Source organism: Parasphingorhabdus sp. W113 (assembly GCF_055693205.1).
In genome coordinates this window covers 687054-742881 of sequence record NZ_CM146328.1, presented here as the reverse complement: position 1 = coordinate 742881, position 55828 = coordinate 687054, and the positions used below count along the sequence as shown (strand labels likewise).

Here is a 55828-nt window from a genome sequence, read left to right as displayed (position 1 = left end):
CCACCCCTTGCGGCGTGCCGTCTAGAGCGAACAGCTCCAGCCGGCTTTTGGCATCGTCAATATAGTCTACTGCCAGCGTTTCGCCGATCAGAACCGCGCTGTCGATCGTAGCGCTGTGCTCCGGGACAATCTCTTCCCACGCCGGGGTTTCATCGCCAAGATCGATCTTCACCACCCGCAGACGCGGAGCGTCCTTGTTGGTGACGAAATACAGAACCGTGCCGACGCCGTCGATCAGATTCCAGCTATGGTCAAATCCCTCGACCAGCGTCTGTGTTTTGATTTCCGGTGAATCGACCTTGACCAATGTCAGTTCGTAGCGATCATCGGTCCCGGAGGACGAGGTGATCACCACCCATTCCTTGTCCGAAGTTACTTCCGCCGAATGATTGAGCTCCGGCCGGTCTGGCGTCGCATAGACTTTGATATCCTTCGCCTGCGCCTGCCCCAGCACGTGCATGTAGATCGTGTGATCCTTGTTCAGCGACTGAAAGGCTTCGCCTTCTTCCGGCGCCGGGAAACGCGAATAGAGGAAACCGCTATTGGCCGGCATCCAGGCCAGGTTGGTGAATTTGGCCCATTCGACTTTATCCTCTTTGACCACCCCGGTGGCGACGTCGAGCACCTTGATCGTGCGCCAGTCAGACCCTCCATCCTGTATCGCATAGGCCAGCAGGCTGCCGTCCGGAGACGGTTTCCACTCTGCCAGGGCGGTCGCGCCATCGTCGGACCACTCAGCCGGATCAATCAGCACCCGCTCTTCGCCATTCTCGCCATCGCGGACGTAGAGAATAGCCTGGTTCTGACCGCCGCTTTTGCGCTCGTAGAAAAATTTGCCCCCCGCTTCCACCGGAACGTCCAGCTGATCGAAATCGAACAATTTGGTCATTGTCGCCGCCAGCGCCTCGCGGCCGTCCAGCGTTTCGAGATAGGCGTCTGTCACGGCGTTCTGGGCACTGACCCAGGATGCCACTTCGGCATCTTCGCGGACATCATTTTCCAGCCAGCGATACGGGTCCGCAATCGACTCTCCGAACTGCTCTTCAACGACATCAACGGTCTTGGTTTCGGGATAGGTCAAACGGACGGCTTCCTCTTCGCTATTCTGGCTTTCGGCCAGCGCTGGCGCGGCGATGAGTGTCAACGCTGTGCCCATTGCTACTGTAATTATTCCGGTGCTGCGCATGGTGTGTTCCCGACTGATTGAAACCCAAAAGAAAAGAGGCCGCGAGCTTATCGCCCACGGCCTCTGATATCAATGCAATCTGTCTGGTTGCTGAAGCGCTTATGCGTCTTCGAAATCTTCCTCGACATTCTGATCCGGACCACTGTCCTGACCTTTGGCGTCTTCGTCGCGGTCAACCAGTTCGATAACGGCCATGGGCGCGGCATCGGAATCCCGGAAACCGGCCTTGATGATCCGCGTATAGCCACCGCTGCGATCGCTGTACCGTTCGGCCAGAACGTCAAAAAGCTTCTTTTCCTGAACCTCGTCCATCAAACGCGCATGGGCTTGACGACGGTTGGACAGGCCACCTTTTTTGCCGAGCGTAATCAGCTTCTCGACATAGGGGCGCAATTCTTTGGCTTTGGGAACAGTGGTCATAATCTGTTCGTGCTTGATCAGCGCAGCCGACAGGTTTTTCAGCAAAGCCTGGCGGTGAGCACCGGTCCGCTGCATACGGCGGCCCTTCATTCTATGACGCATATTCTATACTCCGTTCGTTATGGGGCCGTATGAGGTACCCCGTAGCAGGTTGGCTTGAGGAGCAACCCTTTTCCTTTCTTTTCCTCCCTGAAGCAAAGCTTTGGGGAGGATATTCTTTAACCGAGCAGCTCTTGTTCGAGCTTCTTGGCCATTTCTTCGATATTCTCAGGCGGCCAGCCAGGGATGTCCATGCCGAGACGCAGACCCATGCTGGACAGTACTTCCTTGATTTCGTTCAAGGATTTGCGGCCAAAATTCGGTGTCCGGAGCATTTCGGCTTCGGTCTTCTGGACGAGATCGCCAATATAGATGATATTGTCGTTCTTGAGACAGTTGGCGGAACGCACCGACAGTTCCAACTCGTCGACCTTCTTGAGAAGATAGCGGTTGAGCTGATTGGCATCGCTTTCCTGCTGGCTTTGCGCTGCTGCCATGCCGATGGGCGAGGAAACGCTTTCCAGCGCTTCTTCGAAATGCACAAACAGTTGCAACTGGTCCTGAAGAATGCGCGCTGCATAAGCAATGGCATCTTCCGGGGTAACCGTACCATCGGTGTCGATGGTGAGGTTCAGCTTGTCAAAGTCCAGTTCCTGGCCAACGCGGGCATTGTCCACCTTGTAGGATACCTGACGGATTGGCGAGTAAAGCGAGTCCACCGGGATCAGGCCGATCGGCGCATCTGCCGGGCGGTTGGCCACAGCGGGCACATAGCCTTTGCCGACATTGACGGTCAGCTCCATGTTGAACGAAGCGCCTTCATCAAGATGACAAATCACCAGATCCGGGTTCATCACTTCGATGTCACCCGACACGGCGATATCACCTGCCTTGACTTCAGCAGGGCCGGTTGCAGAAAGCTGCAGACGTTTGGCATCTTCGCCTTCCATTTTCAGGGCGATCTGCTTGACGTTCAAAACAATGTCGGTCACGTCTTCACGAACACCCGGAAGCGACGAAAATTCATGCAGGGCATTCTCGATTTTGATCGAGGTTACCGCAGCGCCCTGCAGAGAAGAGAGCAAAACGCGACGCAGAGCGTTACCAATGGTCAGGCCAAAGCCCCGCTCCAGAGGTTCGGCAACAAAGGTCGCCTTGCGCTTGGGATCACCACCGGATTTTATATCGAGAACATTGGGCTTCTTCAGTTCTTGCCAGTTCTTCATATTGACAGTCATGGACTTCCCCTAGTGAGTGCGAGAGTGGCTTGGACGTCGTTGCCACTCTGAATTTCTAAAAATCAGAAACCGCCGGCCGGACGATTTCCTTAAGCATGAATGGCTTAGACCCGGCGACGTTTCGACGGACGGACACCATTATGCGGAATCGGAGTAACATCGCGGATTGAGGTGATGGTGAAACCAACAGCCTGCAAAGCCCGAAGAGCGGATTCACGACCGGAGCCAGGACCCTTCACTTCGACTTCCAATGTACGAACACCATGATCCGCGGCTTTCTTGCCGGCATCTTCCGCGGCTACCTGCGCGGCATATGGTGTCGATTTGCGAGAGCCCTTAAAGCCCATCATTCCCGCAGAGGACCAGCTAATTGCATTGCCCTGTGCATCGGTGATGGTGACCATCGTGTTGTTAAACGTGGCGTTGACGTGTGCTACGCCTGCCGAAATATTTTTGCGCGCGCTTTTCTTTATGCGCTGCGGTTCGCGTGCCATGTGATCAATTCCTACCTAATATCCTGAACAGACAAGTCGCCAAAAAATGGGGACTATCTTATTTTTTCTTACCAGCAATCGCCTTGGGCTTGCCTTTACGGGTGCGCGCATTGGTATGCGTACGTTGTCCGCGGACTGGCAGTCCCTTACGATGGCGAAGGCCGCGATAGCAGGCCAGATCCATCAACCGCTTGATGTTCATGGCGGTTTCACGGCGAAGATCGCCTTCTACCGTCAGATCTGCATCAATGGTTTCGCGAATCTGCAAGACTTCCTGATCGCTCAGGTCCTGCACCCGGCGCGCCGGATCGATTTTCAGTTTTTCGACAATTTCAGCCGCTTTCGTGCGTCCGATACCGTGAATATAGGTAAGCGCAATGATTACGCGCTTGTTTGTTGGGATATTAACCCCGGCAATGCGTGCCAATATTTTTCTCCATGCTCCACAGAGACCGATTCTCCGGACTCTATCTCATCGCTAAGTCGTTAAAAACAAACCCAAAACGCACAAAACCAGCGCGCACCACGACGGGCACTGCCGGCTTATTTCGGTTTTGAATGAGGATCATTTAGGCAGAGTCGCCGAAACTGTCAACACCTGTGTGGAGCGGAATTGCAGGATTTCCGGCCCGTTTTGAACCGATCGAATTTTACCGCCTGAAACATGGTCGTCAAAATATCCTTAACTTCCCCCGAATATACAGGAATCATGTGGGAACTAGGACCAGCCGCAGCGCGTATGGCGCTGATGGTGCCGTTGGCATTGCTGTGCGGCCTGTGGCTGGCTGTCTGTACACCAGCCCATGCCGGGCGATTGGAAGCTGGCAGCTTCACAGCCCATGATACTTTCAATAATCCCAATGTCGTGCGGGTCAATTTTCAGCAAGCGTTTGACACCGTGCCGGTGGTGGTCGCGCTGGCCGACACCAATGGCAATAACTCGGCATCTATCCGCATTACCAATATCAGCACGACCGGCTTTGACGAGCTCATCCTCGAGCCGGACAACTGGGATGGTCGCCACATCGTGCAGAACGTTCATTATATTGCCGTCGAACCCGACCGGCACGTTCTGCCAGACGGGCGGATAATCGAAGCCGGGCGCCTGACTACCGCCGCCACGCAATTTGGCTCTGGCGTCGCGGGAACAGCCAGTTGGGCGACAGTAAATTTTTCCGCTGCCCTGCCCACCACGCCAAGCGTCCTAACCCAGATTCAATCGGCTAATAGCGAGACGCAAACGGTTGCCAGCGCCCCTTCCCGGCCGCATATTACAGCGATCGCGCGGAGCTTGACCAGCGGCGGTTTCCAAGTCGCACTGGACCGCAGCCAAGCCAATAGCGGCCCGACACCATCATCCGAAACGATTGGCTGGATTGCGTTCCCGGCTGGGTTGAGCGGTACCTTTCCGGATGTGACGAGCAATGTGATTTCCTGGAGCAGCCTCAACACAGCGGCCAATATCCGCGGCTGGGACAATGGCTGTTTCACCAACGGGTTCGGTCAGACCAGCGCATCCCGGATCGTTGTAGCCAAAAAGAACAGCCGCAACAATAATGACGGCGGCTGGCTGCGGCGCTGCAGTCTGAACAGCACAACCATCGGCCTTCGTGTCGACGAAGATCGGGATCAGGATAATGAGCGCGCTGTGGCAACTGGCGATGCGGAATCTGCATCGATTATCGCTTTTTCGCAAAGCTTTCACGCCCGGCTTGAACCCGAGATCACGATTTCGAAAACGAGCGTCTCCTTCAACAATGGCGTAGACGGCGGCTTTGCCCTGCCAACCCATCCCGTCGACTATCTGATCACCGTCGAGAATAACGGCAATGCCCCGCCCAATCACGACAGCGTGATTGTGACCGAAGCCCTCCCTGCCGAACTGGCATTCATCATCAGCGACTATTCCGGCCCCGGTAGCGGTCCGATTGCCTATCAGGACGGGCTACTGGCGACCGGGCTATCCTGCCCTTTCGCGGGCTTTGCCGACATGGCCGACTGTTTTTCCTTTTCTACCGACGGAGTTGATTTCACCCATGTTCCGACCGACGCCGGTGACGGCACCGATCCTGCAGTGACTCATATCCGCATTGCCCCGAATGGATTTATGGCGCCCAATACGGGCAGCGGCGCGCCCTCTTTCGCGCTTCGCTTCCGCGCCAGAATAGACTAGACCCAGCCTTTAACGGGCCGGGGTTCAGCATGACCATCAGAAACAAATATGACCTTTTTGAGATCGGGGGCAAAACAGTTGCGCCGGGCAAGACCGGAGATATTGCCATCCCGATCAGTGATTTGTCGGCCGGCATGCAGGCCAATCTCGAAGTTCGGGTGTTTCACGGCAAGAAATCGGGTCCGACAATATTTGTCAGCGCAGCGATCCATGGTGATGAAATTATCGGCACCGAGATCATTCGCCGGACGATGAAGAAGCTGTCGGCATCCCGGATGGCAGGCACGGTTATTTTCGTGCCCGTGGTCAACATGTTCGGATTTGTCACCCACAGCCGTTATCTGCCCGACCGCCGCGACTTGAACCGGTCTTTTCCGGGCACGGAGAAAGGATCGCTGGCGGCCCAGCTGGCGCATATTTTCTCAACCGAAATTATCGGCCATTGCGAATTGGGAATCGATATTCACTCGGCGGCGCTGCACCGCTATAATCTGCCACAATTGCGGATTGCGTCGGGCAATGCCGGTCTGAAAACGCTGGCCATGGAATTTGGCCCGCCGGTTATCATCGAAGCGGCATTGCGCCCAGGCTCACTGCGGGCGCTGGCCAAGGAAGCCGGCGTCGACATGCTGCTGATGGAAGCCGGTGAAGCGTTGCGCTTCGATGAATTTTCCGTTCTCACCGGCGTCAACGGGATACTCCGCGTTCTCAAAGCGCTCGGCATGATCGAAACCAAACGGCTGGGCAAACGCGGCGCACCACCGGCACAAACGACGAAGACCAGCTGGCTGCGCTCGGGGCGCGGAGGCGTGTGTCGCCTGCTCTCGCCTTCGGGCACGAAGGTTCACAAGGGCGATACGTTGGCCATTGTCAGTGATATTTTCGGAGACGGAGAAGAAAACGTCATCGCGCCATTTGACGGCATTGTGATCGGCCACTCCAACTTGCCGGTGGTCAATCAGGGCGATGCCTTGCTGCACGTCGCCCAGGTCCGGACATTCGACACGGCCGGTGAGCGTATCGAGCAGATCGAGGACGCCCTCTATAACGAACCGCTGCTGGACGAGGACGAAGTTATTTAGCGGGAGCAGCTTCGATGTTCAGAATCATCAATCCCTGAACTTTGCACGCGCGGTTTCCATATCCAAACGGGTGACTGTTATCACCGATGTCTTCGTCTCAGGCTTCTCTCCGGGCCGCGTGACCGTAACTTCACCGTGCTCGGTTTTCCGGATCACCTGGCCAGAAGCATCCACGTCAAATTCGATAGTGATGACGCCTTGATATCCGATCTTCGCAGAATTGTCTTCGGCTTGCGCAGGCGAAAGATCATCGCCCATCATTTGTGCAAGAATGAGCGCATTTTTGGCTTCGTCCGCCTGTGCCTTATTCTGATCGACCGACAGGGTGACCGAATAACCCGAGCGGGGCGCAGGCAAGGCTGTCAATATTCCTGGCCCGTCACCTGAAGCATGTGCATATTCGGTTCCGGCCCCGAGATTGGGAAGGCGCAAATCAAAAGGCTCTATTTGGCTCAGAATTGACTGCGGATCGCAATCCACTTTGAAGGGGAAACCCCCGCCGTGGCTCCACAATCCGCATGCCTCCCGGGAGATATCATATTTTTTCAGCCACTGGTCGATCCGCACCTCTGCCGCCTCCACGTTCAGAAGCTCCAAAGAACCATCCGGCCGTTCTCTGACCCGGGCCGGAAAGTACCAAAAGCCGGATTTTCTCTCACCCGCTTCATCACGCGGTAGATCATATTCGAGAATCACGCCCTCCGACGTTTCCTCAATCACCGTTTCAATCAGCGCCTGTCGGCCGTTTGCAGAACTGCTTGAATGGCCATCGGAATCTTTCGATGATCGCGCATATTCGAGCTGCAGCCAGCTCGACTCATTCTGCGCAGCCTGGCCTTGTGAAACGGACGGATTGGCTGCAACCAGCAGCGCCACCGCCAAGATCAAGGCTAATCTCACCCCTTGCCCTTGGTCTTGGTATTACCGGTCTTGGCCTTGGCTTCGATAAACTCGATAATCTGACCGGCGACATCCTTGCCGGTCGCGTTTTCAATGCCTTCCAGGCCCGGCGAACTGTTCACTTCCATGATCACGGGCCCATGATTGGCGCGGAGGATATCAACCCCGGCCACATTCAAGCCCATCACTTTTGCCGCGCGCACGGCGGTGGAGCGTTCTTCCGGGGTGATCTTGACCATCTTGGCGGTGCCGCCCCGATGCAGGTTGGAACGGAAATCGCCCTCCGCACCGGTGCGTTTCATCGCCGCGACAACCTTGCCGCCGACCACAAAAATACGGATGTCACTGGAGCCCGCTTCCTTGATAAATTCCTGCACCAGGATATTGACGTTGAGACCGCGAAAAGCCTCGACGACCGATTTAGCCGAATTGGCAGTTTCGCCAAGCACCACGCCGATGCCCTGGGTTCCTTCCAGCAATTTGATCACCGCTGGCGCGCCGCCGACAATTTTCAGAACCTCTTCGGTTTGCTTGGGATCATGGGCGAAGGCCGTCACCGGCAGCCCGAGGCCGTGCTTGGCAAATATCTGCATCGACCGCAGTTTGTCCCGAGACCGGCCCACCGCCACGCTTTCGTTGAGCGGCCAGACATTCATCATCTCAAATTGCCGCAACACCGCCAGTCCGTAGTGGGTGATCGATGCACCAATGCGCGGAATCACCGCATCGAAACCGGTTAGCGTCTCTCCGTTATAGAGAATGGACGGCCGATGCGATGTGATGTTCATCGTGCAGCGCAATGTATTGAGGATGTGCATGCTATGGCCGCGCTCCTCTGCGGCCTCGACCAAACGGCGGTGGGAATAGAGTTTCGGGTTTCGAGCCAGCATCGCGATTTTCATGGGTTTTCCTTTAAATTTGTCGTTTTCGGCTCTGCCTCGCTTGGTCCGGGACGCCCGAGCAACCAGCGCTTCGCGCTGTTCACCAGAAAACCCCGTTTGAGGGCGCGCCGACCGATCAGGACCGGAAACGCCATCGACTGCCGATTGGCCAAAGTCATGTGCCCGGTCCACGTCAGGGGGCCAAGTTGCATAACCGTTTCAATAACATATCTTTGCTGGGAACGCCCGTTCGAACTTTTGATCAGCCTGCGTTCCACGAGCTTCGCTTCGCAGCCAATGGCGGCGTGCTCGGGTGATTTCGGGATTGTGAAAGCAACCCACTGCTCGCCGTCGCGCTCAAACGGCTTAATGCGCACTGCGTGCAAGGATGAGGTCGCAGCACCACTGTCAATCTTGGCATGAATATTTTCCACGCCCAGATCCGGCAAGCTGACCAGTTCGCACCAGCCAATCTCGCAGGGCTCCTTCAACCGTTTCCGCAACCGTACGGGTTTTGCTTTCGTCATGGTTCCGCTGATGCCCGACAATCGCCATTGGGCACAAGAGAAATTGCCAGATTGATTCCAAAGAAAAAAGCCGGAGCGCTGGCCCCGGCTTTTTCATGGTCAAGACGAACAGCGGTCAGACGACGCCGTAAGCCAGCATCGCATCCGCGACTTTCTTGAAGCCCGCGATATTCGCGCCTTTGACATAGTCCACATAGCCATCGCCCTGATCGCCATATTCGACACATTTGCCATGAATGCCTTCCATCAATTCGGTCAGCATCGTGCCAAGCCGCTGATGGTTCCAGCTGATCCGCTCGGCATTCTGGCTCATTTCAAGGCCGGAAACCGCAACGCCGCCAGCATTGGCCGCCTTGCCCGGGCCATACATGATTTTGGCATCATGGAAGACATGCACGCCTTCCAGTGTCGTCGGCATGTTCGCGCCTTCGGAGACCGCTTTCACGCCGTTGGAAACCAACGTCTTGGCTTCATCTTCATTCAATTCATTCTGGGTGGCGCAAGGCAGGGCCAGGTCACAGGCAACACTCCACGGACGATCCCCCTCATGGAAGCTCGCGCCCTTGAATTCATCGACATATTCCGAGATCCGGCCACGGCGATTATTCTTGAGATCCTTGACCCAGTCGATCTTGTTCTGATCGATGCCATCAGGATCGTGAATGAACCCGCCGCTATCGGACAGCGTCAGCACTTTGCCGCCCTGCTTGGTAATCTGCTCGGCGGCATGCGTGGCGACATTGCCGGAACCGGAGATCACCGCAGTCTTGCCGTCAATCGCATCGCCTTTATGCTTCAGCATATTTTCCATGAAATAAACCGCGCCGTAACCGGTGGCTTCTGGCCGCATCTGCGAACCGCCATATTCGATACCCTTGCCGGTCAGCACGCCCTCCCAGCGGTTGGTGATGCGCTTGTACTGGCCGAACATATAACCAATTTCCCGTCCACCTACACCGATGTCGCCGGCGGGCACGTCCGTATCCGGACCGATGTGGCGATAGAGTTCGGTCATGAACGACTGACAGAAGCGCATGACTTCGGCGTCGGACTTGCCGCGTGGATTGAAGTTGGCGCCGCCCTTGCCGCCGCCCATGGGCAAACCGGTCAGCGAATTTTTGAAGGTCTGTTCAAAGGCGAGAAACTTGAGAACGCTCTCGGTCACGCTGGGATGAAAGCGCACGCCGCCCTTATAGGGACCAATGGCGTTGTTGTTCTGAACCCGCCACCCGCGTTGTACCCGGATATTGTGATTATCATCTTCCCAGCACACGCGGAACGACACCACCCGATCCGGTTCCGCCATCCGCCGCAGAATCTGTGCCGCGTGATATTGTTCCTTGTCTTCGATAAAGTCGAAAATATCCATGGCGACTTCCTGCACCGCCTGGATAAATTCAGTCTGTCCCGGATTGCGTTTTTTCACGCCCTCCATGAATGTTGGAAAATCTACATGATCGGAAACGGCCATTATTCACTCCCCCAAAAAAGGTGTTAGTTTGCGCGCCCGATTATCACCTGCGATTTCCCCGAATCGCAACCGACTATTCCTCCATATTAAATCTATTTTGTTCCTTAGGTAAAGGATTGAAATTCAAACAGTTCAGCTGTCTGGATCCGTTTCTTCCGGTGCCTCGCCTTCGGTTTCGCCATCAGCCTCTTCCGCCGCAGCCTCGGGTGGCTCTTCCGGCGCGAATATGGCGGTTAGGCGATCGAGCTGTTCAGTGATCACGCTATCGACGGCCGGCGCGATCTGATCCACCGGATAGTCCATATATCCGCCGACTTTATAAGTGAAACGCACCGCCGTCTTGTCGTCCACCGGCTTGAACAGAATCGTGAGCGTTCCGGTCACCGCTTCGCCTTGCAAAGGACCGAGCGCGCCGGACATGCGGAGCATCTTGTTCTTGAGCGCGAAAAGCACGCGCATATGCTGGACGCTGCCCTCGGAGCTTTTGATATTGTCATCACTGGTGGTGCGCAGCAGTTCGCAGAAACATCCGCCCGCTTGCGCCACAAGATAGAGGTTTTCGGCATTGGCCGACCAGCTATGGTCTCCGTTCCACCAGCGCGAAGGCGCGATCAGCGTCTTCCAGACTTCTTCCGGTGGCGCGGCAATTTCCGTCTCATGCTGGATCGTAAACCCAAAGTCGCTGGTGTTGGTCACTTCCGCCTGAGCGGCAAATGATATGCCGAACGCCAGCGTCACTGCCAAAATCAAATATTTCACTGAGCTATCCCCATCCCGTTACCTTGCAGGCGCCAGGCTGGTTCACCTTGGCGCTTTGTGCTCTTTCAATTGGCTCTAACGGAAATGGCCGGGCAATATCAACTTAATCCAGCTTCAACGCGCCTTCAATCGCCTCGCTCACCGCATCCATGCTGCCCATGCCATCAACTTTGCTGACGATGTCGCGCTCCTGATAAATGGGCAGAATTGGCTGGGTCTTGGCCCGATATTCCTGCATCCGGGTGCGAACGGTTTCTTCGGTATCATCGGGCCGGCGCTTGAATTCTGTTGAGCCACAGACATCACAGATACCGGGCTTGGCCGGTTGCTTGAAACTGTCATGATAGCCTTCGCCGCATTTGCCGCAGGTAAAGCGCCCGGTAATCCGTTCCACCAGGGCATCTTCGTCGACAACCAGTTCGATAACCCGAGACAATTTGCGGCCGCGCGATGCCAGAATCTCGTCCAGCGCCACTGCCTGCGCGGCGGTCCGCGGGTAGCCGTCAAAAATAACGCCCTGATCAGGACCCAGTTCATCCAGGCGATCACCAATAATGCCGGAGACAACCTCATCAGGGACCAGTTCACCAGCGTCCATCAGAGCCTTGGCCTTCAGTCCCACTTCGGTACCCGCTTTTACGGCGGCGCGGAGCATATCACCGGTGGACAATTGGATCATGCCGTGCTCGTCTTCAAGACGGCCGGCCTGGGTGCCCTTGCCGGCACCCGGCGGTCCTAACAGGATGATGTCCATCAGTTACTGTCCCCTATAACTTTGTTTATCCCGCAGGACGATGATCAGCGCTGACGACGGCGTCCGCCCTTCAGTTTGGCTTTCTTGAGCAGGTCACCATATTGCAGAGCCAGCAGATGGCTTTGAATTTGGGTCACCGTATCCACTGTCACATTGACGATAATCAGCAGACTTGTTCCGCCCAGGAAGAAGATCGGCAAATTGGTCTGGGCCATGACATATTCCGGCAACACACAGACGAAGGCCAGATAGGCTGCGCCAACGACCGTGATACGGGTCAGCACATAGTCCAGATAGTCTGAGGTGTTCTTGCCTGGACGAATGCCAGGGATGAAGCCGCCGTTCTTCTTCAGGTTCTCCGCCGTTTCTTCGGGATTGAAAACAACCGCCGTGTAAAAGAAACAGAAGAAGATAATACCGGCCGCATAAAGCGCCATATAAAGTGGTTGGCCGTGCGCGAGATATTGGTTCATCGCAATGATAAAATCACCAAAGGCCGATTCACCTGCATTGGTGTTGCCGGCAAACTGGCTGACCGTCAGCGGCATCAGCAACAGTGACGAGGCAAAGATCGGCGGAATAACACCCGCGGTGTTCACCTTGAGCGGCAAATGGCTCCGGTCCGCTTGCATGACCCCGTTCTGGGTCGCCCGCTTCGGATATTGAATAAGCACGCGGCGTTGTGCACGTTCCATGAAACTGATGAACAGGACCAGACCGACAACCATTGCGATCAGGCCGACCACCAGAATGGCTCCGAATGAACCGCTGCGGCTGCCTTCCAGCAGGTTGCCGACAAAGGTCGGAAGCTGCGCAACAATACCCGCCATAATAATCAGGGATATGCCGTTGCCGATACCGCGACTGGTAATCTGCTCGCCGAGCCACATTAGGAACAGTGTGCCGCCGACCAGGCTGATCACAGCGCCGACACGGAACATCATGCCCGGGTCAACCACCGCCTGAAGGCCGGATTGGGACGCGAAGCTCTCGAGACCCACCGCGATAAAATAGCCCTGAATGGCGGTCAGTCCGACCGTACCATAGCGGGTATATTGATTGAGTTTCTTGCGACCAGCTTCCCCGTCTTTCTTGATCGCGGCCAGTGTTGGCGACAGCGCAGCAGCGAGCTGCACGACAATCGACGCGGTAATATAGGGCATGACGCCGAGCGCGATGAGGCTCATCCGTTCCAGCGATCCGCCGGAAAAAGTATTGAAAATATCAAGCACGCCGCCACGGGTCTGATCATAGAGATCAGCCAGAACGACAGGGTCGACACCCGGCAACGGAACAAAGCTGAGCAGCCGGAACACCACCAGGGCGCCCAGCGTGAACCAGATCCGCTTGCGCAGTTCCGTTGCTTCTCCGAATTTTGCCAGGCTCAAATTTGCTGCGACCTGATCGGCTTTTGATGCCATTAGATATTCCTTGCCCCGCTATTCAGGAAGAAAAAAGTCTTCCCGTCATTGCATCGATCCCATATCGGATGTTGCTGCCTGAAAAACAAGGCTCTTGGGCATCAACTTGCCGCGACATGGGCAAAATGAAGACAGCCCCGCCATGCCAATCGGCGCAGCAGGGCTGGGATAGACTGCAATCAGTCTTTCTTTTTGGCCTTATTAGCCGCTTTTTTCTCTTTAGCGGGTTTCGAAGGGGTTGCCTTCTTTTCGCCCTTCGCACGATGCTCAGCAGCACCCTTGACGATCTCGACCTTGCCACCGGCTTTTTCGACTGCTTCCACAGCCGCTTTAGAAGCACCAGCCACGCTGATCGAGATTTTCGCCTTGATTTCGCCTTTGGCGAGCAGACGAACGCCGTCCTTGCCACCACGAACCAGACCAGCCGCTTTCAGGGCCGCCTGATCAAGCGTGCCTTTGTTGGCCAGGCGCTTGTTGTCGATGAACTTCTGGATCATGCCGATGTTCACTTCAGCATAGTCGGTGCCGAACGGGTTGTTGAATCCGCGCTTTGGCAACCGCATGTGAAGCGGCATCTGGCCGCCTTCAAAGCCGTTGATCGAAACACCGGAACGGGATTTCTGACCTTTTTGGCCACGTCCGCCAGTTTTGCCTTTGCCGGAACCAATGCCGCGGCCGATACGGGTGCGCAACTTGCGCGCGCCGTCATTATCTTTGATTTCGTTTAATTTCATGTCGTGTACTCGCTTTCGCTTTTATTCGCACGGTTGTCTGAAAGGACTACCCTTCAACAACCTCTACAAGATGGTGCACCTTGCGGATCATACCGCGCACTTCCGGCGTGTCTTCCAGTTCGGAAACCCGGTGCATTTTGTTCAGGCCCAGGCCGATCAGCGTCTTGCGCTGATCTTCCGGACGACGGATCGGCGAACCGATCTGCTTGATTTTCACTTTTGCCATGATGATTACTCCGTCACTGCCGCAGCATCAGCCTGCGCTTCTGCTTCCGAAGCACCGCCGCGACCCAGCAAATCCGCAACTTTCTTGCCGCGACGCTGAGAAACCGACTTCGGGCTGCTCTGATCGCCAAGCGCGTCAAATGTCGCGCGGATCATGTTATAAGGGTTGGACGTTCCGTTTGACTTGGTCACAACGTCGGAAACGCCGAGACTTTCAAAAACGGCACGCATCGGACCACCCGCGATAATACCGGTTCCCGGAGGCGCCGATCGCACGGTGACATTGCCTGCGCCGAAATGGCCTTTGCCATCATGGTGCAGGGTCCGGCCTTCGCGCAATGGAACACGAACCATTTTCTTTTTCGCAGCGGCTGTTGCTTTGGTAATCGCCTCAGGCACTTCGCGGGCCTTGCCTTTACCGAAACCAGCGCGGCCCTTGCCGTCGCCGACAACAACCAATGCAGCAAAACCGAAGCGCTTACCGCCCTTGACGGTCTTGGAAACCCGGTTGATGTGGACCAGCTTCTCGATCAGTTCTTCGCCCTGATCCTGGTTGCCACGACCGCGTCCGCGTCCGCGACCGCCGTCACGGCCACCGCGGTTGTTGCCGCCACCACGGTTTCCACCGCGACCCTGGCGTTCCGGCGCACCGGTTTTTTTGTCAGCTGCTACGGCCGCTTCGGGCTGATTGCCTTCGCCGGTTGTACCCGGTTGTGCTGCACCTTCTGGTGTTTTGTTTTCGTCAGCCATCTTAAAACTCCAATCCGCCTTCACGTGCTGCGTCAGCCAGAGCTTTCACACGTCCGTGATACAGAAACCCGCCACGGTCAAAAATTACTTCTTTAACACCCGCCTTTTTGGCAGCTTCAGCGACCCGCTTGCCCACGTCGGCAGCGGCTTTTGAATCGGCACCGGTCTTGACCTTGGAGGCCTTGTCCAGCGTTGATGCGGCGGCCACGGTTTTGCCCTCTGCATCATCGATAACCTGCGCATAGATATGCCGGCTTGTGCGATGAACGGACAAACGAGGCTTTGTGAGCCCGCGCTTCCGCAATTTTGTGCGAACGCGTTGCTGGCGCCGTTTGAATAGAGAAATATTTGCCATGGCTTATTTCTTCTTCCCTTCTTTGCGGAAAACATATTCCCCGCGATATTTGATACCCTTGCCCTTATAAGGCTCCGGCTTGCGCCAGCGGCGGATTTCCGCAGCGACCTGGCCAACCTGTTGCTTGTCGATGCCGGTAATCTCGACCGTGGTCTGATCCGGTGTCTTGATGGTGATGCCTTCGGGAATGTCGAAGTTCACATCATGGCTGAAACCGAGCTGCAGGTTCAGGACTTTGCCCTTGACCGCTGCGCGATAACCAACGCCGGTGATTTCCAGAACCTTGGTGAACCCTTCGGTGACACCGTCGATGAGATTCTGGACTAGCGTGCGCTGCATGCCCCAATAAGCACGCGCGCGTTTGGTTTCGTTGGCAGGCTTGACCATCAGGCCGCCGTCGCCAAGCTCATAGGCCAGATCATCGACCATCGGGGTCGAAAGCTCGCCCTTTGGACCCTTGATCTTGACCAGGCCATCTTCCATGCTGGCGGTAACGCCATCAGGAATAGCTACTGCTTTTTTTCCGATACGGGACATGATTAGAATACCTCAGCCAGTACTTCGCCGCCGACATTCGCTTCGCGCGCTTCCGCGTCAGAGAGAACACCTTTTGGCGTGGATACGATTGTGATGCCCAGGCCGTTGCGGACTTTTGGCAGTTCTTGCGAACCACTGTAAATCCGGCGGCCAGGCTTTGAAACGCGGGCCACGTGGCGGATTGCCGGCTCGCCTTCAAAATATTTCAGTTCGATACGAAGACCGGGGTGCTTGTTCACCTCTTCTTCGCTGTAGCCACGAATATAACCTTCGCGCTGCAAAACTTCGAGAACAGCACCGCGCAATTTGGAAGCGGGGCTAACCACGCTATCTTTGCGGGCTTGCTGTCCGTTACGGATACGGGTGAGCATGTCACCCAAGGGATCGGTAAAAGCCATAATATCTTCCCTTTACCAGCTTGATTTCGTTACGCCGGGGATCAGGCCTTTATTGGCCATGTCACGCAGCTCGATACGGCAGAGACGGAACTTGCGGTAATAGCCGCGCGGACGCCCTGTGGTTTCGCAGCGGTTACGCACGCGGGTTGGATTACCGTTGCGCGGAATTTCCGCCATTTTGAGACGCGCCATCAACCGCTCGGTCTCGTCAAGAGACTGATCGTTGGCCATCGCCTTCAACTTCGCATAACGGCCGGCATATTTCTTCACCAGCTTCTTGCGACGTTCGTTTTTATTAATGGAACTCAGTTTCGCCATGACTTAAGTTCTCTTCCTTTCTTGCGTGTCCCGGCGGCAGGCCGGGAACTTAAAAATCCGGTGCAGCCGTTATGCTGCGGCTTGCTCTTCTTCTTCCTGCGGGAACGGGAAACCAAACAGTTTCAGAAGCTCACGCGCTTCGTCATCTGTGGTCGCCGAAGTCGTCACGATAATGTCCATTCCGCGAACCGTGTCGATTGCGTCGTAGCTGATCTCTGGAAAGATGATCTGCTCTTTCAATCCCATCGCGAAATTGCCGCGACCGTCGAAGCTTTTCGGGTTCAGACCGCGAAAATCTCGGATCCGTGGCATCGCCACAGTAACCAGACGGTCGAGAAACTCATACATGCGTTCGCGGCGCAGGGTAACCTTGCAGCCGATCGGCATACCTTCGCGCAACTTGAAGGTTGCGATAGAGGTTTTCGCCTTGGTGATCACGGGCTTCTGGCCGGCAATCAATTCCATTTCAGCGGCAGCAGTCGCGACCTTTTTCTTGTCCTGGCTGCCTTCGCCAACACCCATATTGATCGTGACCTTGGTAATCCGAGGCACTTCCATGGGATTGGAATAGTTGAACTTTTCCTGCATCGCCTTGACGATTTCCTCGTCATATTTCTTGCGAGCGCGTGGGGTATATTTATCAGCCATCGACTTTTTCTCCGGACTTCACGGCGACACGCACCATTTTTCCGTCCTTTTCTTCAAAGCGAACCCGCGTGGGTTTGCCATCTTTCGGATCCGCCAGAGCGACCTTGCTGATATGCATTGGCGCTTCTGAACGCTCCAGACCCCCTTGCGGGTTGGCCTGGGTTGGTTTGCGGTGACGGACAGCGATGTTGACACCAGCGACGAACAATTTGCCGTCCTTTGGCATCACTTTGGTCACTTCACCGGATTTGCCTTTGTCCTTGCCGGACAGAACAACAACCGTGTCACCTTTTTTGATCTTTGCATTGGCCATGATTACAATACCTCCGGCGCAAGGCTGATGATTTTCATATGCTTCTTGGCGCGCAATTCGCGAACCACAGGGCCAAAGATACGCGTACCGATGGGCTCCTTAGCATTGTTGACCAGCACTGCTGCGTTGCTGTCGAAACGGATAACCGAACCATCCTTGCGGCGGATATCCTTGCGGGTACGAACGATCACAGCACGGTGAACGTCGCCCTTCTTGACCTTGCCGCGCGGCGCTGCTTCCTTGACCGATACGACGATAATGTCGCCAACACCGGCAAAGCGGCGTTTTGAACCGCCCAGCACTTTGATGCACTGCACGCGTTTGGCACCGCTATTGTCAGCGACCTCCAGGTTCGATTGCATCTGGATCATGGATCCAATTCCTTCTTTCTGTTCCGGTAAATCCCGGAAGTTCTTAAACTCGTCATCCCAGCGAAAGCTGGGATCTACTTAACTTTTGGTGCTCTCCATCAGGAGATCCCAGCTTTCGCTGGGATGACGGCCGGCCGTCAGCTTTCGGCTTTTACTTCGCCTTCGTCATCGGCTGTAATTTCAGCAACCTTTGGCGTGGCCGGTGCAGCTGCTGCGCCGACCCGTTCCAGCACTTTCCAGGTTTTCAACTTGGAAATCGGCTTTGTTTCTTCAATCCGCACGGTTTCACCGGTGCTGATTTCGTTCTTTTCGTCATGGGCGTGGTACCGCTTGGAGCGCCGCATGATCTTGCCGTAAAGCGGGTGCTTCACTTTGCGTTCGACGTTGACGACAACAGTCTTGTCGCCTTTGTCTGACACTACCGTGCCGGTGAGAATACGTTTTGGCATATCGGTTCCTTACGCCTTTTCTGCGACAGCGGCTTTCGCGCGCTCGTTCTGCAGTGTTTTGATTGTCGCAATCGTGCGGCGAACTTCCCGCATCCGGCTTGGCTTTTCGAGCTGGTTGGTTGCAGCCTGAAAGCGCAGGTTAAATGCCTCGCGCTTCAGCTCGCCCAGATCGGCTTCCAGCTGGTCGTCGGTTTTGGCCCGCAAATCTTCTGTCTTGCTCATGTCCTTAACCCTCCAGGTGCGACGTATCGCCGAGGCGCGCCACAACTTTTGTTTTGATCGGCAGCTTCATCGCCGCGCGCTCGAAAGCAACCGCTGCAATGGGGCCCGGAACACCGTCCAGTTCGAACATGATCCGGCCAGGTTTCACCCGGGCAGCCCAATATTCAACGGAGCCTTTACCTTTACCCTGACGCACTTCGGCAGGTTTTTTCGATACCGGTACATCCGGGAACACACGGATCCACAAACGGCCCTGCCGCTTGATGTGGCGCGTGATCGCGCGGCGGGCCGCTTCGATCTGACGTGCAGTGATCCGCTCGGGTTCCATGGCCTTCAAGCCATAGGAGCCGAAGTTCAGCGTCGTGCCGCCCGGTGCGTTGCCCTTGATCCGGCCCTTGTGAGCCTTCCGGAATTTTGTCTTCTTTGGTTGCAGCATGATGCTTTACCTATTCCCTAATGTTCAGCGTGAGGGGCGGACGCCGGAAGTTTGCGCTTCCACCATCAACCGGTCTTGAGCCATTGGATCATGACCCAATATCTCGCCTTTGAAAATCCAGACCTTGATGCCGATAATGCCGTAAGCGGTCAGCGCTTCATGTTCAGCATAATCGATATTGGCGCGCAGCGTATGAAGCGGCACCCGGCCTTCGCGATACCATTCCACGCGGGCAATTTCTGCTCCGCCGAGACGGCCACCACAAACAATCTTAATTCCTTCAGCACCGAGACGCAGAGCGGATTGCACCGCGCGCTTCATGGCACGACGGAAAGCCACACGGCGGATCAGCTGATCACCAATGCCCTGCGCTACCAGCTGTGCATCAACTTCCGGCTTGCGGATCTCGACGATGTTCAACGACACGTCGCTGGACGACATGTCGCTCAGCTTGCGGCGCAGTTTTTCGATATCCGCGCCTTTCTTGCCGATGATCACGCCAGGACGCGCCGCATAGATCGAAACCCGGCAGGTCTTGGCAGGGCGCTCAATCACAACCTTCGAAATCGCAGCCTGAGGAACGGTTTCAAGGATGAATTTGCGCATCTTGATGTCTTCCATCAAGAGATCGCCATAGTTGGAACCTTCCGCATACCAGCGGCTGTCCCAAGTCCGGTTAATCTGCAGGCGAAGCCCGATAGGATTACTCTTTTGACCCATGGTTTACGCCTCTTCTTCTTGCGTCTCGCGAACGACGATGCGGACGCGGCTAAATGGCTTGATGATCTTGGCGGAACGACCACGTGCGCGGGCTTTCCAACGCTTCATAGTCAGGCTCTTGCCGACACTGGCTTCCTGAACGATCAACGCATCAACATCCAGATTGTGGTTGTTTTCTGCATTGGCGATCGCGGAAGCGAGAACCTTGCTCATATCCTTGGCCATGCTCTTCTTCGAGAAGGACAGGATGTTCAAAGCGTCTTCTGCTTTCTTGCCACGGATCAGCTGTGCAACAAGGTTCAGCTTCTGGGCAGAACCACGAATGGAATTGCCAACAGCCAAAGCTTCATTGTCGCCAACGCGGCGCGGTGATGATGCCTTACCCATTATTTCTTGCCCTTTTTGTCAGCGCCATGGCCATAATAGTTGCGCGTCGGCGCGAACTCTCCAAGCTTGTGACCGACCATGTCTTCATTCACCGAAACCGGGATGAACTTCTGGCCGTTATAAACACTGAAAGTCAGACCGACGAAATCAGGCAATACGGTGGAACGCCGCGACCAGGTCTTGATCGGGGTGCGCTTGCCAGCTTCCTGTGCGTCCTGCGCTTTTTTCAGCAGGTGGAGGTCAACAAATGGACCTTTTTTGATGGAACGAGCCATGCTTACCTCTTCTTCTTAGCGTGACGCGACCGGATGATCATCTTGTCCGTCTGTTTATTCTTACGAGTCCGGGCGCCCTTGGTTGGCTTGCCCCATGGCGTCACAGGATGACGACCACCGGAGGTCCGACCTTCACCACCACCATGCGGGTGATCGACTGGGTTCTTTGCAACACCACGGGTCAAAGGCCGGCGGCCTTTCCAGCGGGTACGACCGGCTTTACCGAAATTCTGGTTGCTGTTGTCCGGGTTGGAAACCGCACCAACAGTGCCCATGCAATCGCTGCGAATGTAACGCTGCTCGCCTGAGTTCAGACGAACAATGACCATCCCGCGGTCGCGACCGACGATTTGAACATAAGTCCCGGCAGAGCGAGCGATCTGACCGCCTTTGCCTGGCTTCATTTCAACATTGTGGATGATCGTACCAATTGGCATCTGCGACAATTTCATCGCATTGCCCGGCTTCACATCAACTTTTTCGCCAGCAATAACCGTGTCACCAACAGCAACACGCTGCGGCGCCAGGATATAGGCCAACTCGCCGTCATCATATTTGATCAAGGCGATAAAAGCGGTCCGGTTGGGATCATATTCGATCCGCTCAACGGTTCCGGCAACATCAAATTTCCGCCGCTTGAAATCGACCAGACGGTATTTCTGCTTGTGACCGCCAGCAATCCCGCGCGAAGTCACATGGCCCTTGTTGTTCCGACCACCGGTCTTGCGCTTGCCTTCGACCAGCTTCTTGACCGGCTTGCCTTTCCACAGGCCGCTCTTGTCGACCAGGATAAGACCACGCCGTGCGGGGCTTGTTGGTTTATAGGATTTTAAAGCCATCTTAAATTCCCGTGGTGATGTCGATGGTCTGGCCTTCAGCCAAAGTCACGACAGCTTTCTTAACATCGTTGCGAGTGTAGGGACGACCCTTCCACTTCTTGGTCTTGCCCTTTTGCACCATCGTGTTGACGCCTTTGACTTTGACATCAAAAAGCGCTTCGATAGCCGCCTTGATCTGTGGCTTGGTTGCGGTGTTCGCAACTTTGAAAACCACCGCGTTATTCTCGCTGAGCAAGGTTGACTTCTCGGTAATGTGCGGGCCGACAATTACGTCATAGTGACGAATGTCTACTGCTTCTTTTTTAGCCATTGAAGCGCGCCTCCAGCTTTTCGACTGCAGCGCGGGTCAGCACCAGAGTCTCGTGGTTCAAGATGTCATAAACATTGGCACCAGCAGCTGGCATCACGTTCAGACGCGGGATGTTTGAAGAAGCCTTGGAAAAAGCATCGTTCACGGCATCACCGTCCATGACCAGAGCGGACTTACCAAAACCGAGCTTCGCAATATTCGCGAGCAGCGCCTTGGTTTTTGCTTCCTTCAGGTCAATATTTTCAAGCACGATCAGATTGTCGCTCTTCGCCTTGTCCGACAAAGCCATTTTCAGGCCCAGTGCGCGAACTTTCTTGTTCAGCGAAGGATTGAAATCACGCTTGCGTGGTCCGTGGGCTTTACCACCACCAACAAAAATCGGAGCCCGGCGCGAACCGTGACGAGCAGTACCACCGCCCTTTTGGTTGCCGAACTTCTTGCCAGTACGATTGACATCACCGCGTTCACGAACCGCACGGGCTGTGCCGCGGGCGTTTTCGCGTTGCCAGTTGACGACACGGTGCAAGATGTCTGCGCGCGCTTCCAGACCAAACACGTCATCGTTCAATTCGATGTCGCCTTTCGCTTTAGCGTCGAGGGTTTTCACTTTCATTTTCATGGCTTAGCCCTCCTTCCCTGCATCATCTTTGGTATCAGATTTCTCTTCGGCCGGTTTTTCGGCAGCCGCGGCGGCGATTTCAGCATCGCTTGGACCAACCGGACGTTCGATCGCCGCATCCGCCTCAATCATACCCGCTGGCGCGTCTTCGGTTGCTGTTTCATCCGCATTGCGGCGCATCGCACCGGGGAATGGGACACCTTCGGGAAGCGCAACTTTTACCGCGTCTTTGACGAGAAGCCAGCCGCCCTTGGATCCTGGCACACTGCCACGAACAAAGATCAAGCCGCGCGCAGCATCCGTGCGAACGACTTCAAGATTCTGTTGGGTCCGGTTTCTGGCGCCCATATGACCCGCCATCTTCTTGCCCTTGAAAACTTTACCCGGATCCTGGTTCTGACCCGTCGAACCGTGTGAACGGTGAGAGAGAGAAACACCATGGGTTGCGCGCAAGCCGCCAAATCCCCAACGCTTCATCGCACCAGCAAAGCCCTTACCCTGGGTCACGCCCTGGATATCGACCATCTGGCCGGCAATGAAGTGGTCTGCGGTGATGGTAGCACCGACGGGGAGCAAGCCTTCTTCGCTCTCAACCCGGAATTCGGCTACCCGCGCCTTTGGTTCGACTTCTGCCTTGGCAAAAGCTTCCCGCTGCGGTTTGTTTACATTTTTCGCTTTACGGGCGCCGGCACCAAGCTGAACAGCAAAATAGCCATCCGGATCTTGCTTGCGGGCTCCAACAACCTGACATTCTTCCAGCGAAAGAACGGTTACCGGCACATGCCGACCATCTTCCTGGAACAAGCGGGTCATCCCCATTTTCTTCGCGATCACGCCAGTACGCACGATCATTTCTCCTTACAGAGGCCCGGTCGCGTCATTGCTAGCGGGCGTGCCAATAACTACTCAGCCCAATTTTTTCAGAATATCGCCCCGTCCGGGCTAAACCGTTTGAATGATCCGGAGACCAACCAAACTAGACGGGGGACACATGACCCAGCAATATGCTGGCGGTTTCCCATGTCACCACTGCCCCAAAGAGACAGCGCCTAAACTCGCCTTAAGCCAGCTTAATCTCTACATTTACACCGGCAGCCAGGTCGAGCTTCATCAAAGCATCGACGGTTTGCGGTGTTGGTTGCACGATGTCGAGCAACCGCTTGTAAGTCCGGACTTCAAACTGCTCGCGAGACTTTTTGTCCACGTGCGGCCCCCGGTTTACGGTAAATTTTTCGATGCGCGTCGGCATTGGGATCGGTCCACGGATCAGCGCGCCAGTACGGCGAGCGGTATCAGCGATATCGCCGGTTGCCTGATCAAGAACCCGATGATCGAATGCCTTCAAGCGTATGCGAATATTCTGCGTTTCCATAAGAACCTATACCAATGTCAAAGAGCCAAAAATAAACCGCCCCGATTTTTTCTTTCAAAGAAGAAGCCGGAGCGGCGAAAAACTGGCCGCCCGAATCAGTGACCCGGGCGGCGATGCAGTCCTATATTACTTTGTTACGGTGCTGACAACCCCAGAACCGACGGTGCGACCACCTTCGCGAATAGCGAAGCGAAGGCCGGAGTCCATGGCGATTGGCGCAATCAGCTTGACGTTGATCGTGACATTGTCGCCAGGCATAACCATCTCGGTGCCTTCTGGCAGGATGACTTCACCGGTTACGTCCGTGGTACGGAAGTAGAATTGTGGACGATAGTTTGCGAAAAATGGTGTGTGACGACCACCTTCGTCTTTCGACAACACGTAAACTTCTGCACTGAACTCGGTGTGCGGCGTGATCGAGCCAGGCTTACAAAGAACCTGACCGCGCTCAACTTCCTCGCGAGCAACGCCACGGATCAATGCACCGATATTGTCGCCAGCTTCACCACTGTCGAGCAACTTCCGGAACATTTCAACGCCGGTAACCGTCGTTTTCGAAGTGTCCTTGATACCAACGATTTCAACTTCGTCGCCAACATTCACAACACCGGTTTCAACACGGCCGGTAACAACCGTACCACGACCGGAAATCGAGAACACGTCTTCGATCGGCATCAGGAATGCCTGATCCACTGGACGCTCTGGCTGAGGAATGGCTTCATCAACAGCCTTCATCAGTTCGAGAATCTTTTCCTTGCCGATATTGTCGTCACGGCCTTCGAGCGCTGCGAGAGCAGAACCGGAGATGATTGGAATATCGTCGCCTGGGAAGTCGTAGGAAGACAGCAATTCGCGAACTTCCATTTCGACGAGCTCAAGCAGCTCTTCGTCATCAACCTGGTCGACCTTGTTCATGAAAACAACGAGAGCAGGAACGCCAACCTGACGAGCAAGCAAGATGTGCTCGCGGGTCTGTGGCATCGGACCGTCGGCTGCGTTCACAACCAGGATCGCGCCGTCCATCTGAGCAGCACCGGTGATCATGTTTTTCACATAGTCGGCATGGCCTGGGCAATCGACGTGCGCATAGTGACGCGCTTCGGTTTCATATTCAACGTGAGCCGTTGAAATGGTGATGCCGCGCTCGCGCTCTTCTGGCGCTTTGTCGATGTTCGCGAAGTCTACGGCTTCACCGCCGGTCGATTCAGCCAGCACTTTCGTGATTGCTGCGGTCAACGTGGTTTTACCGTGGTCGACGTGACCAATGGTGCCGATATTGCAATGCGGCTTATTGCGTTCAAACTTTGCTTTTGCCATTTTATATTACCTCTAATTTCTATCGTCTTGATAGTCCGTGCCGCGCTTTGGCGAGACTATCCAAATCTGTCAATACCCTTTTAACTCTGATCGATTTTTTGAACCGGCCGGGTGAAAAAGTAAGCGCTATAACTCTTGCGAGAAGTGGCCTTAGGCCATTTTCTCCTTCAGCTCGTCAGCAACGTTGCGCGGCACTTCTTCATAATGCGAGAATTGCATCGAATATTGTGCCCGCCCCTGGGTGAAGGACCGCAGCTCGTTCACGTAACCGAACATGTTTGCCAATGGCACCATTGCATCGACCGCCTGCGCAATACCGCGGGTATCGGTGCCCTGGATCTGACCACGGCGACTGTTGAGATCGCCAATCACGTCACCAAGATAGTCTTCCGGCGTGATCACTTCGACCTTCATAATCGGCTCGAGCAACTTGATGCCTGACTTTTGAGCGGCTTCGCGCATCGCTGCACGGGCTGCAATTTCAAAGGCCAGCGCCGAGGAGTCGACGTCATGATAGGCGCCATCATAGACACGAATGTGGAAATCGATGATCGGGAAGCCGATCAACGAGCCGGTTTCAGCCGTTTCGCGCATACCTTTTTCGACCGACGGAATATATTCCTTGGGAATGTTACCGCCCTTGATTTCGTCTTCAAAGGTGATGCCTGCACCGCGCTCACCCGGAGTGACTTCGAACTTGATCCGTGCGAACTGACCGGAACCACCGGACTGCTTCTTATGGGTATAGTCGACATCGACCGGCTTGCCGAGCGATTCACGATAAGCCACCTGCGGCGCACCGACATTGGCTTCCACCTTGAACTCACGCTTCATGCGATCGACGAGAATGTCGAGGTGAAGCTCGCCCATCCCCTTGATGATCGTCTGACCCGATTCATGGTCGGTAGTCACCCGGAACGATGGATCTTCTGCCGCGAGACGATTGAGCGCAACGCCCATTTTCTCTTGGTCAGCCTTCGTTTTCGGCTCCACCGAAAGCTCGATAACCGGATCCGGAAATTCCATCCGCTCGAGAATGATCGGGTGGTCCGCATCACACAGCGTATCGCCAGTGGTCGTGGTCTTCATGCCCGCCAGTGCAACAATGTCGCCAGCAAAGGCCTCGTCAATGTCCTTCCGGTCATTGGAGTGCATTTCCAGAATACGGCCGACTTTTTCTTTCTTGTCCTTGACCGAGTTCAGCAGCGTGCCCTTTTCCAGCTTGCCGGAATAGATGCGGCAGAAAGTCAGGGTGCCCACGAACGGATCGTTCATGACCTTGAAGGCCAGGGCCGAAAATGGCTCGTCATCGCTGGAAGGACGCGAGTCTTCGGTTTCGCCGTCCATCGCGACACCCTTAATGGCATCCACGTCGAGCGGGCTTGGCATATAGTCGACAACCGCGTCGAGCAAAGGCTGCACGCCCTTGTTCTTGAACGCGGAACCACAAAGCACGGGAACGAAGCTCTGGTTCAACGTGCCCTTGCGGATCAGCGCCTTGAGGGTCGCGGCATCCGGCTCATTGCCTTCGAGATATTGTTCCATCACGTCATCGTCCTGCTCCACAGCAAGTTCGATCAGCTTTTCGCGATATTCAGCGGCTTCGTCGGCCATGTCCTCGGGGATTTCACCGTAGGAGTATTCCGCGCCGAGATCTTCGTTCTTCCAGGTAATCGAGCGCTGATTGACGAGGTCAACCAGGCCAACCAGGCTGGCTTCGATACCGATTGGCAGATACAGAACAGCGGGGGTCGCACCGAGACGCTCGACAATCGAATCCACGCAGAATTTGAAGTTGGCACCGGTCCGGTCAAGTTTGTTGATGAAGCACATCCGCGGCACTTTATATTTGTCAGCCTGACGCCAAACCGTTTCAGACTGTGGTTCCACGCCGGCAACGCCGTCGAAACAGGCAACCGCGCCATCGAGCACACGCAGCGAACGTTCAACTTCAATGGTGAAGTCAACATGGCCTGGTGTATCAATGATGTTGATCCGGTGCTCTGGGCCCTTGCGGTCTTCCGCGTTCCAGAAACAGGTGGTCGCAGCCGAGGTAATGGTAATACCGCGCTCTTGCTCTTGCTCCATCCAGTCCATCGTCGCCGCGCCATCATGCACTTCGCCGATCTTGTAGGACTTGCCTGTATAATACAGGATACGTTCCGTGGTCGTCGTCTTACCGGCGTCAATATGCGCCATAATACCGATATTGCGGTAACGTTCGAGTGGATGGCTGCGTGCCATAGTCTTTACTCCAGAATTAAGGACCAAAATTTTGGGGGACCCAATATGCGCCGCCCTATAGTGAAACGGGCCAGTCTTGACCAGCCCTGATTAGTTACAAATACAACCGTATGAAAAGCGCCGGGGTCTCGAAACATGTCCGACCCCGGCGTTTTTATATAAGACTACCAGCGGTAATGCGCAAATGCCCGGTTTGCTTCGGCCATCTTGTGCGCGTCTTCGCGCTTCTTCACCGCGTTGCCGCGATTGTTGGAAGCGTCGAGAATTTCACCGGACAGACGGGCTGCCATGGTGGTTTCGCTCCGCGCACGCGCAGCAGAGATGACCCAGCGAATGGCCAGCGCCTGTGCACGCTCGGGGCGCACTTCGACAGGAACCTGATAGGTCGCACCACCAACACGGCGGGAGCGGACTTCGATGCCAGGCTTCACATTGTTGAGCGCATCGTGGAACAGCTGCAGCGGATCTTTTTTCGCTTTGGCTTCCACACTGTCAAATGCACCATAAACAATTTTCTCGGCGGTGGACTTCTTGCCATCAACCATGAGGTTGTTCATGAATTTCGAAAGAACCTGATCTTTGAATTTTGGATCAGGAAGGATTACCCGTTTCTCGGGACGACGACGACGTGCCATATTTTTTGACTCCGTAAATTCTCAACTCCGTATTCCCGCGAAGGCGGGAACCTTGTGGAGATTGCTGATTAACCTATAAAAGATCCCCGCCTACGCGGGAATACACTCCACTATTTGGGACGCTTGGCACCGTATTTGGAACGGGATTGCTTCCGGTCCTTCACGCCTTGCGTATCAAGAACGCCGCGCAGCACATGGTAACGCACACCGGGAAGGTCGCGCACACGGCCGCCGCGAATGAGAACAACGCTATGCTCCTGAAGGTTATGCCCTTCACCCGGAATATAGCTGATGACCTCACGCTGGTTGGTCAGGCGAACCTTGGCAACCTTACGCAGAGCGGAGTTTGGTTTCTTGGGAGTCGTTGTGTAGACCCGGGTACAAACGCCGCGTTTCTGCGGGTTGGCTTCCATGGCCGGCACTTTGGACTTCGTCTTCTGTGGCACCCGCCCTTTACGGACGAGCTGATTAATCGTTGGCATAAAGTCTTCACCTTATTTGGCTAGATAAACTAGGGTTACTCTCATCGGCAGAAATCTGCCAAAAAGTGTTTTGCCTATGTCAGTGTTCCAAGTGACCGGTTTGCTCTCCGGACAATCAGAAGCGCGGGCCTTAGCGGGGATTCGCCAGAAGGTCAACAGTTGGGTCAAGGGTGGTGCGAGGGTTCGGGACCCAGGAATTGACCCTATGCAAGCAGGCCAATCCGTGTTGGTGATCAAGCCTGAGGACGATGTCCGCAATATCCCGAAAGCGGACATATTCTCAAGCAATAGCTTTGTTGACAATCAATTGTCTCGTTAATCATTGATTGATTTCAATTGTCAATGTTACTGGTACCGGAAAAATCTCCATTGCTGGCATAGGATATTGCTTGCGATCCTAAACTTGGGTGATGTGATCATGTGGTTAAAAGCTAACCTCCTATTGTGTTTGGCGATGCTGGTCTCAGCTTGCGAACCAGCGAAAGAAACACCAAAAATATCACCGATCCACCTCGATGATATTCATTTCATCGTTGAGAATGAAGCGGAAGCCGTGGCTTTCTTCGAGCAGAAGTTTGGCGCGCGCGAGATGGCACACCCTGGAGAGCGTTTCAACCTTGTCCGGTTCCTCTCGGTCAAGTGGCAGGACCCAACCATCACGATCACCCGGATCGGTCCTTACGAGGATTTGCCGCCCGAGCGAAACGCGCGTTGGTTGGATGCAACGCTAATTCGACCCGATACTGCAAAAATCCACCCTTATTATGGTGTAAAGTGGTTGGCATTTGCCACGCCTTCGCTCGAGGACGCCCGGCGGGAACTGACTGCGGCTGGCGCCAAGATTTCTGAAAATGTCATAAAATTGCCGATGGAACCCGAAGCGCGCGCATTCAGCATCTATGGTCTTGACGGGGCGGAGCTTGTTGTCGTTGAGCGCAAAGACCGTGAATTTGCGGAGTCCGATTTTGCAATCGATCATGTCCAATTTCTTACCTCCGATGCCGAGGCGACCGAGAATTTCTTCAAAAATGTTTTTGCCGGCAGAACAATTGAGAAAACAGAAGCCGGAACGAAACTGAAAGTGGCAGACGCATTGATCACTCTGTCAGAGCCTGAAGCCTTTGGCTATGATCGTGGGAAGGTTGGACCTGCTAAACGCGCGGGTGCCATTCGGTTAGGAATTGACCACCTTGGCTTTCTTTACGAGGACATTCAGGCTGCCGTCGATCAAGCTGCCATTAAAGGGTATGAGCCTATCTTCAAGCCAACCCGTTACATCTATAAGAACAAGCCAACAGTCTATACGTTTACGGCATATGCGACGCCGGACAATTTCAACATTGAGATGGTTCAGGCCGATGGGCGAAACGGTCCGCACTCATATTATGATTCTGGCGAAAAGGCTGATCGCTGACGTCCGCTTTTGCGCCCAAATCAGACATTGGCGCAGTGGCTGCTATAATCCCGAAAGCGGACATTAGAAACTAGATCAAAATTGCGAAAAAAACGCCCAAGCTTCATCGGCAGCGCTAATATCTGTAGATGTTTCTCCCACAATCCGGGGACTAAGATATTGAACACCAGAAGGCCAAGTATGCCCTCCGTTGTTTATCTTATATAACTTAACTGGTGCGTCCTCGCACCGTTGCGACCAATTCGTAACCACTACTGATGTTTTATCACCTGGCTTGTCGATAGTAGACTGTTCAACGATTGCGCCTCTACATCCGTTTAGCCTGCGCCAGAATGTTACGGTCTGTTCGGTTGCCATAACAATGTCACGTTTTTTACGAAATACTTTAATCCAACCGCCTTCATATGGCACTTGAGGGTCGGCTGCCCCATTCATGACTGCTAAACCTACCTTCTTTCCAGATGGTGCTTCATCGACAAATTCCGATCGACATTCGTCTGCCATAAAAGCTGGCAGTGACATCGCCACCGGAGCAATGGCCCGAATTCGGTCAGACATATTACAGGCCAAGAAATAGGATGCTTGCCCTCCTCTGGAAATGCCAGTTGCAAATACCCTCTGTGGATCGACACGCTTTTGGGTTGAGACCTTGTCGATGACTTTGCCAAAATACGCAAGATCATCAACACGCTCGTCTAAGGCCTCAGACGTTAAGCCTTCGCCGAAGTCCCATAGTTTATCGACCGCGTTTGGATATACTACATAGAAACCATGCTGTTCAGCAAGCTCGTTCCAGCGGCCTTTATCCAGTTTAATCATTCCACGGTCCGTGCTGGCTCCGCCGTGAATTACCATAACCAGGGGACGCGGCCCTTTAAATCTTTCAATGGTCGAAGGCGTATAAAGCCGGTAGCGACGGGAATAACCCTCTTGCTGAAATCGTTCTACGGACATTTCACCGGCATATTCTTGCTTAGTCTGCGACTCAGCTTGAGAAAGAGATAATCCTGAAATCGACAAAACCGCTATTGAAGCCAAAGTGCGAACAAATAATTTCATATCATACCTCCCTGATTTTTCAGTGAGATTGTTGCCCCTGCTTCAATTGACTTAAGCTGAAAGCAGCATTCATTTTGGATACATATGGCCACTGTCCGCTTTTGCGCCCACAGCGGACATTGCGATGTAAAAATAGCGGGTAAATCTCCATTCACCCACGAACCGACAATCGCACACCCATGGCCCGCAGCACATTGAGCAATGTCTCCAGCGTCATATTGCCGTTCGGCCCCAGCGCCTTGTAGAGCTCCTGCCGCGTGATTTTGCTGTCACTCTCCTTTTTTCGTCATCCTGAACTCGTTTCAGGATCTCCAGAGATAAGTGCGATAATTGGGAGATGCTGAAACAAGTTCAGCATGACGATGTGTGAAGATTACGTCGCTTAGCTCCCCACCAATGCCACCCAAATCGCGACAAAGAAACTCGCCCCGCCCAGCATCACGAAACTATGCCAGATGGAGTATCGATAGGCCTGTGTCTTGCGGGCGTAGAAAATCGTGCCGAGGGAATAGAAGACACCGCCCGCCAGCATCGCCCATAGTGACAATCCGGGCAGCTGTTCCATCATCTCGGGCACGCCGATAATGCCCATCCATCCCAGCCCCAGATAGGAGGCCAACGACCAGCGCGAGTCGAGATTTTTGCCGAATATCTTGTACAGCATGGCGGGGATTGCCAGCGCCCAGACGATCATCAGCAGGAAGAGGCTAAATTCCGTATCGGCCAGGACGAACAGCGGTGTGAACGTACCGGCGATGGTGAGATAGATGGCCGCATGGTCGATCCGCCGCAAAGCCAGCCGCCGGCCATGAAAAGGCGACAAATGGTAGAACATCGAAATGATGTGCGAAAAGGCGACGCCGATCACATAGGTGCCAATCGCCGCGATCACCGCCGCGCTGTGACCGACAGCCTGAATGAACAGGGCGACGCCTGCCAGCAGGATAAACACCAATCCGATGGCATGGACGATAAAATCGGCGCGGCGTTCTCGTCTGTCGGGGCTGGGGTACATCAGGTCACAATCATTTGAGATGGGCATTTGAGGAGGGGTGCGGAAGATGGGACTACCGTGACAGCATATTTATGGCCGTCCGTCACCCACTAACCGACAACGGCATGAATCAGTCTCCGGTGCGATTGACCCGGGACAGGATCGACGCCAGCGTTTCCTCATAATGCTGCTGAGTCATTTCGCTGAGCCCCAATGTGCGTTCCGCGCGGCCGGATATGACCAGTTCGGCCATGCCGTGGACGACCGCCCAGGAGGCCATCAGATCTTTCATGCTTTCCCGGTCCGCATAGGGGTTGCGCCCGTTCAGGGATTCGGTGTTTGCGACCAGGCGTTCGAACACCGCCAGGGCAATGGCGGAAAATTGGGGGTCGGATCGATCGGGAACCGCGGAGGTGAACATCAGCCGAAACAGCTCCGGAAATTCCGCAGCAAAGGCGATATAGCCCAGACCGGACGCGACAATTTGCGCGACCGGCTCGCGTGGCGCCTGGTTTTCGCGGCTGGTCTGATAATCCAAAAGACGCGCATAGCCCTTGGCGGCCAGCGCGGTCAAAAGCCCCTTGGCGTCGCCAAAATGATGCGCTGGCGCGCCATGGCTAACCCCCGCGCGCTTGGCAACCGCCCGCAGAGAAATCTTTTCGATGCCGTTTTTCGACAGCTCAACCTCAGCCGCCTCCAGCAAGGTCGCAGCCAGCCCTTCATGCTGAAGACCGGTCTGTGTCACAATCTGCCGCCGCGGGTGTCCATCCGCTCAGTTTAGCTTTTAACTTGACAGTGTCTAGGATGTTTTCATAAAGCGCCCAACTAGACAGTGTCTAGCTGGCAAAATATGGGCCGGCTGGGCGGCACGGAAACGGGAAGGACAATGTATGCGGGGCAAGTGGTTGAAGCGGATTATCGGGGCGGCGCTCGTCCTGACCCTGTTGAGCGGTATTGGCACCTATGTCTTTGTCAAACGGGCGGTTGTCGACATGTTCGGCGGCAATACTGTGATCGCCGAGGGGCTCGCCTCCCAGCCGGAGACCGAGCCCGTCTTCATCACCAATGTCCATATACTGTCTCCGGACGCGGACGCGTTCCTGGAACAGCAGACGGTCGGCATCACCGATGGCGCGATCAGCTTTGTCGGGGCGGACGCGGCGCTGCCTGAAACGGCCAAAATCATCGATGGCCGCGGCCAGTATCTCGTCCCAGGCTTTACCGATTCACATGTGCATCTCTGGCGCAGCGAAAACGACCTGCTGCTCTATATTGCCAATGGCGTGACTCAGGTGCGGGAAATGCACGGCATTGATCTGCATCGCGAGTGGAAAGCGGACATTGAACAGGGGCGTCTCGGACCCGATCTCTATATCGTCGCGGCCCAGCTTGCGAGCTATGGCTGGTTCGAAGGCCTGTGGCAGTGCATCACCTCAGAGCGCAATGTCGTGCGCCAGCCGGAAGATGTCGAGGACAGCATTGCCGCGTTGCGATCCGAGGGTTTTGATGCGGTCAAAGCCAGCAGCTATTTAAGCTTGCCGGCTTATCAGGCGGCCAGCGCCGAAAGCACCAAACAGGGCATCCCGCTGGTCGGGCATGTGCCGATGGCTGCCACATTGGATGATCTTTGGGCGTCCAGTCAGTCGGAAGTCGCGCATTTCGAGGAATTTGTCAAAGCGCTCGATCGCGAATTTGGCGGCTATACCCGCAAAAATGCGGATGCTTTCTTGGCCTTTGTGAAAGACAGAAGCCCAGCGGTGGCGCGGCGGACGCTGGAACAGGGCATATATGTCACATCGACCCTCGCCATCATCCAGAGCTTTGCCCCGCAACAGACCGATCTCGGGCCGTCTCTGGACGCCGTCGCGCTGGAATATGTCAATCCGGGGATTACCGAGGGACAAGCCATGGGTTGGCTGCGTGAAACCAACCGGTACCGGCTGGCCGACGAAAGCAAGACGGCAGGCTGGGAAGACCGGCAGAAGGCCTATTGGTCGGCCTATGTCGAAGCGCAGCAGATATTGTTCGCCGCCTTTGTGCAAGCCGGCGTGCCCCTTCTTGCGGGCACGGATGCCAATGTCCCGGTGATGGTTCCCGGCTTTTCCTTGCACGAGGAATTCAGCGCGATGCAGCAGGCTGGCATGACGCCCGCGCAGGTACTTGCCTCCGCGACAACCGTCCCGGCCCAATGGATGCAATGGCAAGGCGGCCAGATCCGCGAAGGCTATGCGGCCAATCTCGTCCTGCTGCGCGAAAATCCGCTGGACAATATCCAGGCCACCCGCGCCATCGAAATGGTGTTTGTGAACGGACATGTGCTGGATCGCACCCGTCTCGACACGCTGCTCGAAGCGGTGCAGACGGCCAATGACGCCAGTCGGAAAATCAGTCTGGAGCCGGCGCCCTAGCGCTTTTCCGATCCATTCCTTCCAGTGTGCAGACGACCCGCCAGGCTCTAGGCGTAACTGACGGTAACCTTTGCCTTGCGCTGACGCCGCCGATTGGATCGCAGAGCCCTGCCAACGGCGCCGAAACCAAAAATCATGAACGCCCATGTGGCTGGTTCCGGTACAGCCGACGACATGATCGCGGCAGAAAAGGTCGCGGGTGTCGCAGCACCCGCGTCGAAGACCAGTTCGCCACCATCGGTTTGCACGGACGGAGCGAAAATGGTGTTCAGCAGCAGGTTGCTCGCGAACGGTGCCAGATCCGAAACACCATCCCAGGTCGAGAAAGGGCTAGGCGCGCCTGTGATATTCACGAAAGCAAAGCTGTTTACCGTGACCGGCGACGATCCGATAAGTTCAGAAAAGCCGAACAGGTTCGCCGAATTGTTCACAAAACTGATGCTGGGATTGGTCACATCGAAAATGCCCATTCCGGCCACGTCGAGCTCGATGCGATCATTGATCACGGCAAAGCAACCATCCACCGGCACGCCAGCATCGACACATTGCGCCTGCGTCGTGGTATCCGCAAAGCTTTTCAACGTGAACCCGCCGCTAAAGGCGGTGCCATCCAAAGTCCCGCTGGCGGTCCCCTCAACCGTATAGACAATGGTCGCGGCAGACGCCATTCCGGTGCCGCCCATCGCCAATAGCGCGACGCTCGCGCCGATCAAAAATTTTAACATGATATCCCCCCTAACAGTCTGAAAGATATAAGAGCATTTCAAGGCAACAGTTGTCAATCAGGGTGATCAGCATGGTGCCTGCCCCACAAACGACAGGCCCAACGACGCCGCATCAGCTTGACTAACCTCGCCCAACCACCAAGAACGGGCTACCAACCGGAGGACCCTGCCCCATGAAGCCCCTGCACAGCGATGCGCCGATGATTGTCTATGTCGATGTCAAAAGCCCTTATGCATTTGTCGCAATCCGGCCGACCCTAGCGCTCGAAGCGGAATTGGGTATGCGGTTTGACTGGCGGCCGTTGACGCTGGATATTCCGAGCTATCTCGGGTCGGCGAAGAAAAAAGCGGGCAAGGTCGTTGCCTCTTCCGGGCGCAGTCCGCGGACGTGGAATGCTATTCGCTATTCCTATCGTGATGCCCGGCGCTATGCCGAACGCCAGGGACTGATCCTCAAAGGCACCGAGAAAATCTGGGATTCCAGTATCGCCAATATCGGCATATTGTGGGTGATGCAGCGCGACCGGGACCGGCTCGGGGCCTATCTCGAAGCGGTCTATCCACCCTTCTGGCGCCGGGAACTGGATATTGAGGATGTCGCCGTAGTCGAACGCTGTCTGGTGGCAGCGGATGTCGATGCAGACGGTTTTGCCGCGTTTCAAAGCGGCGAAGGCCGCACGCAGCATGATGATCTGCAGCCCCAGTTTCACCCGGCCGGTATCTATGGTGTCCCCACTTATGTGATTGGTGATGACATCCTTTTCGGACGGGAACATATCCCCTATTTGAGCTGGCGGCTGTCCGGAGCAGGCGGTCCGGCACCCGATATCGCCTATGAAATCGGGGTATCACAGACAGCAATCGAGCAGCGCGCCTGATGCTGACCGTCTATATCGATTTCAAATCACCGGCATCCTATCTGGCCATGCAACCGGCGCTGACGCTGATCACGCGCTATGGTCTGACCGTGGATTGGCAACCGTTTCAGTCTTTCGAGCGCGACGTCCCTCCCCCGCCAGATGGAAACGCACAAGCCGAGAGCGTTGGCGAAACCCATCGGCGGGTGCGCGCCGCATCACGGCGAGCGACGCACAAGAAATATGCGCGCTTGCAAGGTATTGATCTGCAGTTTCCGGACCGGCCCGGTAGCACCGAGCTCGCTCTCGGGGCACTAGCCAGTATCGCGGACGATCCCCTGCCCTTCATCCATCGCGCTTTTGTCGCCTACTGGACGGATCATGCCGATTTGAACGACGCGGACATCGTCCGGGGACTGCTGACCGACGGTAACCGAGCCGCAACCGCCATCGACAATACAGACTGGTCCGATGCGCTCAACTTCGCGCAAGCCGCCGCAGAGGAACGCGGTGTGGTCGATGCGCCGGCCTTTTTTCTTGAAGGACAGCTATTCATTGGCCGCGAACATTTGCCGTGGATCGAAGAGATCGTGCAGAATGCCGTCAATGAAACCGTCGCGGGTTAAGCCGCACGGCGTACGGCAGGTCGCCATTCATCCAGCATCGTCCGCAACCGGTTCATATCGATCGGTTTTGCGAGATGCGCTTGCATGCCGGCCGCATGCGCTTCCTTAACATCCTGTTCGAACGCATTGGCGGTGACCGCGATGATAGGCAAGTCGGACGGCGTGTTACCCATTTTCCGGATCTGCAAGGTTGCCTGGATACCATCAAGATTAGGCATCTGAATATCCATTAATACGAGCTCGAACGGCTCTTTGTCCCGTTTCGCGCGATCCACCGCAGCAACCGCCGCCTGGCCATCCTGAACAATCACATAATCATGCCCGAGCTTTTCGAGCATCGCCATGATCAGATGCTGATTGATTTGATTATCTTCGGCAACGAGAATTTTCCGGCCGTGCAGCCCCAGCTTGCTGCTGACCTGCGCGGCGAGTTTGTCATCCTCTACATCCTTCTGAGGAACAGACTCGGCTTCGCTTTTGTGGATCGGCAAGGTAACCGTGAACACGCTGCCTTTTAGCGGTTCGCTCTCGAGATTGATGACCCCGCCCATTAGCTCCGCCAGCTGGCGACTAATGGCAAGCCCCAATCCGCTGCCACCAAATTTATGCGCGGTGGATCCATCCGACTGCGTAAATTCGTCAAAAATCGCCATTTGCCGATCTTTGGCAATGCCCATGCCAGTATCGGAAACGGAAATTTCGACAAACGCCCGATCGCGCACAAAAGTGCCCTTTGCATTGACCAGGACTTGACCATTTTCGGTAAATTTGATCGCGTTCCCGATAAGGTTGGAGAGGATCTGACGAATACGCAACTGATCGCCGAAAAACTCCGTCGGCAGGGAATTCTCATAAGTCGATCTCAACCGGAGCCCCTTCTCCGCTGCCGCCGCTTTCATCAACCGAACCGAACCTTCAATGGCCTGCTGAATATCGAGGGACTCACTGGCGACCATCATTTGCCCGGCTTCAATTTTCGAAATGTCCAATATGTCGTTTATCAACGTCACCATGGAATGGCCGGACTCCGAGATTAGCTGGGTATATTGCCGTTGCTCATCATCAAGATCGCTTTCAAGCAACAATTGCGTAAATCCCATCACTCCGTTCATCGGGGTCCGTATTTCGTGACTCATATTGGCCAGAAAGGTCGATTTGGCTTTGGTTGCCGCTTTGGACGATGCCAGACGCATGCTGGTTTCGAGATATTCACGCTCAGCCTGGTTGCCAACCTGCGCGTCGCGGATCGAGACCATACCCAGCAGCAACATCGTCACCACCGCCAGCAGACTGAGCTGGAAATTCGCATCAAACAGGTCATTCTGAAGCCCCCAGTTGACCATCAGGCTCATCAGCAGGGGGACGCCTAGCAAGAACGGCATGAGCCGGCGGGCACTGGCACTACCCCGTCCATCGGCCGCCAGAATCGCCACCCAGCCGCGATCCGGACGGGCCAGCAAAACCATCGCGAACAAAATGGCAAAGGCGGTTGCCGTATGGACCGCCATGGTCGTGAACAAGGCGACCGCGTAGAGCGATGAGGCGCCAAAAGCATAAGAAATCAACGCCAGCAGGGCGATACCGGCACCGAGCGTTGCCGAGATGTTGAACAACCTGTCATTGGTCTCTTCCACGGGTGTTCGCAACAGGGCAAAGCCCAGAAGACCGAAACATAAAGATGTCGCCGGAGACATCCGATCGGCGAGGAACGCAGGATTTTCGGACCATAATAAGGCATCAATTCCCGGCGAGATCCCGGTCGTGATGAGGATCAGATTCAACAACGACACAATGATCACCAATATGGCCGTAGTCCGCACCAGAACGGCAGTCAGGGGCTCGTCAGGCCTGATGATCCAGATCATCAAACCGACCGCCGATAACGCGAAAAGCAAGGCTGTGCTCGGCACCATCGCGGCAAAGGACGGATGCAGCCGAGTCAGTTCGCTGATCCCGCCGCCCCAACCCAGAAACAAAACCGCCAGAGCGATCGACAATACAATCATCAAGGGACCGGTTTTCCACCACGCGACGGACCGATATTGCTGCCGGAAACTGGTCCGCGAAACCGTTTCAGATCCAACCTTGCGACGCTGATCCGGATTCGTAGCTACTGTGTCAGACATAAATCCGTTATTTCCTATTCGTCAAAATTGCCGCAATTCTGGTTCCGGCCGGGTTAACCATGAACAAGAACGGTCGCGGCCCGGTTTTTTTGAGTCTGCCGGACGCGGAAACCGGAAAATCACCAGAACGCCGTAATCATCCGCTTGGCGCAGCGCGGCCGGAAACTGGTCCCGGCCCGCCCAGCTCTCATAATCACCAGTGGGCCATCGGGTCTGGAACGCCTAAATATCGGTCGGTTCCAACCTATTCCAGCGCGAGAGGAAAAGCATGTACGACACCCTGATCACGGGCGGCACCATCGTTGATGGCCTTGGCGGCACTCCCTATGTCGCGGATATTGCGATCAAGGACGGTAAAATTGCCGCAATAGGAGAGTCGATCGCCGAAAAAGCCGTCGAGACGCTCGATGCCAATGGGGCGATTGTGACCCCCGGCTGGATAGACGTTCACACCCATTATGACGGCCAGATCAGCTGGGATTCCGAACTTGCGCCTTCGTCGCATAATGGCGCGACCACCGTGGTGATGGGAAATTGCGGTGTCGGTTTTGCGCCCGTGCGCCCTGGCCAGGAAAAGACCCTGATCGAGCTCATGGAAGGGGTCGAGGATATTCCCGGCACCGCGCTCTATGAAGGGATTGAATGGGGCGCATGGGAGAGCTTTCCCGAATATATGGATTATATCGGCGCGCGAGAATATGCGATCGATGTCGCTGCACAAATTCCGCATGGCGCCGTTCGCTATTATGTGATGGGTGAGCGCGGACGGCAAAACAAGGACGCCACCGCCGAAGATATTGAAGCGATGGCAAGCCTGGTTGGCGAAGCGGTGGAGGCCGGCGCGGTCGGGTTCAGCACATCGCGGACAATTGGCCATCGTTCGTTATGGGGTACGGAAGTGCCCGGCACCTTTGCACCGGAAGAAGAACTGACCGCCATTGCGGGTGCGATGGGCGAGCTCGGCAAAGGCGTGTTCGAGATGATTCCCGCCGGCACGGTCGGCAAGCTGGACGCGTTGGGCGGCGAACGCACCACGCCGCAACAGGAACATGCCATGATGCGCAATATTTCGCTCACCAGCGGCCGGCCCGTGACCTTCACCCTGATCCAGACGCCAGACTATGAACCCGACCTCTGGCGGCAGACGCTCGCCATGGCGAAAGAAGCCAATGACAATGGCGCCCAATTGCACCCACAAGTGCCGTCCCGGATCATCGGTTATCTGACCGGACTGAGCAGCTATCATCCGTTCATGCGCAAACCGACCTATCTCGAGAAGCTGGCTGACCTGCCGCTGGCGGAACGGGTGGCCGCGATGCGCGATCCGGACATCAAAGCGGCCGTGCTCGCGGAAAAGGAAATCAAGCATGAAGCACCTGGCAGCATGGAAAATATCTCTGCGCTGCTCGGTCGCGGTGCCGCCATCCTCTATCCGCTGCGCGATCCGGTCAATTATGAAGCCCACCCTTCGGAAACAATTGGCAGTCTCGCCAAAGCAGAAAATCGCGAACCGCTGGAATATCTATACGACTGGATGCTCGAAGATGACGGCAAGCGTTTCTGTTCGCTGAGCGCACCCAATCTACCCAAGGGCATGGACGTCCTGCGGGAATTGCTGGAACATAGCGAGACGGTCACCGGGCTCAGCGATGCCGGCGCGCATGTGACGCTGATCTGCGATGCCACCATGCCGACCACCCAGCTATCCTACTGGGCCCGCGATCGCAAAAAGGGCGACCGCCTGCCACTCGAATTTCTGGTTCACAAACAAACCGCCCGCAATGCGGCGCTCTATGGTTTTACCGATCGCGGATCTCTCGAAATCGGCAAACGGGCCGATATTAACGTGATTGATTTCGACAATCTCAGCGTGGCTTCGCCAGTGGCCTATAAAGATCTTCCGGCGGGCGGCACACGGGTGATGCAACCGGTGACCGGATATATTGCCACTTATTGTGCAGGGATCAAGATTCGCGAACAAGATCAGGATACCGGCGCGCGGCCCGGACGGCTGGTGCGGAGCTAGGTAGCGTCGATGCCACCCCTGATCTGACCGATCGCGACTAATTTCGCGGCGGAAAGGCGACTATCGGGAGGCAGGTCACGGCCTGTTTGTCGGAACCGAACAACTAATAAATCCAGCGAGAAGAATAGCTTCGCTCGATAAACATGCAAAATCTCGCGCAACTCCAATGCGCTTAGCGCTTTGTTAACCATAGTCATTTACCCTCATCCTGTTCAAATATATTGACCTGAGGAGACGGCGAAAGTGCAGCAGCAGACGCGCATATTATTCTATCTGCCCGTCGTCACGCCCTGGTGGTTTGCCAATATTGTTGTTCATTTGATCCGCATCATGGCGCGAGAGCACGAGGTCCATGTGCTGGTGCCGCCAATGTGGCGCAACACCGGTATTGGCGAAGATCAGATCCCGCTGATTGCAGACCTCGAGCACGTCCATTGGTATGTGCTGGATGGACCGGACCATCCGAAATTACGTCACGATGCCAGCACCGAAGATGATCTTGTGAAGCTGGTTCAGGACATCAACCCTGCCCTGGTCCTGTGTCGCAGCGCCGACATGAAAACGCCTGCCCGCTTTCCCGGCACGGTGCGGTACATCATGGAAGGCGCGGCACCGCCGTTCCGGACCGGTGCCAATTGGGTGACTTTGTCACCATCGCTATTCGACCACGGGCTGATGCCGGAACTGTCGCCTGATCAAATCACCCATCTGGACCAACTGGCGGATCTGTTATGGACGGATATGCAACAGCATATGGCGCTGCCCGATCGGGCGGCGTTTCTCGCCCAAAACGGCTTGCCCGACGGGAAAACGATCATCGGTCTGCCGCTCGAATATGAGCATGAAGAAAATTTCTTCGGCCAACATCATCGCTATCCTGACAATGCCGACATGATTGCGGCCCTGTCCGCCAAGCTCGACGACCAGACCATCCTTGCCGTGACCAATCATCCGTTAAACGTTCTGTATGGCGACAATCGTGCCGTCGACGGCACCATTGCGGCGCGGGGCGGAAAGGTCGTGATGCTCGAAAATTCAGAGTCTGCAGGTCACATGACACTGGCGCTCAGCCGGCATTGCGATGGCATGATTGTCGGCAATTCCAAAAGCTGGTCGGCCTGTGCCGCCTTCGGAACGCCACTGTTGCGCCTGTCCGGATTTGCGACTGGCGACTGGACAAATGCCTATGATGACCTGTCGACATTCGTCACCGATATCACGAACCAGACGGCGCGCGGCGCCGATGCTGGTCTGACCCGCCGCTGGTTCGCTTTTCATCTCGCCAATCAGGTTTTTGACCCGACCGATCCCACGTTGAACGCCCAGGAGCTCGTGTCGCGCATGACAGAGCCGCTTGCTCCTGACCGCTGGCAGCCGGCGATGGATCGCGCACTGGCGCAAGGGCTGGAGCAAGCCGCATGATCGTTCGCCGAGCAAAGGACCCCATCCATGTATGATCTCGCCGTCATTGTCCCGGTTCGTCGCGGCAGTTCCCGTATCGCTGAAAAATGCCTGCTGCCCTTTGGTGATCAGGACAGCCTGATTGAATGGAAGCTCGATCAGCTCACCAAAGTCATTGATCCCCAACGCGTCTATATTTCGAGCGAAGACGAAGCGTTTCTGGCTCTCGGCGATCGTTTTGGCGTGTCGACACATCGCCGCGCGCGCCACCTCGCCACCGACCATATCGCGCCATTCCGGGATGTCATTACCGGCATTGTTCGCGATATCCCGCACGCCCATATTGCCTGGTCAACCGTCGTCTGCCCGCTGATGGCACCGCAGGAATATTGCGATGCCTTTCGCGCCTATCGCGAACAGGTCATTTGCGGCCCGCATGACTCGCTGCTGGGCGTGAATCTGATGAAGGAATATTTCTGGTCCCGCGACGGTGCGCTCAACTACGAAGCGACCCGGAATCATACCATTTCCCAAGAATTGCCTGATTGGTTCAAGGTGACCAACAGCATTTACATGGCCCCGCGCCAGCAAATTCTCGCGCGGGAATATTTTGTTGGCGATAATCCCGTCCTCCAGTCGCTGTCCAAGCTGGCCGGAGTGGATATTGACTATATCGAGGATTATCGCATCGCCCAGGCCCTCTATGCGGTCTATGCAGAAGACGGGTTGGGCGCCGTCAATCCCTCAAGCCTCGTGAACTGGAGCTCCGATGACCCCGAAATGCCTATCGCAATATAATTGTATCTTCTTCGACTTTGATGGCGTGATCGCCGATTCTGTCGACGCCAAAATCACCGCTTTCGGGCAACTATATGATGCATTCGGGCCAGAGGTCCGTAGCGCGGTCGAAGAGTATCAGCGCGCAGTTCCAGGCGAAACCCGTTACGATAAGATCCCCCGATTTCACCGCGACCTGCTCGGCATTACCTTGTCCGAAGACGAAATTCTGCAATGGTGTGACAAACTCTCGACCATCGTCCTCGACGAAGTGGTTGAAAGCGCATTGCTGCCAGATGTTGCAGAAATATTGGCGATGCTCGTCCGGCAGAATGTGCAGGCGCATATCGTTTCAGGGACGCCCCATGACGAGCTGCAGATCATCGTTGACCGCAAGGGCCTGAGGCCCTTTTTCCGCACCGCGCGCGGCGCCCCCGAGAAAAAGGCCGCGATTGTCCGCGATATCATGGCCGCCGAAGGCCTGGAGGCAGATCGCTGCCTGTTCGTCGGCGATGCCATGACCGATTATGATTGCGCCAAAGCCTGCGACCTCGACTTTCTCGGCCGCGCCGAGAAGGCGGCCAGTCCGTTCCCGGAAGGAACCACGGTTGTCGCGCGGTTGGGAGAATTTTTCCTCAGCGACGAGACCAAGCCGGTGTCACCAAAGGATGCCAACAAGCGAGCCGCGTAACACGGAAACGACCCTTTTAATTGCACAGGACTGCGAATATGACTGACGCTATTGCTTCCATCGAAAAACTCATGCGTGCAGCGCCGGTTGTTCCTGTTCTGGCTATCGATCATATTGCCGATGCCCGGCCCATTGCCGAAACGCTGGTTGCCAATGGTTTGCCAATACTCGAAGTCGTGCTGCGAACCGAAGCGGCGCTGGATGTCATCACGGAAATGCGGCAGGTGCCCGGCGCGGTTGTCGGCGCTGGAACCGTAACCGGCCCCGCCACGCTTGATGCTGCCCTTGCGGCTGGTGCGCAATTTATTGTGTCTCCCGGACTGACCGACAATCTGGCCAAAGCGGCAGTGGAAACTGAAGTGCCGTTTCTCCCCGGCATTGCCAATCCCAGCGACATCATGCGCGGGATGGATTTCGGACTGAACCATTTCAAATTTTTTCCGGCCGAAGCATCCGGCGGCGTGCCTTCACTCAAGGCGTTGAGCGGACCGTTCGGTCAATGCTGGTTTTGTCCAACCGGCGGTATCAACGCGGACAATGCCGAAAAATGGCTATCGGTCAAAAACGTGCTGTGCGTAGGTGGCAGTTGGATCGTGCCAAAAGGGTCCCCCGATCTGGAACAAATCGCCCAGGTTGCACGATTGGCGAGCCGGCTCGGAAACAATCGGTAACGGTTGTCACACGCCGGATTGCGGGTCCGCACATGCGATCCTCGTCCCTATCTTTGTCAGTTTCACTGACAACCAAAAACGGCCGGCCAGTCTAAGCTGGTCCGGCCGATCGTGATCAACGGGAGAGTGTTGATCAGAATTTGAAGGCTGCCTCGACAAAAATCTGTCGTCCGCGATTCTGGGTGATGACCCGGTCATCTCCGCCAGCGGGCAGAAACGGCCGATCTCCGGCGGTATTGGCCCAGATCTCATTGGTCAGATTGACCCCGACCAACGACAATTTCCATTTGTCATCAGGATGACCGATAGAAATCGCACCGTCGAGTGTGACATAGCTGTCTTGGATAAAATCAGTGAAATTGTTGTTCCCGGCAAAATAGGAACCACTATAGGCCGCATTGCCGTTCATCCCGAAAACGATCGCATCGTTGACCGGAACGGTCCAGTCAAAGGCGATATTGCCGGACCATTTGGGCGCGCGGGCTGCGGCCCGGCCATTGAGATCAACATCATCAGCATTGCCGGGAATCCCGTCCGGATCCTGGGAGATGAACGTGTCGGTAAACTCGGCATCGGTATAGCCAACCGCGCCTGAGAAATTGAGACCTTCGACCGGCGTGCGCCACGACCAGTCCATGTCAAAGCCCCTGGTGGTCAATTCACCCGCATTGATCGTCAGAAAGCGGACCGCTGCGCCATCGAAATTCTGGACCTGCAGATCGTCAAAGACAAAATAGAACAGCGCGGTGTTGACGCGGAAAGCACCATTGGCCACGATCGCTTTCATACCGATCTCACCACCTTTGGCGGTTTCCGAATTATAGACAATCGAATCCAGCGCCGCCTGGCGTTCGGCTTCGGTCCCGAACCCGGGGCTGACAAATTGCAGCGAAGCGGTGGGCAGGATGCTGTTATCAATACCGCCTGATTTGAAACCTGTCTTGTAGGATGCGTAAAAGTTCAGATCGGGCGTGGCTTGATATTTCAAGGTCACTTCTGGCGAGATATTGCTGTCAGAAAAATTGATTGGGCCGGTCTGAAACCCTTCCGGAACAACAAAGCCGATCCCGCCAACGACTCCGTTGAGGAACGAGAGCGCATTGTGCAGCACCGGAAAGGATGTCCGGTGCACCTTCTGCTCGTCGGTCCAGCGCACCCCACCAGAAAGCTCCAGCTGATCCGTGAGGTCGAGACTGACGCTGCCAAAAAAGGACAGTGCTTCGCTCTTGGTCGTGCGATCGGCCACCCAGTCATAGGTAATCCCCCGGGAGTCGGGGAACAGGAACGTCCCGATAAAGGCGTTCTGGGAGGTTTGCAGGGGCTGGCTTCGGCTTTCCCAGAAGCCGCCAACCATGAAATTGAACATGCCGTCAAAGTCACTGGTCAGGCGGATTTCCTGGGTATATTGCTTGAGACCATCAGAAAAAGGCGCGGGCAAACCGGCCGGATCGCCATTCGGCAAGATGCCGACATAGCTGAAATGGTCGAGATGCTCATTGTCGAGATCGAGAAAGCCGCTGACCGTCGACAGGGTCAGCCTATCGTTAAGCTGCAAGTCCATGGCCAGGCGCACGAACACGGTATCGGTTTCGTTGTAGGATTGTCCCCGGTAGCGATCCGCGCCGGTTGTCCCCGGAGCGATGACTTGCAGGGCAGGATGACCATCGGGATGCGGATAGAGCCCGTCCTGGATGTCACAGGTCGCATTGGACGCAATCGAAACGCCCGGCAGCGCCAGGAAAACATCATCGGCCACGCCATTGGCACCGCAATCAATATCCGAATGGCCGAGCAGACTGTCGCCTTCATTGTGATTATAATTGACTTTCAGATTGGCCGAGAAATTGTCGGTCGGGTCCCACTGCAGGGTCACCCGGCCGACGAAATTTTTGAGACCCTTGCCGGAATCGGCAAAGATCGAAGGCGTGCCCGCCTCCAGCTCGACATATTTGTCGATATCCTGATATTGCGCAGCCACCCGGATGCCCAATGTGTCACTGACCGGGCCGGAAATATAGCCGCCGACGGTATAGCCCTCCTCTTCAAATTCATAGGACGCCTTGCCGCCGACTTCCCATTCCGACGTCGGATTGGCCGAGCGGACGGAAAACACGCCCGCCGAAGCGCTCTTGCCGAAAAACAGCGATTGCGGGCCCTTCAGCACATCAATTTGCTCGACGTCGAAAAACGAGGCCTGTACCAGCCGCATAGTGCTGATGGACACGCCGTCGAAATCGAAAGCGACGGCGGAATCAAAAGCGGCGGAAATATTGGTTGTCCCAACCCCGCGCAGACTGATCTGGCCGCCAGCGCCCGAACCGCCCACTTGCACGTTCAGCGCCGGAATGCGGCTGACCACATCGGCCACTTCATTGACCTGGAACTTGTCGAGCGTGGCGCCACCGATGGACGTCACCGTGACCGGTGTTTCCTGCAGCGTTTCGTTCTGTTTGCGGGCAGTCACGATGATTACGTCGCTGCTGTCTTCTTCGGCTCCGTCTTGTTGCGCCAGAGCCGGTGCAGCAAGACCGCAGGCCCCGATTGTGACTGCGGAACACATCAATGCAGATTTGATGGTCTTCCGGACAAAAATGGATCTCGAAATTGTGCGATAGATTTTTCATTTTGAACGCCTCCCCGCGCGGGCAATTTCTGCCTCTGTCCGGTTCCGGTCGCCCCAGTTGCAACCTGTCCGGCCTCGTCTACGATAATGAAAGACGCTACGGAATCCGATACTAATCAAAGCGCTAGGAAAATCCGAAAACAGGGCCTTGCGAGCTCTTTTCTGCTAGCAATTTTGTCAGGACAGCCGCTAGCGGATCAGTATTGCAGCTGTTGACGGTGACGATTCAGGTGCCCTGCTTCAGCTCGGCTTGCCACCGGCCGCCGTGGATGTCACCGTCAATCCGACGATCAGAAACCGCACCTCATCAATGGCAACCGGCCGATGTTCGACGCCCTTGGGAATGGTCACCATATCGCCGACCCCGAGCGCGATCGTACCGGTTCGCAATTCGATGGTCACCTGTCCTGCGAGCACCAGAAACAGTTGATCCTGATCATCGTGCTGGTGCCATCGTGTGGCCCCTATGCCTTTGGCGACTTTGAACTGTGAACCATTGGCAGTGGTCAAAATCTTTTGTGACCAATGGTCCGTCAACCCATCCAGCTGTTCGAAGATATTGGTTTTCTCTATCATGTCTTACGATCCTTGATGACGGTAGGCTCCCCCATGATCGACATCGGCGGCTTGGCCCTCGGCCCGCGCATTGGCCATCGCCTCATGTTCGGGTTCGGGCCACGCCTTTTACCATGGCATATCAACCCGATCATTGCGGTCCCGGTTCCATCATTGCTCTCATATTTTTATCGCAACTTATGGATAACGGAGCCATAGAGAACCAGTGTGTATCGTTGCTCTTGCCTGGAAAGCCCATCCGCGATGGCCGTTGATCGTGATCGGCAATCGCGATGAACTGCATGCCCGTCCGGCGGAGCCATTGGGCCGCTGGGTCGATCCGGAGCATCTGATCGCCGGCCGGGACAGTCTTGCCGGCGGAACCTGGCTGGGCGTGTCCGAACAGGGACGGCTTGCTGTCGTGACCAATCTGCACGGTTTTGGTACGCCGCACCCCGACCGCGCATCACGCGGTGACCTGCTAAAAGATTTTCTCTCGGGCCAAGGCCGATATGCCGATCTCGGCGCCGCGGATTACGCCGCGTTCAATCCGTTCAATCTTGTCACTGTGTCCGGAAAAGACGCCACCGTGCACAGCAATCGACCGACCAGAACCAACCAGAGCCTCACACCAGGAATTCACGGATTGTCCAATGGCCCGATCACGCATCCCTGGCCAAAATCGCCTTATCTCAATGCCGCGCTGGAACAGTGGATCGCGGCAGAATCAGGCGATCCGATGCTGTTGCTGGATTCCCTTTATGATCAAAATAGCCATCAACCGAAGGATCGCGCCGATCCCTATATCCCTTCGCAATCCGAACCCGAACATTCGCCGGTTTTCATCCGCAATCCAACCTATGGAACGCGATGCAGTACCGTGGTGCTGATCGATAACGCCGGTAAGGGCACGATTATCGAACGTCGGTTCGCGCCCTCGGGGGTTGCCACCGGAGACACGCGCCTGGTCTTTTCCTGGCCGTCATAACGCGTCTGTTATGCCGCGCGGCCAGTCCGTCCAGACGTCAACAGCGCATTTTTCAAACCGCGCCTTCAGCTGCAGCGCCAGATAGTGCGAATAGAAACGCGACTGCTGCAGATTGCCGCCATGAAACCACAAGCCGTCCTGCGCGGTGGGTTTCCACATATTGCGGATTTCACCCTCCCAGGGTCCCGGATCACCCGTGATCCCGGAGCCATAGCCCCAACAGGGTCCGATTTTCTCTGCAATGGCAGGCGATAGCAGCCGCTCGACCCATTGTTCCATCGATCCAAAGCCGGTCGCATAGATTATCACATCGGCGGGAATTGCCGAGCCGTCATCCAACACCACGGCGTCGCGCGTCAATCGGTCAACGCCCGCTCCCGACCGCAGGGCGATCCGGCCATCGGCTACCATCGTCGCCGCGCCGACATCGATATAATAGCCCGATGCAGTGCGCAGATATTTCATGAACAGGCCGGTGCCGTCCTCGCCGAAATCCAGCTGAAATCCGGCCCTGGTCAAGGACTCATAGAAATCCGCATCCGATTTTGCGACTTGCGCCCAGATCTGTTTTTGCGCCTGTTCGCTCATCCGCAGAGGAACCGAAGCGTTGAGAAAATCGGCCCGCTCGGTCGTCAAGCCCTGCTCTACGGCTTCTTCGGAATAAAGCGGGCGCGCCATCTTGCTATTCGTCGATCCGCGTAAAACCAGCGTCGAAGACCGCTGAATCATTGTCGGCCTGACGCCATTTTCAACGAGATCGGCACAAATGTCGTGAGCGCTGTTATTCGCACCGATGACCACCACCTGTTTGCCGGCAAACGCATCACCGCTGGTATAGTCACTGGAATGATATTGCTCGCCCGCAAAATCAGTCGCGCCTGGAAAATCGGGTTTGCGAGGAAATCCCGCATTGCCAACCGCCATTACGATATGCTTGGGGTGCAGCGCGATGGATTGACCATCCTGCTCCACCGTGACATTCCATTGCTGGATGTCTGCATCATAGGCCGCAGCCGTAAACTCCGTGCTGTTCCAGACATTCAGATCCATGATCATCGCATAGGCTTCGAGAAAATCGCCGAGCTTGTCTTTCGGCGTATAGACCGGCCAGCTCTCCGGGAACGGGATATAGGGCATGTGATCATACCAGACCGGGTCATGCAAGGTCAGCGACTTGTAGCGCGATCGCCATTGATCACCGGACCGTTTGTGGCGGTCGACCACGAGCGCTGGAACGCCGTTGACCTTCAAGCGCGCCGCCAGAGCCAGCCCCCTGACCGCCGCCGACGATCAGCACATAGGGTTGTTCATCATGACCAAGCGATTCTCGTTCCTCGCGCTGGCGATCGCGCCAGTTGCGCCGCACATCGTCCTTGTAAAGCCCGGATGGACGGCGCTTGCCGCTCGGCTCTTCATGACCCTGTAAATCCTGAAGCGCGGTGAAAAAACTCAAGGCCTTCCCATCGCGCAGACGCAGATAGCCTTTGCCAGACCCCGATCGTGTCGCAAAATACACCCAGCCTTCATCCGCTTCTGGTTCCGCCTCGACCGTCCATTGGCTCGGCGCGGCATCCGCCCAGCGCTGCTCCAACAAGCCGGCTATCGCATCACGCCCCTCAAATGTCCGAATGGTCCAGGTGAACGCGAGCAGATCGCGCCAGGCACCGGTTTCTGCAAACAGGGCGGCCGCACCGATCTGATCGCCCCGCTGCGCCGCGTCGGCAAATTGGGCGATCCATTGGTGGACATTCAGGTCCTCAGCATTGCAGTCTGCCATGGGGTCTCACTTTGCAAAAATTGGGTTGAGAGCAGTAAGCTGGTTTTTCATCAGTAGCATCCGGATGCCGTGAATCGGTCTGACCCGTCAATCCCATTACTTGATAGGCCTTGTTGATCCGGTCGGTCAGGATGGATCCTCAATCGGTAAGCCCGACGGTTTCGATTGGACTAATGGCCTCATTCCGATAAAAACAGCGTCTTTGGTACATATTGCCCTGTCTGCTCTATCGTCCGATCCCGCCGCAATCCAAAAAAACGTTTGGAACAGCCCATTTCAGTGGGCATAATTGTCATAAGCTTTCGCGATCTAAGGTAATCAACTGATGATGTTTCGCCGTTTACTGTTTCCCGGATTGCTGTTTGCCTTGGCAGCTTGCGGCGACGCTGACGAGCGGGGTGGTGGCCGCGGCGGTGCGCCGACGGTTGTTGGCGGAACCGTTACCGAAGCCGAATTTGTCAGCGAAATTGAAGCGGTCGGTACGGCCTTTGCCAATGAACAGACCATTATCACTTCACCGGTGACCGAACGGATTGAACGCATCGCCTTTGCCGACGGGGCGATCGTCCGGCGCGGGTCGATAATCGCACAATTGTCGCGCGGCGAAGAATCGGCCGACCTGAGCTCAGTCGAAGCCCGGGCCCGGGAAGCAGACAAGCAACTGGATCGGTTGACTTCGCTCCAGGAGCGCGGTTTTGCCACCAACGCGGCAGTGGACGAGCAGACCGCTTTGCGAGACGGCGCGCGCGCCGATGCCAATGCGATCCGGTCGCGCATTTCGGATCGCGTCATCCGGGCGCCGTTTGACGGGGTCCTTAGCCTGCGCACAATTTCGCCGGGTACCGTGGTGACATCGGGCAGCCCAATCGCAACAATCAGCGATATTTCTGCAATCAAGCTCGATTTTACGGTTCCGGAAAATTTCCTGACCGCGCTCGAACCAGGTCAGGTTATCGAAGCCTCCACCCCGGCCTATCCCAATCAGAGTTTTTTCGGAACGATCAACAATATCAATCCCCTGGTCGATCCGCTGTCGCGCAGTCTGACGGTGCGGGCCGTCTTGCCCAATGCCGCACGCAAACTGCGGCCGGGCATGTTGATGAGTGTCCGGATCGTGTCTGAAACGCGGACCGGACTATCTATCCCGGAAACCGCTTTGCTCGCCCAAGGCGATCAGAATTTTGTGTTCGTCGTCGACAAGGAGGGCATTGCGCGGCGCACACCGATTGAACTGGGTTTGCGGTCCGGTGGCATGGTGGAGGTGCGCAGCGGTGTCGCACTCGGGAACAAAATTGTTGCAGACGGAACCGTGAAGGTCCGCGATGATGCACCCGTCAACGCGGTGATCCCCGGCACGAAAGCAGCGAAAAAGGATGCATCCGCGAAACCGGGCCGCAGCAAGCCAGCGGGCGGCTCATGATCATCTCCGATGTCTCGGTCAAACGTCCGGTTTTTGCGGTCGTCCTCAGCCTGTTGCTGGTCCTGGCCGGTATCGTTGCTTTTCTGGATCTGCCGGTGCGGCAATATCCCGCCATCGAACCCCCGATTGTTTCCGTCGATGTCAATTATCCCGGCGCCGCTGCCAATGTCGTGGAATCGCGGATAACCCAGATTCTGGAAGACCGCATTGCTGGCGTCGAAGGTATCGAAATGATCCGGTCCTCTTCCCGCGATGGCCGATCGGATATCACCGTGGAATTCTCGCCAGACCGCGACGTCGATGCTGCGGCTAATGATATACGCGACCGCGTATCCGGCGCGCTCGACAATCTGCCGGAAGAGTCCGACCCTCCCGAAATCAACAAGGTCGATGCCGATGCCCGCCCGTTCATGTGGCTCAATCTGACTGGCGAAGGGCGCGAGTCCCTGTGGCTGGCCGACTATGCCGACCGGGTGCTGGTGGACCGATTTTCCTCGATTGACGGGGTCGCACGGGTACAGCCCAGCGGCGCATCGCGCCCAGCCATCCGGATCTGGCTCGATCGCGAGAAAATGGCAGCATCCGGGGTGTCCCCCAATGATATTGAAGAAGTGCTGCGGCGCGAGAATGTCGAGCTTCCAGCCGGCCGGGTGGAATCGTCAGACCTTAATCTCACCGTTCGCGTGGCCAGAGCCTATGGCAATGTCGATGATTTTCGGGCGCTGGTGATCCGGCGGACCGATGACGGAGCCCTGTTGCGTCTGGGTGATCTGGCGCGCGTCGAGCTTGGCCCTGAAAATGTCTATGCGCATTTCCGGTCCAACGGAAAGCCCGGCGTGGGCATGGGGATCATCCGGCAATCCGGTGCCAATGAATTGCAGGTCGCCAATGACATCAAGGACCGCATTGCCGAAATCACCCCCTTGCTACCCCCCGGCGTCGAGCTGGCGGTCAGCTATGACAGCAGCGTGTTCATTGCCAAGGCGATTGACAATGTCTGGCAAACCTTGGCTTTTGCGGCGATACTCGTCATCTTTGTGATCTACCTGTTCCTGGGCTCCGTCCGGGCCACGGTTATTCCGGCGGTCACTGTTCCGATTTCGATTGTCGGAACATTTTTCGTGCTCTGGCTGCTCGGCCTCTCGATCAACCTCCTCACCTTGCTGGCGCTGGTCATGGCCATTGGTCTGGTTGTCGATGACGCGATTGTTGTGCTGGAGAATATCTATTCGCGCATCGAGCGCGGGGAAAGCCGTCTGGTCTCCGCCTTTGAAGGCGCACGCCAGGTCGGGTTTGCCGTTGTCGCGACCACCGCCGTGGTGATTGCGGTCTTTGTGCCGGTCATGTTTCTGCCGGGAGAAACCGGTCTGCTGTTTCGGGAACTGGCGATCACGATGATCGTGGCCGTGTCCATTTCCACTTTTGTCGCGCTGACCCTGATCCCGGTCCTATGTTCGAAGATCCTGAAAAAGGGCGGTGGAGAAACCCGATTGAGCCGCTTTGTCGACGATAAATTTCAGCAGACCAGCATCGGTTATGAGAGCATCTTGTCACGCTGGATCAGCAAGCCATTCCTCCTCGGCGGGGTCGCCTTTGGCCTTGCCGCCCTGTTTGCGGTTGTCGGTTTGCAGACCCTGAAAAGCGAGGTGGCCCCACCTGAAGATACGGGGTTCATGTTTGGTCGGGCCACCATCGCCGAAGGGGCCGGGTGGGATCGTCTGGTCTCCACGATGTTCGACCTTGAAGAGCTGGTATTGCCGATGATTGAAGAGGACCAGCCCTTGCGCCGGGTTCTGTTCCGCGCACCAGGGTCGTTCGGACCATCGGGCGATTTTTCATCCGGGCGGATCATCATGTTTCTCAAACCCTGGGACGAACGGTCCATGACCACAGCCGAAACCCAGTCGGCCGTCAACCGGCTGTTTCGGGACTACCCATCCGCACGGGTCTTCGTATCCGGCGGATCAACGATTGGCGGTCGCGGCGGCGAGGCCATCCGTTTCGTTATTGCTGGCGATACCTATGAGGAATTGACGCGCGCGCGGGATGCCCTGTTTGTAGCTGCTGACGAATATCCGGGCATTGCGACGCTCGAATCCGATTACAAGGAAACCCGTCCGCAGCTGGTGGTCAATGTCAACACCATGCGCGCTGCCGATCTCGGCGTTTCGGTGCAGGAAATTGGCCGGACGCTCGAAACCATGATGGGTTCGCGCAATGCCGGTACCTTTGTCGATCGCGGCGAGGAATATGATGTTGTGCTGCAAGCTGAACCGGAAGATCGGGTCACGGCAGAAGATCTCGCCAATGTCTACGTCCGGGCAAGGGATGATAATCTGGTGCCGCTATCGGGCCTGGTGAATTTGACCAGCCGGGCGGAAGCCGGCGAACTCAATCGCTTCAACAAGCTGCGCGCCATCACCCTGGAAGGGACCGTGGCCGATGGCTATTCGCTGGGCGAAGCCCTGACCTTCCTGGAGAACGAAGCCGCCACATTGCCGGAGGTTGTTTCCATCGGCTATGAAGGACAAAGCCGGGCGCTCCGGCAAACCGGCGGTTCGATCTGGCTCGTGCTCGGGTTCACCATCATTCTGGTCTATCTGGTGCTGGCAGCCCAGTTCGAAAGTTTCATCAGCCCGCTGATCATCATCCTCGGAGTTCCGTTGGCGGTCAGCGGCGGACTGCTGGGTCTCACGGTAATGAGCGGGACATTGAATCTCTATAGCCAGATTGGCCTCGTCATGCTGGTCGGGCTGGCGGCGAAGAACGGGATATTGATCGTCGAATTCGCTAACCAGCTGCGCGATCAGGGGATGGCATTTGAAAAAGCGATCCTGGAATCCGCGAAGCGCCGCTTTCGTCCCGTCCTGATGACCTCCATCGCCACCGTCGCCGGGGCACTGCCATTGATGTTGGCGACCGGTGCCGGCGGTGCCAGCCGCGAAGCAATCGGCATTGTAATTGTCTGGGGTGTCGGCCTGTCGACGATCCTGACGCTGATCATCATCCCATCCTTCTATTATCTGCTGGCGCGCAAAACCGGCAGCCCACTAGCGGTGACGCGCCGCCTCAAAAGCCTGCGCAAGGGCAGCAAGACCCTGGCCGGCGCGGAGGGATAACGGGTGAGAACATGCGGCGGCTATCCGTTTTGGCTTCGGGATCGGTCTCGCCCGGACCCGATTGATCGCTAGCGGACTTCCGGCTTATTGATCCGTAGACCCTTGATCGGTTGAACCTTGGTCCGTTGACCCCTGATCCGTAGATCCCTGATCGGTCGATCCCTGATCTGTGGACCCTTGGTCGGTTGAGCCCTGATCGGTAGATCCCTGGTCCGTCATCTGGCTGTCATCGGACGGCAGCTCCTCGGCAGCCATAGCGTCAGCTTCGGAAACGGCTTCGTCTGCCCCACTGGCGTCCGCAGCAGGTTCGCTGCAAGCCGCGGTCCCTGCCACGAGCAATGCCGCTGACGAGATGACTAGAAATTTACGCATGATGATCCCTCTCTCTTGAAAGGAAAAACTATATGAAGTTCAAGCTTGATAGCAAGGATTGATATTGGCCGGCCTGTCGCAAGGGTTCAAGAAACGGGTCGTTGAGCAGATAGACCAGTCCGGAATCACCTTCCGCCCGGGCACGTTCCAACGTGGCAAATGCCCGGTCCCGATCGTCCCATTGCGCCAGCACCTGCGCTTGTTGGTAGAGACCGTTATCACCATATTCTGCGATCAGACGATCAAACAGGGTCTGCGCCTCGTCCTGCTGTTTCTCGCGATGCGCAATAACCGCGAGGCCCGGCAAGGAAATCAGATTATTGCGTTCCTTGGCATAAGCGTTTTTGGCGTTTTCGAGCGCGCCTTGCATCAGATAAGCATTGCCAATATCGCCGTTGACACTGTTTCGGTCGGGATTGATTTGCAGCGCCTTGCGGGCATATTTTATTGCATCCTCATAGCGGGTTTCGGCATATTTGATCACGCCTGCAGATTTGAATATCGAAGCATTGAGCGGATCAAGCTGCGACGCCCGTTCAATCGCCGCATTGGCTTGGTCAAACCGTCCCGTGCGCGCCCGGTAAATGGCGTAGCGGCTAAACACATCGACATTGCTCTGGGCCAGCGCATAGGCTTGCTCAAACGGTTCGCGGGCGCCGCCGACATCCAGTCGGCCATAAAATAGCGCATAGCCCAGCGCCGAGAAGCCTGCAGCAAACTGGGGCGCGATCCTGGTCGCCTCGGTCGCTTCTTTGATCGCCTCGCCATAAAGTTTCTTGCGTTCGCTACTGTCAGCATATTGATTGGCGATGACCGCCAGCGACCGGGACCGGCCCGCACGCGCGGCTGCATAATCCGGGTCGATTGCAATGGCCCGTTCGAACATCGCGAGCGCTTT

At 56.0% G+C, this 55828-nt stretch carries 63 protein-coding genes (2 of these 63 only partly in view); 14 read left to right on the top strand and 49 right to left on the bottom strand.

Going from position 1 to position 55828, the window contains the following annotated elements; all coding sequences use genetic code 11:
- The 5 genes from ACZ1GS_RS03550 to rpsM form a co-directional block, all read right to left on the bottom strand.
- On the bottom strand, positions 1-1186 hold the 5' portion of the coding sequence (locus ACZ1GS_RS03550; RefSeq protein ID WP_472697115.1) for a prolyl oligopeptidase family serine peptidase. Its footprint begins 977 nt before the window's first position; only the first 1186 of its 2163 coding nucleotides appear in the window; it begins with the start codon at positions 1184-1186; the stop codon falls past the left edge of the window.
- A gap of 99 nt (positions 1187-1285) precedes the next feature.
- Positions 1286-1708 carry a 50S ribosomal protein L17 gene (gene rplQ / locus ACZ1GS_RS03545; protein WP_472697114.1) on the bottom strand — a complete coding sequence of 141 codons (423 nt, stop codon included), beginning with the start codon at positions 1706-1708 and terminating at the stop codon, positions 1286-1288.
- Positions 1709-1824: 116 nt separating this feature from the next.
- A complete protein-coding gene (locus ACZ1GS_RS03540; RefSeq protein WP_472697113.1) occupies positions 1825-2883 on the bottom strand; it encodes a DNA-directed RNA polymerase subunit alpha in 1059 nt (352 codons plus the stop codon).
- Positions 2884-2987: 104 nt separating this feature from the next.
- Positions 2988-3377, bottom strand: coding sequence for a 30S ribosomal protein S11 (rpsK, locus tag ACZ1GS_RS03535; protein WP_067198370.1), 390 nt, complete (start codon positions 3375-3377; stop codon positions 2988-2990).
- 58 nt (positions 3378-3435) lie between these two features.
- Positions 3436-3804 (bottom strand): 30S ribosomal protein S13, encoded by a 369-nt coding sequence (gene rpsM / locus ACZ1GS_RS03530; protein WP_461456379.1) that lies wholly within the window; start codon positions 3802-3804, stop codon positions 3436-3438.
- Between the two features lie 282 nt (positions 3805-4086).
- Between rpsM and ACZ1GS_RS03525 the strand changes: the two genes are divergently transcribed.
- Both ACZ1GS_RS03525 and ACZ1GS_RS03520 read left to right on the top strand, forming a co-directional pair.
- On the top strand, positions 4087-5550 hold the full coding sequence (locus ACZ1GS_RS03525; protein WP_472697111.1) for an H-type lectin domain-containing protein: 1464 nt from the start codon (positions 4087-4089) through the stop codon (positions 5548-5550).
- Positions 5551-5579: 29 nt separating this feature from the next.
- Entirely contained in the window at positions 5580-6632 is a 1053-nt protein-coding gene (locus tag ACZ1GS_RS03520) for a succinylglutamate desuccinylase/aspartoacylase family protein (RefSeq protein ID WP_472697110.1), read from the top strand.
- 27 nt (positions 6633-6659) lie between these two features.
- Here ACZ1GS_RS03520 and ACZ1GS_RS03515 read toward each other — a convergent pair whose 3' ends face one another.
- The 32 genes from ACZ1GS_RS03515 to rpsL form a co-directional block, all read right to left on the bottom strand.
- Positions 6660-7514, bottom strand: a complete 855-nt coding sequence (locus ACZ1GS_RS03515) for a hypothetical protein (RefSeq protein ID WP_472697109.1) — start codon at positions 7512-7514, stop codon at positions 6660-6662.
- Positions 7515-7528: 14 nt separating this feature from the next.
- Positions 7529-8434, bottom strand: a complete 906-nt coding sequence (rimK, locus tag ACZ1GS_RS03510; RefSeq protein ID WP_472697108.1) for a 30S ribosomal protein S6--L-glutamate ligase — start codon at positions 8432-8434, stop codon at positions 7529-7531.
- Entirely contained in the window at positions 8431-8940 is a 510-nt protein-coding gene (locus ACZ1GS_RS03505; protein ID WP_472697107.1) for an ATP-dependent zinc protease family protein, read from the bottom strand. The genes rimK and ACZ1GS_RS03505 overlap by 4 nt, the downstream gene beginning before the upstream one ends.
- A 115-nt stretch (positions 8941-9055) precedes the next feature.
- On the bottom strand, positions 9056-10411 hold the full coding sequence (gene gdhA, locus ACZ1GS_RS03500) for an NADP-specific glutamate dehydrogenase (protein WP_472697106.1): 1356 nt from the start codon (positions 10409-10411) through the stop codon (positions 9056-9058).
- Positions 10412-10543: 132 nt separating this feature from the next.
- Positions 10544-11170 (bottom strand): SRPBCC family protein, encoded by a 627-nt coding sequence (locus tag ACZ1GS_RS03495; protein WP_472697105.1) that lies wholly within the window; start codon positions 11168-11170, stop codon positions 10544-10546.
- 103 nt (positions 11171-11273) lie between these two features.
- Positions 11274-11924, bottom strand: coding sequence for an adenylate kinase (locus ACZ1GS_RS03490; RefSeq protein WP_472697104.1), 651 nt, complete (start codon positions 11922-11924; stop codon positions 11274-11276).
- Between the two features lie 44 nt (positions 11925-11968).
- Positions 11969-13345 carry a preprotein translocase subunit SecY gene (gene secY, locus ACZ1GS_RS03485; RefSeq protein ID WP_472697103.1) on the bottom strand — a complete coding sequence of 459 codons (1377 nt, stop codon included), beginning with the start codon at positions 13343-13345 and terminating at the stop codon, positions 11969-11971.
- Positions 13346-13524: 179 nt separating this feature from the next.
- Positions 13525-14079 (bottom strand): 50S ribosomal protein L15, encoded by a 555-nt coding sequence (rplO, locus tag ACZ1GS_RS03480; protein ID WP_472697102.1) that lies wholly within the window; start codon positions 14077-14079, stop codon positions 13525-13527.
- A gap of 46 nt (positions 14080-14125) precedes the next feature.
- Positions 14126-14305 carry a 50S ribosomal protein L30 gene (rpmD, locus tag ACZ1GS_RS03475; RefSeq protein WP_472697101.1) on the bottom strand — a complete coding sequence of 60 codons (180 nt, stop codon included), beginning with the start codon at positions 14303-14305 and terminating at the stop codon, positions 14126-14128.
- A gap of 5 nt (positions 14306-14310) precedes the next feature.
- Entirely contained in the window at positions 14311-15054 is a 744-nt protein-coding gene (gene rpsE, locus ACZ1GS_RS03470; protein WP_472697100.1) for a 30S ribosomal protein S5, read from the bottom strand.
- Between the two features lies 1 nt (position 15055).
- Positions 15056-15409, bottom strand: coding sequence for a 50S ribosomal protein L18 (gene rplR / locus ACZ1GS_RS03465; RefSeq protein WP_472697099.1), 354 nt, complete (start codon positions 15407-15409; stop codon positions 15056-15058).
- A gap of 3 nt (positions 15410-15412) precedes the next feature.
- On the bottom strand, positions 15413-15946 hold the full coding sequence (rplF, locus tag ACZ1GS_RS03460; RefSeq protein ID WP_472697098.1) for a 50S ribosomal protein L6: 534 nt from the start codon (positions 15944-15946) through the stop codon (positions 15413-15415).
- Positions 15947-15948: 2 nt separating this feature from the next.
- A complete protein-coding gene (gene rpsH / locus ACZ1GS_RS03455; RefSeq protein WP_472697097.1) occupies positions 15949-16344 on the bottom strand; it encodes a 30S ribosomal protein S8 in 396 nt (131 codons plus the stop codon).
- Between the two features lie 12 nt (positions 16345-16356).
- The gene (gene rpsN / locus ACZ1GS_RS03450; RefSeq protein WP_108810506.1) at positions 16357-16662 is read right to left on the bottom strand and encodes a 30S ribosomal protein S14; all 306 of its coding nucleotides are present in this window, start codon (positions 16660-16662) and stop codon (positions 16357-16359) included.
- 69 nt (positions 16663-16731) lie between these two features.
- On the bottom strand, positions 16732-17310 hold the full coding sequence (gene rplE, locus ACZ1GS_RS03445) for a 50S ribosomal protein L5 (protein WP_472697096.1): 579 nt from the start codon (positions 17308-17310) through the stop codon (positions 16732-16734).
- Positions 17303-17623, bottom strand: a complete 321-nt coding sequence (gene rplX / locus ACZ1GS_RS03440; protein WP_472697095.1) for a 50S ribosomal protein L24 — start codon at positions 17621-17623, stop codon at positions 17303-17305. Before rplX ends, rplE begins: the two co-directional genes overlap by 8 nt.
- 2 nt (positions 17624-17625) lie before the next feature.
- On the bottom strand, positions 17626-17994 hold the full coding sequence (gene rplN, locus ACZ1GS_RS03435) for a 50S ribosomal protein L14 (RefSeq protein WP_472697094.1): 369 nt from the start codon (positions 17992-17994) through the stop codon (positions 17626-17628).
- 137 nt (positions 17995-18131) lie between these two features.
- Entirely contained in the window at positions 18132-18443 is a 312-nt protein-coding gene (gene rpsQ / locus ACZ1GS_RS03430) for a 30S ribosomal protein S17 (RefSeq protein WP_472697093.1), read from the bottom strand.
- A 9-nt stretch (positions 18444-18452) separates the two neighbouring features.
- The gene (rpmC, locus tag ACZ1GS_RS03425) at positions 18453-18665 is read right to left on the bottom strand and encodes a 50S ribosomal protein L29 (RefSeq protein ID WP_472697092.1); all 213 of its coding nucleotides are present in this window, start codon (positions 18663-18665) and stop codon (positions 18453-18455) included.
- Positions 18666-18669: 4 nt separating this feature from the next.
- Positions 18670-19101, bottom strand: coding sequence for a 50S ribosomal protein L16 (rplP, locus tag ACZ1GS_RS03420; protein WP_472697091.1), 432 nt, complete (start codon positions 19099-19101; stop codon positions 18670-18672).
- A gap of 24 nt (positions 19102-19125) precedes the next feature.
- Positions 19126-19821, bottom strand: coding sequence for a 30S ribosomal protein S3 (gene rpsC, locus ACZ1GS_RS03415; protein ID WP_472697090.1), 696 nt, complete (start codon positions 19819-19821; stop codon positions 19126-19128).
- A 3-nt stretch (positions 19822-19824) separates the two neighbouring features.
- A complete protein-coding gene (gene rplV, locus ACZ1GS_RS03410; RefSeq protein WP_472697089.1) occupies positions 19825-20208 on the bottom strand; it encodes a 50S ribosomal protein L22 in 384 nt (127 codons plus the stop codon).
- Complete coding sequence (gene rpsS / locus ACZ1GS_RS03405; RefSeq protein ID WP_472697088.1) at positions 20208-20483, bottom strand: 30S ribosomal protein S19; 276 nt, start codon at positions 20481-20483, stop codon at positions 20208-20210. Before rpsS ends, rplV begins: the two co-directional genes overlap by 1 nt.
- A 2-nt stretch (positions 20484-20485) precedes the next feature.
- The gene (gene rplB / locus ACZ1GS_RS03400) at positions 20486-21322 is read right to left on the bottom strand and encodes a 50S ribosomal protein L2 (RefSeq protein WP_472697087.1); all 837 of its coding nucleotides are present in this window, start codon (positions 21320-21322) and stop codon (positions 20486-20488) included.
- A 1-nt stretch (position 21323) separates the two neighbouring features.
- On the bottom strand, positions 21324-21632 hold the full coding sequence (locus ACZ1GS_RS03395) for a 50S ribosomal protein L23 (RefSeq protein ID WP_109356543.1): 309 nt from the start codon (positions 21630-21632) through the stop codon (positions 21324-21326).
- Positions 21625-22251 carry a 50S ribosomal protein L4 gene (gene rplD / locus ACZ1GS_RS03390; RefSeq protein WP_472697086.1) on the bottom strand — a complete coding sequence of 209 codons (627 nt, stop codon included), beginning with the start codon at positions 22249-22251 and terminating at the stop codon, positions 21625-21627. The genes ACZ1GS_RS03395 and rplD overlap by 8 nt, the downstream gene beginning before the upstream one ends.
- A 3-nt stretch (positions 22252-22254) precedes the next feature.
- Positions 22255-23097: a 50S ribosomal protein L3 gene (gene rplC, locus ACZ1GS_RS03385; protein WP_472698058.1), complete on the bottom strand. Its 843-nt coding sequence runs from the start codon at positions 23095-23097 to the stop codon at positions 22255-22257.
- Positions 23098-23311: 214 nt separating this feature from the next.
- Entirely contained in the window at positions 23312-23623 is a 312-nt protein-coding gene (gene rpsJ / locus ACZ1GS_RS03380; protein ID WP_108810519.1) for a 30S ribosomal protein S10, read from the bottom strand.
- Positions 23624-23749: 126 nt separating this feature from the next.
- Positions 23750-24940: an elongation factor Tu gene (tuf, locus tag ACZ1GS_RS03375; protein WP_472697085.1), complete on the bottom strand. Its 1191-nt coding sequence runs from the start codon at positions 24938-24940 to the stop codon at positions 23750-23752.
- Positions 24941-25090: 150 nt separating this feature from the next.
- Complete coding sequence (fusA, locus tag ACZ1GS_RS03370; protein ID WP_472697084.1) at positions 25091-27184, bottom strand: elongation factor G; 2094 nt, start codon at positions 27182-27184, stop codon at positions 25091-25093.
- A gap of 164 nt (positions 27185-27348) precedes the next feature.
- Positions 27349-27819 carry a 30S ribosomal protein S7 gene (gene rpsG / locus ACZ1GS_RS03365; protein ID WP_472697083.1) on the bottom strand — a complete coding sequence of 157 codons (471 nt, stop codon included), beginning with the start codon at positions 27817-27819 and terminating at the stop codon, positions 27349-27351.
- A gap of 110 nt (positions 27820-27929) precedes the next feature.
- The gene (gene rpsL, locus ACZ1GS_RS03360) at positions 27930-28301 is read right to left on the bottom strand and encodes a 30S ribosomal protein S12 (RefSeq protein WP_067198316.1); all 372 of its coding nucleotides are present in this window, start codon (positions 28299-28301) and stop codon (positions 27930-27932) included.
- Between the two features lie 412 nt (positions 28302-28713).
- Here rpsL and ACZ1GS_RS03355 point away from each other — a divergent pair, with 412 nt between their 5' ends.
- Complete coding sequence (locus tag ACZ1GS_RS03355; protein ID WP_472698057.1) at positions 28714-29715, top strand: VOC family protein; 1002 nt, start codon at positions 28714-28716, stop codon at positions 29713-29715.
- Between the two features lie 75 nt (positions 29716-29790).
- Here the strand turns inward: ACZ1GS_RS03355 and ACZ1GS_RS03350 are convergent, their stop codons facing one another.
- The 3 genes from ACZ1GS_RS03350 to ACZ1GS_RS03340 form a co-directional block, all read right to left on the bottom strand.
- Positions 29791-30774: a CE1 family esterase gene (locus tag ACZ1GS_RS03350; protein WP_472697082.1), complete on the bottom strand. Its 984-nt coding sequence runs from the start codon at positions 30772-30774 to the stop codon at positions 29791-29793.
- Positions 30775-31156: 382 nt separating this feature from the next.
- On the bottom strand, positions 31157-31789 hold the full coding sequence (gene trhA / locus ACZ1GS_RS03345) for a PAQR family membrane homeostasis protein TrhA (RefSeq protein ID WP_472697081.1): 633 nt from the start codon (positions 31787-31789) through the stop codon (positions 31157-31159).
- 109 nt (positions 31790-31898) lie between these two features.
- Entirely contained in the window at positions 31899-32513 is a 615-nt protein-coding gene (locus tag ACZ1GS_RS03340; protein ID WP_472697080.1) for a TetR/AcrR family transcriptional regulator, read from the bottom strand.
- Positions 32514-32658: 145 nt separating this feature from the next.
- On the opposite strand from ACZ1GS_RS03340, the gene ACZ1GS_RS03335 reads away from it, so the two are divergent.
- Positions 32659-34176, top strand: coding sequence for an amidohydrolase family protein (locus tag ACZ1GS_RS03335; protein WP_472697079.1), 1518 nt, complete (start codon positions 32659-32661; stop codon positions 34174-34176).
- 47 nt (positions 34177-34223) lie between these two features.
- Here ACZ1GS_RS03335 and ACZ1GS_RS03330 read toward each other — a convergent pair whose 3' ends face one another.
- Entirely contained in the window at positions 34224-34901 is a 678-nt protein-coding gene (locus ACZ1GS_RS03330) for a PEPxxWA-CTERM sorting domain-containing protein (RefSeq protein WP_472697078.1), read from the bottom strand.
- Positions 34902-35074: 173 nt separating this feature from the next.
- Between ACZ1GS_RS03330 and ACZ1GS_RS03325 the strand changes: the two genes are divergently transcribed.
- Together ACZ1GS_RS03325 and ACZ1GS_RS03320 are read left to right on the top strand one after the other, a co-directional pair.
- Entirely contained in the window at positions 35075-35779 is a 705-nt protein-coding gene (locus tag ACZ1GS_RS03325) for a DsbA family protein (RefSeq protein ID WP_472697077.1), read from the top strand.
- Positions 35779-36384 carry a DsbA family protein gene (locus ACZ1GS_RS03320; RefSeq protein WP_472697076.1) on the top strand — a complete coding sequence of 202 codons (606 nt, stop codon included), beginning with the start codon at positions 35779-35781 and terminating at the stop codon, positions 36382-36384. Before ACZ1GS_RS03325 ends, ACZ1GS_RS03320 begins: the two co-directional genes overlap by 1 nt.
- On the opposite strand, the gene ACZ1GS_RS03315 is transcribed toward ACZ1GS_RS03320, so the two are convergent.
- A complete protein-coding gene (locus ACZ1GS_RS03315; protein ID WP_472697075.1) occupies positions 36381-38510 on the bottom strand; it encodes a hybrid sensor histidine kinase/response regulator in 2130 nt (709 codons plus the stop codon). The two genes, ACZ1GS_RS03320 and ACZ1GS_RS03315, sit on opposite strands and share 4 nt — an antisense overlap.
- Before the next feature lie 268 nt (positions 38511-38778).
- Here ACZ1GS_RS03315 and ACZ1GS_RS03310 point away from each other — a divergent pair, with 268 nt between their 5' ends.
- The gene (locus ACZ1GS_RS03310; protein ID WP_472697074.1) at positions 38779-40536 is read left to right on the top strand and encodes an N-acyl-D-amino-acid deacylase family protein; all 1758 of its coding nucleotides are present in this window, start codon (positions 38779-38781) and stop codon (positions 40534-40536) included.
- Here the strand turns inward: ACZ1GS_RS03310 and ACZ1GS_RS03305 are convergent.
- Positions 40533-40733 (bottom strand): hypothetical protein, encoded by a 201-nt coding sequence (locus ACZ1GS_RS03305; protein WP_472697073.1) that lies wholly within the window; start codon positions 40731-40733, stop codon positions 40533-40535. The two genes, ACZ1GS_RS03310 and ACZ1GS_RS03305, sit on opposite strands and share 4 nt — an antisense overlap.
- A 46-nt stretch (positions 40734-40779) precedes the next feature.
- On the opposite strand from ACZ1GS_RS03305, the gene ACZ1GS_RS03300 reads away from it, so the two are divergent.
- The 4 genes from ACZ1GS_RS03300 to ACZ1GS_RS03285 are packed head-to-tail and all read left to right on the top strand — an operon-like array spanning position 40780 to position 44076.
- A complete protein-coding gene (locus ACZ1GS_RS03300; RefSeq protein ID WP_472697072.1) occupies positions 40780-41958 on the top strand; it encodes a hypothetical protein in 1179 nt (392 codons plus the stop codon).
- A 27-nt stretch (positions 41959-41985) separates the two neighbouring features.
- A complete protein-coding gene (locus ACZ1GS_RS03295; RefSeq protein WP_472697071.1) occupies positions 41986-42735 on the top strand; it encodes an acylneuraminate cytidylyltransferase family protein in 750 nt (249 codons plus the stop codon).
- Entirely contained in the window at positions 42707-43405 is a 699-nt protein-coding gene (locus ACZ1GS_RS03290; RefSeq protein WP_472697070.1) for an HAD family hydrolase, read from the top strand. Before ACZ1GS_RS03295 ends, ACZ1GS_RS03290 begins: the two co-directional genes overlap by 29 nt.
- 38 nt (positions 43406-43443) lie before the next feature.
- The gene (locus tag ACZ1GS_RS03285; protein ID WP_472697069.1) at positions 43444-44076 is read left to right on the top strand and encodes a bifunctional 4-hydroxy-2-oxoglutarate aldolase/2-dehydro-3-deoxy-phosphogluconate aldolase; all 633 of its coding nucleotides are present in this window, start codon (positions 43444-43446) and stop codon (positions 44074-44076) included.
- A 133-nt stretch (positions 44077-44209) separates the two neighbouring features.
- Here ACZ1GS_RS03285 and ACZ1GS_RS03280 read toward each other — a convergent pair whose 3' ends face one another.
- Positions 44210-46636, bottom strand: coding sequence for a TonB-dependent receptor (locus ACZ1GS_RS03280; RefSeq protein WP_472698056.1), 2427 nt, complete (start codon positions 46634-46636; stop codon positions 44210-44212).
- 303 nt (positions 46637-46939) lie between these two features.
- Positions 46940-47275: a cupin domain-containing protein gene (locus tag ACZ1GS_RS03275; protein ID WP_472697068.1), complete on the bottom strand. Its 336-nt coding sequence runs from the start codon at positions 47273-47275 to the stop codon at positions 46940-46942.
- 205 nt (positions 47276-47480) lie between these two features.
- Here ACZ1GS_RS03275 and ACZ1GS_RS03270 point away from each other — a divergent pair, with 205 nt between their 5' ends.
- Positions 47481-48242, top strand: coding sequence for an NRDE family protein (locus tag ACZ1GS_RS03270; RefSeq protein WP_472697067.1), 762 nt, complete (start codon positions 47481-47483; stop codon positions 48240-48242).
- On the opposite strand, the gene ACZ1GS_RS03265 is transcribed toward ACZ1GS_RS03270, so the two are convergent.
- Both ACZ1GS_RS03265 and ACZ1GS_RS03260 read right to left on the bottom strand, forming a co-directional pair.
- Positions 48237-49493 (bottom strand): NAD(P)-binding domain-containing protein, encoded by a 1257-nt coding sequence (locus tag ACZ1GS_RS03265; protein WP_472697066.1) that lies wholly within the window; start codon positions 49491-49493, stop codon positions 48237-48239. The two genes, ACZ1GS_RS03270 and ACZ1GS_RS03265, sit on opposite strands and share 6 nt — an antisense overlap.
- Positions 49438-50019, bottom strand: a complete 582-nt coding sequence (locus tag ACZ1GS_RS03260) for a nuclear transport factor 2 family protein (RefSeq protein WP_472697065.1) — start codon at positions 50017-50019, stop codon at positions 49438-49440. The genes ACZ1GS_RS03265 and ACZ1GS_RS03260 overlap by 56 nt, the downstream gene beginning before the upstream one ends.
- 325 nt (positions 50020-50344) lie before the next feature.
- Between ACZ1GS_RS03260 and ACZ1GS_RS03255 the strand changes: the two genes are divergently transcribed.
- Both ACZ1GS_RS03255 and ACZ1GS_RS03250 read left to right on the top strand, forming a co-directional pair.
- Positions 50345-51439 (top strand): efflux RND transporter periplasmic adaptor subunit, encoded by a 1095-nt coding sequence (locus tag ACZ1GS_RS03255; protein ID WP_472697064.1) that lies wholly within the window; start codon positions 50345-50347, stop codon positions 51437-51439.
- Positions 51436-54558 (top strand): efflux RND transporter permease subunit, encoded by a 3123-nt coding sequence (locus tag ACZ1GS_RS03250; protein WP_472697063.1) that lies wholly within the window; start codon positions 51436-51438, stop codon positions 54556-54558. The genes ACZ1GS_RS03255 and ACZ1GS_RS03250 overlap by 4 nt, the downstream gene beginning before the upstream one ends.
- Positions 54559-54642: 84 nt before the next feature.
- On the opposite strand, the gene ACZ1GS_RS03245 is transcribed toward ACZ1GS_RS03250, so the two are convergent.
- On the bottom strand, positions 54643-54930 hold the full coding sequence (locus ACZ1GS_RS03245) for a hypothetical protein (protein WP_472697062.1): 288 nt from the start codon (positions 54928-54930) through the stop codon (positions 54643-54645).
- 28 nt (positions 54931-54958) lie between these two features.
- A protein-coding gene (locus tag ACZ1GS_RS03240) for a TIR domain-containing protein (RefSeq protein WP_472697061.1) crosses the window boundary here: on the bottom strand, positions 54959-55828 show its final stretch. It continues 1086 nt past the right edge of the window; 870 of the gene's 1956 nt are visible here — the last part of the coding sequence; the start codon falls outside the window, past its right edge; its stop codon occupies positions 54959-54961.

Bases quoted from the DNA above. Each gene is read 5' to 3' on its own strand.
- ACZ1GS_RS03525 (WP_472697111.1), top strand. From the start codon at position 4,087: ATGTGGGAACTAGGACCAGCCGCAGCGCGTATGGCGCTGATGGTGCCG.
- ACZ1GS_RS03275 (WP_472697068.1), bottom strand. From the start codon at position 47,275: ATGATAGAGAAAACCAATATCTTCGAACAGCTGGATGGGTTGACGGAC.
- rplE (WP_472697096.1), bottom strand. From the start codon at position 17,310: ATGGCTGATAAATATACCCCACGCGCTCGCAAGAAATATGACGAGGAA.
- ACZ1GS_RS03325 (WP_472697077.1), top strand. From the start codon at position 35,075: ATGAAGCCCCTGCACAGCGATGCGCCGATGATTGTCTATGTCGATGTC.
- rpsS (WP_472697088.1), bottom strand. From the start codon at position 20,483: ATGGCTCGTTCCATCAAAAAAGGTCCATTTGTTGACCTCCACCTGCTG.
- ACZ1GS_RS03250 (WP_472697063.1), top strand. From the start codon at position 51,436: ATGATCATCTCCGATGTCTCGGTCAAACGTCCGGTTTTTGCGGTCGTC.
- ACZ1GS_RS03320 (WP_472697076.1), top strand. From the start codon at position 35,779: ATGCTGACCGTCTATATCGATTTCAAATCACCGGCATCCTATCTGGCC.
- ACZ1GS_RS03335 (WP_472697079.1), top strand. From the start codon at position 32,659: ATGCGGGGCAAGTGGTTGAAGCGGATTATCGGGGCGGCGCTCGTCCTG.
- rpsJ (WP_108810519.1), bottom strand. From the start codon at position 23,623: ATGGAAACGCAGAATATTCGCATACGCTTGAAGGCATTCGATCATCGG.
- ACZ1GS_RS03260 (WP_472697065.1), bottom strand. From the start codon at position 50,019: ATGGCAGACTGCAATGCTGAGGACCTGAATGTCCACCAATGGATCGCC.
- rpsL (WP_067198316.1), bottom strand. From the start codon at position 28,301: ATGCCAACGATTAATCAGCTCGTCCGTAAAGGGCGGGTGCCACAGAAG.
- ACZ1GS_RS03330 (WP_472697078.1), bottom strand. From the start codon at position 34,901: ATGTTAAAATTTTTGATCGGCGCGAGCGTCGCGCTATTGGCGATGGGC.
- ACZ1GS_RS03280 (WP_472698056.1), bottom strand. From the start codon at position 46,636: ATGTGTTCCGCAGTCACAATCGGGGCCTGCGGTCTTGCTGCACCGGCT.
- rimK (WP_472697108.1), bottom strand. From the start codon at position 8,434: ATGAAAATCGCGATGCTGGCTCGAAACCCGAAACTCTATTCCCACCGC.
- rplD (WP_472697086.1), bottom strand. From the start codon at position 22,251: ATGAAAATGAAAGTGAAAACCCTCGACGCTAAAGCGAAAGGCGACATC.
- secY (WP_472697103.1), bottom strand. From the start codon at position 13,345: ATGGCATCAAAAGCCGATCAGGTCGCAGCAAATTTGAGCCTGGCAAAA.
- rpmC (WP_472697092.1), bottom strand. From the start codon at position 18,665: ATGAGCAAGACAGAAGATTTGCGGGCCAAAACCGACGACCAGCTGGAA.
- rpsK (WP_067198370.1), bottom strand. From the start codon at position 3,377: ATGGCACGCGAACCGCAGCGCATAAAGAAAAGCGCGCGCAAAAATATT.
- rplO (WP_472697102.1), bottom strand. From the start codon at position 14,079: ATGAAATTAAACGAAATCAAAGATAATGACGGCGCGCGCAAGTTGCGC.
- rplP (WP_472697091.1), bottom strand. From the start codon at position 19,101: ATGCTGCAACCAAAGAAGACAAAATTCCGGAAGGCTCACAAGGGCCGG.
- ACZ1GS_RS03285 (WP_472697069.1), top strand. From the start codon at position 43,444: ATGACTGACGCTATTGCTTCCATCGAAAAACTCATGCGTGCAGCGCCG.
- ACZ1GS_RS03490 (WP_472697104.1), bottom strand. From the start codon at position 11,924: ATGGACATCATCCTGTTAGGACCGCCGGGTGCCGGCAAGGGCACCCAG.
- rpsC (WP_472697090.1), bottom strand. From the start codon at position 19,821: ATGGGTCAAAAGAGTAATCCTATCGGGCTTCGCCTGCAGATTAACCGG.
- ACZ1GS_RS03350 (WP_472697082.1), bottom strand. From the start codon at position 30,774: ATGAAATTATTTGTTCGCACTTTGGCTTCAATAGCGGTTTTGTCGATT.
- rpsG (WP_472697083.1), bottom strand. From the start codon at position 27,819: ATGGCACGTCGTCGTCGTCCCGAGAAACGGGTAATCCTTCCTGATCCA.
- ACZ1GS_RS03255 (WP_472697064.1), top strand. From the start codon at position 50,345: ATGATGTTTCGCCGTTTACTGTTTCCCGGATTGCTGTTTGCCTTGGCA.
- rplX (WP_472697095.1), bottom strand. From the start codon at position 17,623: ATGGCCAATGCAAAGATCAAAAAAGGTGACACGGTTGTTGTTCTGTCC.
- trhA (WP_472697081.1), bottom strand. From the start codon at position 31,789: ATGTACCCCAGCCCCGACAGACGAGAACGCCGCGCCGATTTTATCGTC.
- ACZ1GS_RS03315 (WP_472697075.1), bottom strand. From the start codon at position 38,510: ATGTCTGACACAGTAGCTACGAATCCGGATCAGCGTCGCAAGGTTGGA.
- ACZ1GS_RS03245 (WP_472697062.1), bottom strand. From the start codon at position 54,930: ATGCGTAAATTTCTAGTCATCTCGTCAGCGGCATTGCTCGTGGCAGGG.
- ACZ1GS_RS03290 (WP_472697070.1), top strand. From the start codon at position 42,707: ATGACCCCGAAATGCCTATCGCAATATAATTGTATCTTCTTCGACTTT.
- rplR (WP_472697099.1), bottom strand. From the start codon at position 15,409: ATGGCAAATATTTCTCTATTCAAACGGCGCCAGCAACGCGTTCGCACA.
- ACZ1GS_RS03305 (WP_472697073.1), bottom strand. From the start codon at position 40,733: ATGACTATGGTTAACAAAGCGCTAAGCGCATTGGAGTTGCGCGAGATT.
- gdhA (WP_472697106.1), bottom strand. From the start codon at position 10,411: ATGGCCGTTTCCGATCATGTAGATTTTCCAACATTCATGGAGGGCGTG.
- fusA (WP_472697084.1), bottom strand. From the start codon at position 27,184: ATGGCACGCAGCCATCCACTCGAACGTTACCGCAATATCGGTATTATG.
- ACZ1GS_RS03395 (WP_109356543.1), bottom strand. From the start codon at position 21,632: ATGGCTAAAAAAGAAGCAGTAGACATTCGTCACTATGACGTAATTGTC.
- ACZ1GS_RS03540 (WP_472697113.1), bottom strand. From the start codon at position 2,883: ATGACTGTCAATATGAAGAACTGGCAAGAACTGAAGAAGCCCAATGTT.
- rplN (WP_472697094.1), bottom strand. From the start codon at position 17,994: ATGATCCAGATGCAATCGAACCTGGAGGTCGCTGACAATAGCGGTGCC.
- ACZ1GS_RS03520 (WP_472697110.1), top strand. From the start codon at position 5,580: ATGACCATCAGAAACAAATATGACCTTTTTGAGATCGGGGGCAAAACA.
- tuf (WP_472697085.1), bottom strand. From the start codon at position 24,940: ATGGCAAAAGCAAAGTTTGAACGCAATAAGCCGCATTGCAATATCGGC.
- ACZ1GS_RS03505 (WP_472697107.1), bottom strand. From the start codon at position 8,940: ATGACGAAAGCAAAACCCGTACGGTTGCGGAAACGGTTGAAGGAGCCC.
- rplF (WP_472697098.1), bottom strand. From the start codon at position 15,946: ATGTCCCGTATCGGAAAAAAAGCAGTAGCTATTCCTGATGGCGTTACC.
- rpsQ (WP_472697093.1), bottom strand. From the start codon at position 18,443: ATGCCAAAACGTATTCTCACCGGCACGGTAGTGTCAGACAAAGGCGAC.
- rplB (WP_472697087.1), bottom strand. From the start codon at position 21,322: ATGGCTTTAAAATCCTATAAACCAACAAGCCCCGCACGGCGTGGTCTT.
- rplV (WP_472697089.1), bottom strand. From the start codon at position 20,208: ATGGGTAAGGCATCATCACCGCGCCGCGTTGGCGACAATGAAGCTTTG.
- rpsH (WP_472697097.1), bottom strand. From the start codon at position 16,344: ATGGCTTTTACCGATCCCTTGGGTGACATGCTCACCCGTATCCGTAAC.
- rpsN (WP_108810506.1), bottom strand. From the start codon at position 16,662: ATGGCGAAACTGAGTTCCATTAATAAAAACGAACGTCGCAAGAAGCTG.
- rpsE (WP_472697100.1), bottom strand. From the start codon at position 15,054: ATGGCTGACGAAAACAAAACACCAGAAGGTGCAGCACAACCGGGTACA.
- rpmD (WP_472697101.1), bottom strand. From the start codon at position 14,305: ATGGCAAAAGTGAAAATCAAGCAGATCGGTTCGCCGATCCGTCGTCCG.
- ACZ1GS_RS03310 (WP_472697074.1), top strand. From the start codon at position 38,779: ATGTACGACACCCTGATCACGGGCGGCACCATCGTTGATGGCCTTGGC.
- ACZ1GS_RS03295 (WP_472697071.1), top strand. From the start codon at position 41,986: ATGTATGATCTCGCCGTCATTGTCCCGGTTCGTCGCGGCAGTTCCCGT.
- rplQ (WP_472697114.1), bottom strand. From the start codon at position 1,708: ATGCGTCATAGAATGAAGGGCCGCCGTATGCAGCGGACCGGTGCTCAC.